The sequence below is a fragment of the Paraglaciecola mesophila KMM 241 genome, assembly GCF_000315015.1.
GTDB lineage: Bacteria > Pseudomonadota > Gammaproteobacteria > Enterobacterales > Alteromonadaceae > Paraglaciecola > Paraglaciecola mesophila.
The window spans coordinates 173,014-223,850 of the sequence record NZ_BAEP01000023.1; the positions used below are offsets into that span (position 1 = coordinate 173,014).

General features: G+C 42.0%; 49 protein-coding genes and 1 pseudogene (1 of these 50 running past the window's edge). 30 read left to right on the top strand and 20 right to left on the bottom strand.

Translation table 11 applies throughout. The features are described 5' to 3' along the window. The 3 genes from GMES_RS05760 to GMES_RS05770 all read left to right on the top strand — a co-directional run. A protein-coding gene (locus GMES_RS05760) for a restriction endonuclease subunit S (RefSeq protein ID WP_006991659.1) crosses the window boundary here: on the top strand, positions 1–1,262 show its 3' portion. Its footprint begins 499 nt before the window's first position; 1,262 of the gene's 1,761 nt are visible here — the last part of the coding sequence; its start codon lies beyond the left edge, outside the window; it ends in the stop codon at positions 1,260–1,262. A 63-nt stretch (positions 1,263–1,325) separates the two neighbouring features. Then, complete coding sequence (locus GMES_RS05765; protein ID WP_006991660.1) at positions 1,326–5,006, top strand: reverse transcriptase domain-containing protein; 3,681 nt, start codon at positions 1,326–1,328, stop codon at positions 5,004–5,006. A 5-nt stretch (positions 5,007–5,011) separates the two neighbouring features. Next, a complete protein-coding gene (locus GMES_RS05770) occupies positions 5,012–5,635 on the top strand; it encodes a DUF6988 family protein (RefSeq protein WP_006991661.1) in 624 nt (207 codons plus the stop codon). Between the two features lie 1,115 nt (positions 5,636–6,750). Here GMES_RS05770 and GMES_RS05780 read toward each other — a convergent pair. After that, entirely contained in the window at positions 6,751–6,954 is a 204-nt protein-coding gene (locus tag GMES_RS05780; RefSeq protein WP_039986700.1) for a helix-turn-helix transcriptional regulator, read from the bottom strand. Further along, complete coding sequence (locus GMES_RS05785) at positions 6,944–7,351, bottom strand: hypothetical protein (protein ID WP_006991665.1); 408 nt, start codon at positions 7,349–7,351, stop codon at positions 6,944–6,946. The genes GMES_RS05780 and GMES_RS05785 overlap by 11 nt, the downstream gene beginning before the upstream one ends. 987 nt (positions 7,352–8,338) lie before the next feature. Between GMES_RS05785 and GMES_RS05790 the strand changes: the two genes are divergently transcribed. The 3 genes from GMES_RS05790 to GMES_RS05800 all read left to right on the top strand — a co-directional run bounded on the left by GMES_RS05790 (position 8,339) and on the right by GMES_RS05800 (position 10,631). Further along, positions 8,339–8,743 carry a LexA family protein gene (locus tag GMES_RS05790; protein WP_006991666.1) on the top strand — a complete coding sequence of 135 codons (405 nt, stop codon included), beginning with the start codon at positions 8,339–8,341 and terminating at the stop codon, positions 8,741–8,743. Next, positions 8,743–10,008 (top strand): Y-family DNA polymerase, encoded by a 1,266-nt coding sequence (locus tag GMES_RS05795; protein WP_006991667.1) that lies wholly within the window; start codon positions 8,743–8,745, stop codon positions 10,006–10,008. Before GMES_RS05790 ends, GMES_RS05795 begins: the two co-directional genes overlap by 1 nt. 272 nt (positions 10,009–10,280) lie before the next feature. Next, complete coding sequence (locus GMES_RS05800) at positions 10,281–10,631, top strand: hypothetical protein (protein ID WP_006991668.1); 351 nt, start codon at positions 10,281–10,283, stop codon at positions 10,629–10,631. Positions 10,632–10,691: 60 nt separating this feature from the next. Here GMES_RS05800 and GMES_RS05805 read toward each other — a convergent pair whose 3' ends face one another. From GMES_RS05805 to GMES_RS05815, 3 genes are all read right to left on the bottom strand, one after another. After that, positions 10,692–11,498: a hypothetical protein gene (locus GMES_RS05805; RefSeq protein ID WP_153811054.1), complete on the bottom strand. Its 807-nt coding sequence runs from the start codon at positions 11,496–11,498 to the stop codon at positions 10,692–10,694. 180 nt (positions 11,499–11,678) lie between these two features. Next, positions 11,679–12,866: a tyrosine-type recombinase/integrase gene (locus tag GMES_RS05810; protein ID WP_006991670.1), complete on the bottom strand. Its 1,188-nt coding sequence runs from the start codon at positions 12,864–12,866 to the stop codon at positions 11,679–11,681. A gap of 52 nt (positions 12,867–12,918) precedes the next feature. After that, the gene (locus GMES_RS05815) at positions 12,919–14,019 is read right to left on the bottom strand and encodes a tyrosine-type recombinase/integrase (protein WP_006991671.1); all 1,101 of its coding nucleotides are present in this window, start codon (positions 14,017–14,019) and stop codon (positions 12,919–12,921) included. Positions 14,020–14,150: 131 nt separating this feature from the next. Between GMES_RS05815 and dusA the strand changes: the two genes are divergently transcribed. The 3 genes from dusA to GMES_RS22660 all read left to right on the top strand — a co-directional run bounded on the left by dusA (position 14,151) and on the right by GMES_RS22660 (position 15,844). Further along, complete coding sequence (gene dusA / locus GMES_RS05820; protein ID WP_039986704.1) at positions 14,151–15,182, top strand: tRNA dihydrouridine(20/20a) synthase DusA; 1,032 nt, start codon at positions 14,151–14,153, stop codon at positions 15,180–15,182. A 214-nt stretch (positions 15,183–15,396) separates the two neighbouring features. Continuing rightward, entirely contained in the window at positions 15,397–15,675 is a 279-nt protein-coding gene (locus tag GMES_RS05825; RefSeq protein ID WP_006991673.1) for a hypothetical protein, read from the top strand. Between the two features lie 10 nt (positions 15,676–15,685). Continuing rightward, the gene (locus tag GMES_RS22660; protein WP_162832577.1) at positions 15,686–15,844 is read left to right on the top strand and encodes a hypothetical protein; all 159 of its coding nucleotides are present in this window, start codon (positions 15,686–15,688) and stop codon (positions 15,842–15,844) included. A 20-nt stretch (positions 15,845–15,864) separates the two neighbouring features. Here GMES_RS22660 and GMES_RS05830 read toward each other — a convergent pair whose 3' ends face one another. From GMES_RS05830 to GMES_RS05850, 5 genes are read right to left on the bottom strand one after another with little or no spacing between them, the layout of a single operon-like run. Beyond that, a complete protein-coding gene (locus GMES_RS05830) occupies positions 15,865–16,923 on the bottom strand; it encodes an acyltransferase family protein (RefSeq protein ID WP_006991674.1) in 1,059 nt (352 codons plus the stop codon). Between the two features lie 6 nt (positions 16,924–16,929). Then, positions 16,930–17,586, bottom strand: a complete 657-nt coding sequence (locus GMES_RS05835) for an acyltransferase (protein ID WP_006991675.1) — start codon at positions 17,584–17,586, stop codon at positions 16,930–16,932. 48 nt (positions 17,587–17,634) lie between these two features. Then, positions 17,635–18,978 carry an ANL family adenylate-forming protein gene (locus tag GMES_RS05840; RefSeq protein WP_006991676.1) on the bottom strand — a complete coding sequence of 448 codons (1,344 nt, stop codon included), beginning with the start codon at positions 18,976–18,978 and terminating at the stop codon, positions 17,635–17,637. After that, entirely contained in the window at positions 18,975–19,670 is a 696-nt protein-coding gene (locus GMES_RS05845; RefSeq protein ID WP_006991677.1) for an SDR family NAD(P)-dependent oxidoreductase, read from the bottom strand. Before GMES_RS05845 ends, GMES_RS05840 begins: the two co-directional genes overlap by 4 nt. A gap of 4 nt (positions 19,671–19,674) precedes the next feature. Further along, entirely contained in the window at positions 19,675–19,968 is a 294-nt protein-coding gene (locus GMES_RS05850) for a hypothetical protein (RefSeq protein ID WP_006991678.1), read from the bottom strand. A gap of 348 nt (positions 19,969–20,316) precedes the next feature. Here GMES_RS05850 and pspA point away from each other — a divergent pair, with 348 nt between their 5' ends. The 9 genes and pseudogenes from pspA (at position 20,317) to GMES_RS05890 (ending at position 28,349) form a co-directional block, all read left to right on the top strand. Next, positions 20,317–20,976 carry a phage shock protein PspA gene (gene pspA, locus GMES_RS05855; protein ID WP_006991680.1) on the top strand — a complete coding sequence of 220 codons (660 nt, stop codon included), beginning with the start codon at positions 20,317–20,319 and terminating at the stop codon, positions 20,974–20,976. Positions 20,977–21,051: 75 nt separating this feature from the next. Next, a pseudogene (locus GMES_RS22155) lies at positions 21,052–21,186 on the top strand (PspC domain-containing protein); the annotation flags it as partial. Then, entirely contained in the window at positions 21,138–21,596 is a 459-nt protein-coding gene (locus GMES_RS05860) for a hypothetical protein (RefSeq protein WP_264367907.1), read from the top strand. The pseudogene GMES_RS22155 and the gene GMES_RS05860, both read left to right, overlap by 49 nt. A 115-nt stretch (positions 21,597–21,711) precedes the next feature. Beyond that, on the top strand, positions 21,712–22,155 hold the full coding sequence (locus tag GMES_RS05865) for a copper chaperone PCu(A)C (RefSeq protein ID WP_006991683.1): 444 nt from the start codon (positions 21,712–21,714) through the stop codon (positions 22,153–22,155). A gap of 9 nt (positions 22,156–22,164) precedes the next feature. Continuing rightward, the gene (locus GMES_RS05870) at positions 22,165–23,151 is read left to right on the top strand and encodes a DUF2333 family protein (RefSeq protein WP_006991684.1); all 987 of its coding nucleotides are present in this window, start codon (positions 22,165–22,167) and stop codon (positions 23,149–23,151) included. A 3-nt stretch (positions 23,152–23,154) separates the two neighbouring features. Continuing rightward, positions 23,155–23,913, top strand: coding sequence for a TIGR04219 family outer membrane beta-barrel protein (locus tag GMES_RS05875; RefSeq protein WP_006991685.1), 759 nt, complete (start codon positions 23,155–23,157; stop codon positions 23,911–23,913). 131 nt (positions 23,914–24,044) lie between these two features. After that, positions 24,045–25,877 (top strand): assimilatory sulfite reductase (NADPH) flavoprotein subunit, encoded by a 1,833-nt coding sequence (locus GMES_RS05880; protein WP_006991686.1) that lies wholly within the window; start codon positions 24,045–24,047, stop codon positions 25,875–25,877. Next, entirely contained in the window at positions 25,877–27,586 is a 1,710-nt protein-coding gene (gene cysI / locus GMES_RS05885; RefSeq protein WP_006991687.1) for an assimilatory sulfite reductase (NADPH) hemoprotein subunit, read from the top strand. Before GMES_RS05880 ends, cysI begins: the two co-directional genes overlap by 1 nt. Further along, a complete protein-coding gene (locus GMES_RS05890; RefSeq protein ID WP_006991688.1) occupies positions 27,579–28,349 on the top strand; it encodes a phosphoadenylyl-sulfate reductase in 771 nt (256 codons plus the stop codon). Before cysI ends, GMES_RS05890 begins: the two co-directional genes overlap by 8 nt. Here the strand turns inward: GMES_RS05890 and GMES_RS05895 are convergent. After that, on the bottom strand, positions 28,346–29,245 hold the full coding sequence (locus tag GMES_RS05895) for a TIGR03899 family protein (RefSeq protein WP_033184846.1): 900 nt from the start codon (positions 29,243–29,245) through the stop codon (positions 28,346–28,348). The genes GMES_RS05890 and GMES_RS05895 overlap by 4 nt on opposite strands. A gap of 177 nt (positions 29,246–29,422) precedes the next feature. Here GMES_RS05895 and GMES_RS05900 point away from each other — a divergent pair, with 177 nt between their 5' ends. Continuing rightward, complete coding sequence (locus GMES_RS05900) at positions 29,423–31,669, top strand: bifunctional diguanylate cyclase/phosphodiesterase (RefSeq protein ID WP_033184845.1); 2,247 nt, start codon at positions 29,423–29,425, stop codon at positions 31,667–31,669. Here GMES_RS05900 and GMES_RS05905 read toward each other — a convergent pair. Continuing rightward, the gene (locus tag GMES_RS05905) at positions 31,666–32,175 is read right to left on the bottom strand and encodes a uracil-DNA glycosylase family protein (protein WP_083879583.1); all 510 of its coding nucleotides are present in this window, start codon (positions 32,173–32,175) and stop codon (positions 31,666–31,668) included. The two genes, GMES_RS05900 and GMES_RS05905, sit on opposite strands and share 4 nt — an antisense overlap. 178 nt (positions 32,176–32,353) lie before the next feature. On the opposite strand from GMES_RS05905, the gene GMES_RS05910 reads away from it, so the two are divergent. After that, on the top strand, positions 32,354–32,680 hold the full coding sequence (locus tag GMES_RS05910) for a hypothetical protein (protein ID WP_006991692.1): 327 nt from the start codon (positions 32,354–32,356) through the stop codon (positions 32,678–32,680). A 189-nt stretch (positions 32,681–32,869) separates the two neighbouring features. On the opposite strand, the gene GMES_RS05915 is transcribed toward GMES_RS05910, so the two are convergent. After that, positions 32,870–33,997: an acyl-CoA desaturase gene (locus GMES_RS05915; RefSeq protein WP_033185038.1), complete on the bottom strand. Its 1,128-nt coding sequence runs from the start codon at positions 33,995–33,997 to the stop codon at positions 32,870–32,872. A gap of 159 nt (positions 33,998–34,156) precedes the next feature. On the opposite strand from GMES_RS05915, the gene fabR reads away from it, so the two are divergent. After that, complete coding sequence (fabR, locus tag GMES_RS05920; RefSeq protein ID WP_006991694.1) at positions 34,157–34,756, top strand: HTH-type transcriptional repressor FabR; 600 nt, start codon at positions 34,157–34,159, stop codon at positions 34,754–34,756. On the opposite strand, the gene trmA is transcribed toward fabR, so the two are convergent. Further along, the gene (trmA, locus tag GMES_RS05925; protein ID WP_006991695.1) at positions 34,753–35,850 is read right to left on the bottom strand and encodes a tRNA (uridine(54)-C5)-methyltransferase TrmA; all 1,098 of its coding nucleotides are present in this window, start codon (positions 35,848–35,850) and stop codon (positions 34,753–34,755) included. The two genes, fabR and trmA, sit on opposite strands and share 4 nt — an antisense overlap. 148 nt (positions 35,851–35,998) lie before the next feature. Between trmA and GMES_RS05930 the strand changes: the two genes are divergently transcribed. Beyond that, on the top strand, positions 35,999–37,432 hold the full coding sequence (locus GMES_RS05930; RefSeq protein WP_039986740.1) for a DUF5610 domain-containing protein: 1,434 nt from the start codon (positions 35,999–36,001) through the stop codon (positions 37,430–37,432). 64 nt (positions 37,433–37,496) lie between these two features. Here the strand turns inward: GMES_RS05930 and GMES_RS05935 are convergent, their stop codons facing one another. Further along, entirely contained in the window at positions 37,497–38,135 is a 639-nt protein-coding gene (locus GMES_RS05935) for a LuxR C-terminal-related transcriptional regulator (protein WP_006991697.1), read from the bottom strand. Between the two features lie 271 nt (positions 38,136–38,406). Here GMES_RS05935 and cmoA point away from each other — a divergent pair, with 271 nt between their 5' ends. Both cmoA and cmoB read left to right on the top strand, forming a co-directional pair. Further along, a complete protein-coding gene (gene cmoA, locus GMES_RS05940; RefSeq protein ID WP_006991698.1) occupies positions 38,407–39,138 on the top strand; it encodes a carboxy-S-adenosyl-L-methionine synthase CmoA in 732 nt (243 codons plus the stop codon). A 35-nt stretch (positions 39,139–39,173) separates the two neighbouring features. Beyond that, positions 39,174–40,145: a tRNA 5-methoxyuridine(34)/uridine 5-oxyacetic acid(34) synthase CmoB gene (cmoB, locus tag GMES_RS05945; RefSeq protein WP_006991699.1), complete on the top strand. Its 972-nt coding sequence runs from the start codon at positions 39,174–39,176 to the stop codon at positions 40,143–40,145. 14 nt (positions 40,146–40,159) lie between these two features. On the opposite strand, the gene alr is transcribed toward cmoB, so the two are convergent. Continuing rightward, the gene (gene alr, locus GMES_RS05950; protein WP_006991700.1) at positions 40,160–41,287 is read right to left on the bottom strand and encodes an alanine racemase; all 1,128 of its coding nucleotides are present in this window, start codon (positions 41,285–41,287) and stop codon (positions 40,160–40,162) included. A 9-nt stretch (positions 41,288–41,296) separates the two neighbouring features. Further along, positions 41,297–42,154 carry a D-amino acid aminotransferase gene (locus GMES_RS05955; protein WP_006991701.1) on the bottom strand — a complete coding sequence of 286 codons (858 nt, stop codon included), beginning with the start codon at positions 42,152–42,154 and terminating at the stop codon, positions 41,297–41,299. Between the two features lie 172 nt (positions 42,155–42,326). On the opposite strand from GMES_RS05955, the gene GMES_RS05960 reads away from it, so the two are divergent. Further along, positions 42,327–43,160, top strand: a complete 834-nt coding sequence (locus GMES_RS05960; protein WP_006991702.1) for a CvfB family protein — start codon at positions 42,327–42,329, stop codon at positions 43,158–43,160. A gap of 35 nt (positions 43,161–43,195) precedes the next feature. Next, positions 43,196–43,591 (top strand): OsmC family protein, encoded by a 396-nt coding sequence (locus GMES_RS05965; protein ID WP_006991703.1) that lies wholly within the window; start codon positions 43,196–43,198, stop codon positions 43,589–43,591. Between the two features lie 92 nt (positions 43,592–43,683). On the opposite strand, the gene GMES_RS05970 is transcribed toward GMES_RS05965, so the two are convergent. Together GMES_RS05970 and GMES_RS05975 are read right to left on the bottom strand one after the other, a co-directional pair. Continuing rightward, positions 43,684–44,925, bottom strand: coding sequence for a cystathionine gamma-synthase family protein (locus GMES_RS05970; RefSeq protein WP_006991704.1), 1,242 nt, complete (start codon positions 44,923–44,925; stop codon positions 43,684–43,686). Next, positions 44,922–45,554 (bottom strand): 1-acyl-sn-glycerol-3-phosphate acyltransferase, encoded by a 633-nt coding sequence (locus tag GMES_RS05975; RefSeq protein ID WP_006991705.1) that lies wholly within the window; start codon positions 45,552–45,554, stop codon positions 44,922–44,924. The genes GMES_RS05970 and GMES_RS05975 overlap by 4 nt, the downstream gene beginning before the upstream one ends. Before the next feature lie 125 nt (positions 45,555–45,679). Between GMES_RS05975 and GMES_RS05980 the strand changes: the two genes are divergently transcribed. From GMES_RS05980 to GMES_RS05995, 4 genes are all read left to right on the top strand, one after another. Continuing rightward, complete coding sequence (locus GMES_RS05980) at positions 45,680–46,936, top strand: S1 family peptidase (RefSeq protein WP_033184838.1); 1,257 nt, start codon at positions 45,680–45,682, stop codon at positions 46,934–46,936. Further along, entirely contained in the window at positions 46,927–47,913 is a 987-nt protein-coding gene (locus tag GMES_RS05985; RefSeq protein WP_006991707.1) for an FHA domain-containing protein, read from the top strand. The genes GMES_RS05980 and GMES_RS05985 overlap by 10 nt, the downstream gene beginning before the upstream one ends. 25 nt (positions 47,914–47,938) lie before the next feature. Further along, positions 47,939–48,706 (top strand): NRDE family protein, encoded by a 768-nt coding sequence (locus GMES_RS05990; RefSeq protein ID WP_006991708.1) that lies wholly within the window; start codon positions 47,939–47,941, stop codon positions 48,704–48,706. Positions 48,707–48,789: 83 nt separating this feature from the next. Further along, positions 48,790–49,980 carry an amino acid aminotransferase gene (locus tag GMES_RS05995; protein WP_006991709.1) on the top strand — a complete coding sequence of 397 codons (1,191 nt, stop codon included), beginning with the start codon at positions 48,790–48,792 and terminating at the stop codon, positions 49,978–49,980. 84 nt (positions 49,981–50,064) lie between these two features. On the opposite strand, the gene GMES_RS06000 is transcribed toward GMES_RS05995, so the two are convergent. Further along, positions 50,065–50,520 carry an RNA recognition motif domain-containing protein gene (locus tag GMES_RS06000; protein WP_006991710.1) on the bottom strand — a complete coding sequence of 152 codons (456 nt, stop codon included), beginning with the start codon at positions 50,518–50,520 and terminating at the stop codon, positions 50,065–50,067. Positions 50,521–50,837 lie beyond the last annotated feature (317 nt).

A 50,837-nucleotide genomic window follows, 5' to 3' on the forward strand; every position in this document is an offset into this window, starting at 1 on the left:
CTGAAGAAGGTGACCTTATGATTGTCTCAGTGGGCGGCACAATAGGCAGAAGTTCAGTTGTGCCAAAGGATTCTGCTTTTGCGTTAGTTAGAAGTGTAGCTCTAATTAAACCGTTGAAAATAAGTTCATTCTATTTTAAATACGCAATGGACTCTCAATTACTACAGGAGTCAATACATGCTAGGAAAAGAGGTGGAGCACAGCCGTGTTTATACTTATCAGAAATAGGTAAGTTTCCGTTTTCTTTACCACCACTAGCCGAACAACACCGCATAGTCGCCAAAGTCGATGAATTAATGTCCCTGTGTGACCAACTCGAAGCACAAACCGAAAACAGAATTCAGGCGCACCAACTATTAGTAGAAACCCTATTAGCCACCCTAACTAACGCCAAAGACGCCGACGAACTCAATGAAAACTGGCAAACCATTAGCCAACACTTCGACGTGTTGTTCACCACCCAAGCCAGCATCGACCAACTAAAACAAACCATCCTGCAACTCGCAGTCATGGGCAAACTCGTCAAACAAGACCCCAGCGACGAACCCGCATCCAAATTACTAGAACGCATCGCCACAGAAAAACAACAGCTCATCAAAGACGGAAAAATTAAAAAACAGAAGCCACTGCCGCCGATAACAGATGAAGAGAAACCGTTTGATTTGCCTGAGGGGTGGGGATTCGAACGATTTGGTAATTTAACCTCTAGATTAGGCTCTGGTAGCACCCCTAGGGGCGGACAAAGTGCATATGTTGATAAAGGAGTGATATTCCTGAGGTCCCAAAATGTTTGGAATGACGGTTTGAAGCTTGATGACACTGCTTATATAACCGATGAAACAAACGAAAAAATGTATAACACTCAAGTTTTTCCTGGAGATGTACTCTTAAATATAACTGGAGCATCGTTAGGGCGTTCAACAATATTTCCTGAACACCTGAATATAGCTAACGTAAGCCAGCATGTAACGATTATTCGACTCATAGAACAATCAATGGGCCTTTTTGTACATCTGGGGATTCTTTCTCCGTTGGTACAGCGATTGGTTTGGGGACGTCAGGTAGGAATGGCTATAGAGGGACTAAGTAAGAAAGTTCTAGAGTTATTTGAATTTCCAATACCACCATTAGCTGAACAACACCGAATAGTAGCCAAAGTCGACGAACTAATGACTTTGTGTGACTCACTTAAAGCACATTTAAATCAAGCCCAAACCACCCAACTCCACCTTACCGATGCAATAGTGGAGCGAGCACTGTGAAAACCATGATTGTGGTGATTATTGTAAGTACAGCTTTTTAGAAGTCCTTTACAGGGAAGTAAGATGAAACTAATTAACGAAAAGTATCGTTCACTAAAACCAACAATTGAATATTTGGCTGACGAAGTTGTTATCGCCCAAGCTTGGAAAAAGACTCACGGTTATATTCGGTCTTTCAACTGGTATGCAGATACGTTGGCTTTAGACGTTTCCGCTTTGACCATTGAAGACAATGCAAAGAAATGGGCAGGGCAAATAACACAAGGGAATCAGCTTAATCAACTTGAATTAGTGCCTGCCGCAAAAAGTGAAGCTTGGGTGTTTGACGACAAAGGGTGGCATCCAAAAGATATAAATAAAAGAAGTGATAAGTCCCCCTTAAGACCGCTTGCCCATTTAACTGTCCGTGACCAAACATGGGCAAGTGCAGCAATGCTTTGTTTAGCTGATGCGGTAGAGACTGCTCAGGGTAATTGTAGTAATAAAAATCAAAGCTTTGAAATGGCGAGAGATCGTAAAATATACAGCTATGGCAATCGGCTAGTTTGCGACTGGAAGAATAAAGACAAAGCTTGGTTTCGTTGGGGCAATAGCGAAATATATCGCAAATTTTTTACAGATTACCAGAATTTTTTGCAACGACCACTTGAATTAGGGCGTTTGGTTTCTAATCAGGCTCTGGGATCTGAAGATGTTTTTATCGTAAATCTCGATTTGTCTAAATTTTATAACACAATAGATGTCGATGTACTTATTGAACGTCTACAAGTTATTTCATCGGACTTTGGGCATGAAACATGTGATGATTTTTGGGCGGCATTCAAGCGCTTAACAGACTGGCAGTGGGAACAAAAAGACATAGATTTGGCCAAAGAGCTGAGTTTAGGGGATATTGAAACGGGTCTACCACAAGGCTTAGCTGCAGCGGGGTTTTATGCGAATGCCTATTTAAACAATTTTGACCAAAAGATGGGTGAGAAAATAGGCAGAACATTATCTGCACAAAGCACTGTGGTTTTGCATGATTACTGCCGTTACGTCGATGATTTGCGGCTTGTAGTAAGTGCTGATGGACAATCGCCGCAATATGTAGCTGATGAAGTTAATAAATTGATAAAAGCGTTATTAACAGAGTTTGGCGGAGAAAAGGTCAAGCTCAATACAGAAAAAACCAAAGTTACATTTTTATCGGATCTTGATAATGACGGTAGTATGGCTAATCGTATTGAAATGATCCAAAGCGATTTAAGTGGGCCTGCGGATAGGGATGTTTTGGACTCAACAACGGGTATTTTAGAAAATCTTCTTACGATTGAAAATGAAGTTATTCCGGAACTTGATGGCAACCATTCTGATTTGGCTTTACTACAGATATCGAGCTTCGACCACGATATTCGGCCAGATACATTAAAACGTTTCGCCGCCAACCGATTAGAAAGTATCGTAAGAAGTAAAAGGCGCATTGCCGCACATGATGGCAATGAAAGTGAACATGAAGGCACTAATGAGCTTCTTGCCAAGAAGCTTATACTTGCGTGGATGAAAGATCCGTCACTTGCTTTAGTCTTACGAAAAGCGATTGAAATATACCCAGATGCAGAGTTATTTGAACCTGTATTTGAAGCTATATTTGAACGAAGTAGTTTCGCTAAATCTAATCAAGAAAAAGATAAAACAACTAATACTATGATGGATTATTTACTTGCCGATTTATTTAGGTGTGCAAGTGATTTTAACGGTTACTTTCAAGTCATTACATATCATGCAGATATAAAACCATCGGCTCTAATTGAATTGTTAGCGCGATATGCTCAGAAAGTTATTGCTACCGAAGGTTTGTCTCCATTTACAGTTAGGCAGGCTTTGATGTTATTAGCCGTCATTAATAGGCCGGTATTATTAACCTCAGGTAATAACTCAATACAAAAAGATCTTCATTCAATTTTAGTTAATAAGCCTCCTGTATATCAACCTCAACGGAGTGCCCTATTTGAAGTGGCAGCACAAATAACTGACAATTTTGAAACCTACGCTTCCTTATTTTTAGAGCATATTGCAGATTTGAATGAAAAGCGATACGCGGCTCTAGAGTTATTTGCTAAACGCGGTGGCCCTTTTTGGTTGTCGCTTTGGAAGCAGCTAAATAAAAAGGCCAGCTTTAAAGCTATATCAACGCAGTTAAAATGGGCAGCCCCGCAGGTGTCATTGCAACCAAAACCCAGAAAACAGCTATTGTCTAAAATTATTTGCTCTGACGTTAACGGTTTTGAGTTTGAGCATGCACTAGTTAAGCTAGCTCTGGGGCTTATTGCAGAGGCAAAAAACAATCCGAGGATTATTGCTAAATCACCAAATGAAATAGCTGTTAAGTCAAATCCACAGTGTAATTGGGATAAAGTCTGGATGGCTGAGGTTGAAACAATTGAATGTAAATTTGTTTCTAATAAATCAGCTGCAGATCCTAGGTTTACAATACCAAAGTGGATAGATACCGAATTAATTGGTGAAAACAGTATTATTTATTGGGTAGGTACAATACTTAGGGCGTCGGTTTTAGGAGGCGCAGATTATACGGGGAGCCGCTGGAAGTCTGGTGTAAAAGTAACTTACAAAGGGGTGAGGACGAGTTGGTACAAACGTAGAATGGGGATGATGCATTCACCAGAATCGATTGTTGGTGAGTATGCTACCGTTAGCGGGTGGTTTTCTGACTTGTTAATGCGATGTCTTCAATGGCCTGGTTTTGAGTCATCTCATGTGCAACATAAAGATGTCAAAGGTATTACTGATATAGAATCTTTTGAGTCTTGCCTTGCAGAGCGTTTGGGTTACTTAAATAGTCTTATATGTAAATCATCGATGTTGCCAGTTTTACCCACAGAAGTTTATAGACCGAATAAAAAAGAATCATTTAGAATTGTAACAGTACAGCAATTATTACCACGAACAACTGACTTTAGCGCTGCAGATGTTCAACTAAACAATGACTCTTTTAGAGCTAGACATAGAGAACATCTATTGGCGGTATGTCAGTTGACTGTTAAAACACTTGAGGCAAAGTTAAAAGGTGATGGTGAGGAAACGAAACCCTCTGCCGATTTAATCGTTTTCCCAGAAGTTGCAGTTCATATTGATGACCAAGATGTAATAAAACGTTTAGCTGATAAAACCCAATCAATCATCTTTGCTGGATTAGTATTTACAGATCACAAAGGTAAGTTAGTTAATATTGCCCGATGGTTCATCCCAGACTACAGGGAGAGTGGAAGACAATGGGTTATTAGAGATCAGGGTAAGGAAAATCTGACCTTGCATGAGAAGACTATGGGAATTTCAAGTTATAGACCTTGTCAACATATCCTCAAAATCCATGGGCATCCTGAAGGGCCATTTAGCATAAGTGGGGCTATATGCTATGACGCAACAGATATAAGATTAGCTGCTGATTTGAGAGGCAAAACGGAATTATTTGTTATCGCCGCTCATAATAAAGACGTTAATACATTCGACAATATGGCATCTGCACTGCAATACCACATGTATCAGCATGTAGTGATTACTAATATTGGCGAATTTGGTGGTTCAACGATACAAGCACCATTTAGAGAGCCATATGATCGTCTAATTTCACACGTACATGGCGTAGGTCAAATAGCAATTAGCACGGCAGATATTGATTTAGCGGCATTTAAACGAACAACAAGAAAGTTTAAAGCTGTGAAGACCAAACCAGCTGGCCTTTAGTTAGTATGGAAGATCTATTAGAAAAATCTGAAGGATTAAACAGCGAATTTTGTCGAATTTTTGAGTATGGCCCTGTTGATAAGAGTAAACGCACTTCTTCGAGTTGGATAATGTGCATGGTCGCTGTGGAGCATGCCAGTAGTCTTCGACAATTGGTTATGTGTGGCAACTATACGTCTGCGATATGTATTATCCGCTCTCAGTTCGAAGCAATAACTAGGGCCGCTTGGTTATTTTATGCTGCAAGTGATCAAAAAGTTAAAAATACATTCTCTACGCTAAGTGAACTCTCACAAAATGCGGATCAAAAGCCAAACAATGCCGAGATGATTAAAGCATTGGATGGTAAAGCACCAGATGAAGCTGTTTTGATGTTTAAAGAGTTTCGGAACGTACAATGGAAAGCGTTAAACTCATATGTTCATGCAGGTATTCACGCTTTACAACGACATGGCAGTGGCTATCCAGTGCAACTAATTGAACAGATTATAAAATCTTCTAATGGATTGTTAAGCATGACTGCAATGATGGCCGCGATATTAACTGGTAATCCTTTGATTATTAAAGATATTATACGCATTCAATACCGCCATGAAGATTGTTTGCCTGATCTACTACCCAAAGAATAAACCTAATTTGGAAATAACTTATTCAGAATTAAATAGGACAGCCATAAAGAATATGCCGAACCGCAGAACTCGAAACGCTCAACTTCAGCACAACGTCACTCTCGTAGAGCTAGCATTATGAAAAGTATGGCTGAGCAGATGGAGAGCTTATTTGGTGAAGACAAAGAGGGTTATAAGACAGAAGGTTTGATAGTTTGGGGAAAGTGTGGGCGAAGAGCAAACTGTTGTCCGCGGCTTAAACCAGTTCCAAAAGCACGAGGGATTATTTTTGCTGGAATACAGCATCACTGACTTATTATTCTTAATCCAAACAGACAGCTAAACATTGAGATTTAGCCACTCATGTACCGCAAGGTCGCTTCGGGTGTCCAAATTAAAGTGCTGGTTCAACCAATCAAACCTGATAGGGTAAATGAGAAGCAGCCTAGGCGAATTCCCCAGAGATTGCGCAAAAATGAAATGCTTATTTCGCTCAATAGTCTGAAGATCATAACCTTTATTTTGAACACCGCTTGGGTAATTCGCATGATAAAAATCTAGGTGAAACTTACGTCCTCCCTTAGGAATGACGTTATTTACTTTAATAGGTGAATAAGATCTTAACTCGTCACCAAAAGCTTCATCATAGAACTCTGCCGCATACCAATATCTCGGCTTTAGTGACAACCTGCTCATTTGCTCTACCCAATTATGTTGTTATTAACCAAACGATTCTTCTAATAATGAAGTTTTCGTTATCCGGAAGCATAAGTCTTGCTATCGAACGCCTGCCTTGAAATTATTAATAACGACGACTCAGTCTCAATGTTCATTATCCTAAACTACTAAACTATCGAGGTCAGAACAAAGTTAAGTAACCGCTTTGATTTTTGTAGTTTATGGAAGCATGCGATCGCTTAGCTCGTAGCCGTTAGTCGCTTAAGTGCCATAAGGCGACGTTGGGATTGAATGTTTTCAACGATCACTTTGTACGTAGAGCGGACGAAATAAAATCAAGCCCCGCTCTGGAGACTATGGGTAGTTCACATAATTATGGTAGAATTGCTCTAAAAGATGCTTAGTTGCCGTAGCGTAGCAATAAGTATTAGACAAAGCACAAAGAAAACACATATTTTCTAGTTGTTTTGCTCTTTAGGACAAAATATTTCTTCAATGCTTTTTCCAAAAGTCTCTGCAAGAGCAAAAGCAAGAGTTAAAGAAGGATCATGTTTTCCTGTTTCTATGGCATTCACGGCTTGACGTGACACTCCTAACTTTTCAGCAAGAGCTGCTTGAGACCATCTATTTTCTGCACGAAGTACCCGCAACCTATTCTTCATGGGTATCGCTCGCTAGTTTAATAGACTGCGCTACACCAAAGATAACTGCGATTGCTGGCAACATAAATGCTGGACTAATAGTCGGCACTTCAACCATTTCTGAGAGCAAACCATAAGCCATTGCCGCACAACCAACAACCCCTACAGCCCAAAGCAAACTTTCACCCATTACCCTCTGGATGTATTCATCCAATGACCGATAATGATTTACTACAAGCTGTAATAAAAATATCACCGGAATCACAGGTGACATTGCAAGGAATCCCGTGCTGTATATAGACAAATCATTGGTCTCATTCAATACCACTGATAACGCTAAAACCGCTAAAAACATTGCAATATGCAACATAAATTTGACCAAAAACTTCTGTTCCTTTTTACCTAATTCATTACTCATATTTAGCTCTCCTGAAGTTACCTTATTCTCTCAACATATTGTAATTTTGTCACAATAGATTGATATAGTGTAAGGCTAGCATTACATGTGACGCACTAAGTAGTCAAGCAAACCTGACAATAAGATAGGTACTTATTACATTTTGTGAAATATTAAAAGATATTTTTAAGAGAACTTAATGACTATAAGTCAGCGTCAGCAGGACGATGAACGCGCTATATAAGCAATTAGGAAACGGCGATCTTTACTTGTGCACAGACCTGGAGCAGCGGTGAGCAAGTTTAAACGTCAGCTATTTGTCTGAAGCAGACCACCACTATTGCGGTGGTGACGGTCCGGTATTCGCTCGGAGCCGTCTGACTATTGATGTATTGTCATGCATAGGAGTAATTTTCAAGATTTACAATGATTACGTAAATGAGTTAAAACCTCTTTTTAGTTCCGGTAGCAATCGTTCTTAGGTGTTAAAAGCGCTGAATTCGCTATATTTGTTAAACGACTCTGACAGAAAGCTTCATGATGGCTAGTAAAGTTAATCATATACACTGAGAACCTAAAACAAGAGGCTTTATTCGAATGATAACGTTGTATGTGATTTGTGGTATTTCATTACTGTTTGTGGGCGTTGTTGTTGGCACAGCGCACGTATCCTATCGGAAACATACAGCCCAAAAAAATATCTAAATCCGTTACATGAGAAACGGCTTATTTCAACTTTAAATCAACCGCACTCTGAGTCAAGCGAGGCGAAGTTCAAGATGTCTGTTCATTGTAGACTATCAGATTGAATCAAACTCTCTGCTGATTTGCACTGTACTAGCAGCTCTTACAAGCCGATTCAGGGTAATAGGCTTGCTATTTAATGAGATATAAAGCCCTCTTACAAACTCATCATCCGTTACGTTTAATCTTCCACACATATTTCACCTGAAAAAAGTATAACGAAGCTCATTTCAAATAAAATAATACTGTATATAATTACAGTATATGTTGAAGTTTATCCCCATAAAAGCGTCTGCGGGTATCGTTGGTTTCGAGTCACCTGCGGCAGAATACACACAACTTAGCCTAGATTTAGACCAGCTACTAATTGACCACCCCTCAGCAACCTACATTGGTGTTGCCCAGGGCGAGTCGATGAAAGGTGATGGTATTTTCTCAGGTGACTTGTTGATTGTAGACCGCGCGCAAGAAATTAAAGACCAAGACGTGGTGGTGGCTAACCTCAACGGTGTATTCGTGTGTAAGAAAATCGATAAAGTGCAGCGCTGTTTACTGTCTTCCAGTAAGCGATTTCCACCATATTTTTTGCAAGAAGGTGACGACTTTCAGATAGAGGGAGTGGTGACACGCTCTATTCGCTTACATCGACCCTTTAAGAAGCAACTCTGATGTTCGCCTTGTGTGATGCCAACAGCATGTATGCCAGTTGCGAGAAGGTCTTTGACCCCAGAATTCGCAATAAACCTGTGGTGGTACTGACAAACAACGACGGCTGTATCTGTGCGGCTTGTGGCATTGCTAAGCGCTTAGGTGTGGGTAAGAAGTTCGTGCCGTACTTTAAGGTTAAGAAAGAGCTTGAGGCAGCAGGAGTCGTTATTCGCTCTAGCAACTACGAACTCTACGCAGATTTAAGTCAGCGGATGATGGATACCTGCGCACGCTTCGCGCCTGACATTAACGTATATTCCATCGATGAGTGTTTTTTGTATTACGGTAAAGAGGCTTCGCCGCCCCAAGAAGGCTGGACAGCCCTAGCGACTCAGATTCGAAAAACCGTATGGCGCGAGGTTAGGCTGCCCATTTGTGTGGGTATCGCCCCAACGCCCACATTAGCCAAGGTGGCGAACCATGCAGCTAAAAAAGTAGAAGGATTCAAAGGCGTTGCAGTATTAGATACTCAGGCAATCCGTAAAGACGTGCTATCACTAATGGGTGTGACGGAAGTGTGGGGTATTGGTAAACGATTAGGTTTGCGACTAAACGCATTAGGAATTGATACCGCATGGCAGCTAGCTAATCGAGACCCGTCGCAAATTCGCAAGGAGTTTTCAATAATTGTCGAAAATACGGTGCGAGAGTTAAATGGTGAGGTACGCCATACTTGGGATAGTGTGCGTGCTGCTAAAAAAGAGATATACAGCACGAGAAGCTTTGGTAATCGGATTACAGAATTCAACGAGCTACGCAGTGCGTTAGCTAGCCATGCTGAAACGGTGGCGATAAAGCTGCGCAAGCAAAAGAGTCTGACCGCAAGCATGACGCTATTTGCGACGAGTTCTCCCCATGATACAGAAGGATATTTTCGCCGCTCGTATTTTCATCGCTTTACTGTGCCGACTAATGACACCCGCAACATCGTAAGCGTGATTGAAAGCGCTATGGTGCAGCTTTATCAATCAGGTGTTCGTTATTACAAATGCGGTGTGGGGCTATTGGACTTGCACGATGAGGGGCTGTTTCAATACGACTTATTCAGCCCATCAAATGACAACGCTAAGCTCATGTCTTGTATGGATAATATTAACGCTAAATACGGGCGTTCCACAGTTCAAATGGCCGCCAAAGGCTTCGAGCAAAAGTTTGCTATGCGACGAGAGTTCCTGTCCCCTCAATACACGACAAAATGGAGTGATATCCCCAAAATCATCTGTTAGATGTGAGCCTCAAACCATTAGAGATAAAGGCTTAATCTTTTTGCTTATCACCAGTGGTTGTTTTTTTCGGATAGCGAATTACCAGCATCGTACCGACAACCAGTATTGCCAGTGGGACAAGTAAAAATAGCTCTTCGTACATACCGTTCTCCAGAATTTCTTTATCAAATTATAGATAGATTAATCTGCTTCGGAAGTTTGTCCAACATGAACGTTAAAATTTTTCATGCGATGTATCTATTTACCCGTGAAGTCAAAACACGGGAGATCAAATGACTATTTATAATGCTAACCTCAATTGCACTTGGAGCACTGATGAACAAACAGATGAGGTGTACACCTTGTTTGAGTCTGATGACAAGATTGAACGGATTTTAGTGTATCGAAATAACACAATGAACACAGAGTATGTGATGCTGTCATCAAGTTTGGTTGATGTGTGTGAGCGATATAACCCCCTAGGCTCTAACATTATTTTTCCCGATCAGTATCAGGCTATTAATATGTTTAAGAGTAAGGTCGAATGCTATCAAATAGATAAAGGACATTTAGAACAATTCATCGATTTTTTTGGCGTATCTATTGCGGAATTTTTCGCTAAATACGACATGAAAAATCGGTAAAAAACCTTAGCCAACGCTACGTTGGCTTTTTCTATGGGCGAATCATGAGTATTTAAATGCCTAACATCCTAGATTTTCCTTACGTAACCTCTGATCAATTGCGGTTTGCAGTTCAACCGAAACCGACATCGTATGCTTAATATAATAAAGTGATTCAATATACATATTCGGGAGCAAGGAAAGGAAGTGTTCTTCACTACGGTTATCAATTAACCAGACCGTGGCTTTACGTCGCCATGCCATATAATAGGAACAAAAAAATGGAACAGGAAACTCTATGACAGGTATAAGATCATGAACTAGATTGCTGGGTTGTGTCCGTTCTAATAACCACTTTGCTAAAAAAACGGATATTGGACATTGAGTTAAAACACTATCAACAGCAGCGTCTGTCACACTGTTCTCAGCCTCAGTATAGGTCTCCACGTTAAATTGTCCCAGTAGAGCCAGATAGTTTCCACACAGTTTCTTTAAAAAGACCTCCGCTTCTGCGACGGCTAAATCTAACTCGGGTTGTAAAAGAAGCTGTTGGAAAAGGCCGTCGACATCATATGCCGATGCTATTGGCAGATTTTCGAACAATAAAAAAAGGTTTGGAAGTGAAAGTTTCAACTCAGTGGTGATAACTTCCAACTCCTCATCCAGAGACTGATGGTAGATGTCGGAAATTATTTTTAACTGAGGACGAGTAAGAGCAATTGACTGATTATGATGGAGTAAATACCAAACTAAAGTTGGGCTGTTTGAATATTGAGTAAAAATAACTTCAGCATGTTGCGGATCCCCCAAAGCTAACTCTGTCAGACCATGAGGGTCAATAAAGGCAGCGTAGCTTTCTTCACCACAAGTGTCGTAAAACTCTTCCAAATTTACCCCTGTATGGCTAACACAACCGAGCAAGACTCCTTCGATACACATTCCACACATGAGTAATATTTCCTATTTTGACAGAGTGCTGACAATCAATTAATTTGTGATGTACTGTGTCATGTGAGAGACAAGATGACAATATATAGGTCGACTTGAATACGGCGTTCAGCAAGTAGCTCAAACAGCTTCTTCTTGCATATCCTGACTTATATATTTATTGATAATCTGAGAAAGCACTTGATGACTTGTGACTATCGATTTTCCATTGAGCTTATCGTCTAAATTGCTTACATCAGGGCTTGAGTAGTGCGCCTCGAACACTTGAACGCTTTTGTGTCTGCTGACTGACATAATCGACTTATACGCTATTTGCATATCAATAAGTTGGCTAATCGATTCACGTCGTAAATCATGATACCGCAAGTCTTGAATCTTCAACTCTTTTAAAACTGCTCGAAAAGCTTTTGTGACTCCGCCTGCAGTGAAGTTGAAAACTCTTCCTGATGAAATTTTTCTCTCCGATATGTACTGTTTCAATAATTCAAAAGAGCCGCGAATCAATGGCTGTAGAGCTTTATTGGATCCATCAATTGATGCACCTTTAAACTTAGTAAGCTTAATTATCTTTTTCTCGAAGTCGATTTCTTCGTAGGTGATAGTGACTATTTCTGATATCCGCATTGCTGTGGAAAGTGAAAGCAAGAACAATAGGGTATAAGGAATTTTAACCTTTTTAATTTTTTCCCTCTTTAAAAGGGCCTCATAAATATTGGTTATTTCATTTGGAGCTACACGGCGTTTACGTGCCTGTGATTTACTTATTAAATTTTCCCTTTCAAGGCCCTTAATCAGATCTCTGTCTCTGAGTAATTTTGCGTTTACGGCGACCCCAAAGCGACTTCTTACTTTCTCTAGTAGTAAAGATAGGGTTGTGAGGTTTGACCACGTTGTCTGTGGACTCACTTTTACTTCTTTTGCACTTGGGCCACGACGCTCATAGCAAAAATCGTAGATGTGTTTCTCGTTAAGATCAATAAGGGCAACGTTACGTAAAACAGATCTCTTGCTAGTAAGGACTCGGAGATTAGATCGTTCGGTTTTTCCTAGTACAAAGAACCCTTGGTCAGAAAATCGAATTAACAGTTCAGCAGCTTCTTTTATCGTAGAAAACTCTGTAATCGCATCGCCAAGCCGTCCGGCGTTATCAAGATGTGAGCGCATTCCACGCTCCCAGGCTTTTGCCTCATTTAAGCGTGTAAACGAGTTGTATTTTCTCGCAATAATTACCCCGTTTCTTTTCTTCGTAACTGTAACCTTATATGTTACACAGCCTGTATTAATTGACTTATAAGTGCTGATTGACATTTTTATTCAAACTCCAAATGGAAAATCAGCACTGAGTTTAAGGGAATAGGACCTATCTACTGACGTTTGGGTTAGATGAATTTTTAATTTTTTTAAGTAAATGCTCTGGCGTGATACACGTGTAAACTTGCCAGAGTACATTTAGATCTTTGTGACCTGTAATGGTTGCAACCTCTTCAATCGTGTAGCCGGCCTCAATCAATCTAGTGGCCGCTTCTCGCCTTAGGTCGTGATAACGAAGGTTTTCTATTCCGAGCTTTTTACATGCACTTCGAAATCCAGCTGTTACCGAGCGAGGGTCAAAGGGAAAAATTAGTTCAGATGATCTAGGTTGAGATAAGATTATAGAGAGTGCATTGCCTAGTAATGGTATTTCCATGTGGTTTCCTTCGGAACCATTTGGGTTTTTCCTATCCCTTACTAATATTTTGAACTCTTTACCTTTGAGGTCACTCCACCGTAGGGACGTAACTTCTGAAATCCTTAGGCACGTTGCGAGTGATATCTCGAAAATTGCGCTGTAAGGGATAATGGTTGCTTGATGTTTTTCTTTTCCTTTGAAAAGCTTTAAAAGACGTTGGTGTTCATCTCCTTCTAGTCGCCTTTTTCTAGGTTTGGAACGGGCTATGAGCTGGAGATCATAAAGTGCCTGATATGACTCTACTACTGGTTTTTGTGAACAGTTTATTCCAAGGAGTGATTTACCAATCCTTAAAACTTTTCGAATAAGGCTTACATCTATTGCTAAGGTTGCAGGACCCGGTTGTGACTCCGAATCTTTTCTAGCGAGACAATATTGCACTATATCGTGACTTTTTATCTTGGATGCAACAAGTTGTGATATGGGGTATTTTAAAATCGTTCGATAACTAAAGATCGCAGTTCTGCCTAGTGGCCTATTGGATTTAGCCTTGTATTTTTCATACTCGCGAATTAAATCTCCAAGTATTACCTCCCTGTATCCAACCAACATATTGGTCTCGTCAGTTTCAAGCTGAAATATAAGTGCCCTTGCCCAGCGTAAGGCGGCTGTTTTAGAGGTAAAAGTCTTAGATTTTGAAAAGACTATCTTGCCTTTGTTTTTTTGAGTTACAGATGTACTATACACGGCTCGATCCCCGCGAAGCCGCTTTTTAACTGTGTAAAACGCCATTGTTTTGTCTTCCTATTGTCTACCTGAAGGGTTAAAACCGACGGAATACAGAGGAAATATCACTATTTTTGAAATCGGTAAAAATGACGATGTTAGTCAATTTATGTATATAAATCATAGAGGTATAAACTGTGTCTACTCCTCCAATTAATCGCACCATTTCAGTCGCGCCAATGCTGGATTGGACCGATAAGCATTGTCGATATTTTTTGCGTCAAATTTCCAAACATTCGCTGCTATATACCGAGATGGTTACCACGGGGGCTATTATCTTCGGCAAAGGAGATTACCTTGCTTTTAACGACGCTGAGCACCCTGTTGCACTGCAGTTAGGTGGGTCTGATCCGGTGGATATGGCGCGTTGTGCCGTGCTGGCCCAAGAGCGGGGCTATGACGAAGTCAATATTAATGTTGGTTGCCCATCTGATAGAGTACAAAATGGGCGTTTCGGCGCATGCTTGATGGCTGAACCTAAAACCGTAGCGGCGTGTATTCAGGCGATGCAAAAAGAAGTCGATATCCCTGTTACGGTGAAATCCCGTATCGGAATTGATGATATGGACGAATACAAAGACTTAACCGATTTTATTCAGATTGTTGCTGATGCTGGGTGCGATATATTCACGGTGCATGCTCGTAAAGCTTGGTTGAAAGGTCTCAGCCCAAAAGAGAATCGTGATATCCCTCCTCTGATGTATGACCGCGTTTATTCGCTAAAAGAAGAGTTTCCGCAGTTAAACCTCAGTATCAATGGTGGAGTAAAAACGCTGGATGATGCAGCCGCGCACCTAGAGAAGCTCGACGGTGTAATGATAGGGCGTGAGGTCTACAGTAATCCTTATATTCTGGCTGACGTGGACAAACGTTTCTATCAGGACGACAGCCCAGTGCCAAGTCGAGAAGAGATAGTACACGCTATGCTGCCATATGTTGAAGCTCAGATGGCAAGTGGCGCGCGAGCATGGAATATAGCTCGTCATATGTTGGGTTTATTTCAAGGACAACCTGGGGGGCGTATTTGGCGACGTTATTTGAGCCAACATGGCACTGGGCAAAGTAAGAATGGCTTGCAGGTCGGCCCAGAATTACTGATTAACGCATTGGCAGCGGTTGAAGAGGCGCGCGCAACTGCAAAAGCGTACCAAGATAGTAGGGTTAGTTAATTTAACCACTCCTGTGGTGGATTTTACTAACCTGTTGCATTTTTAACCTACTCTGATTTTTCTGGCGTTATTAACTTTTTAATTAATGTCTATAAATCAGCGGCTTATAAAATATTTTGCACTTGGCACAACTCTCGCAATATTTCACTCGACTTAACTAAAGTGTTTAAAAAAAATCAAAACATTTAATCATTTAACGAAAAGAGGAAATATTATGTTTACTAAATCAACTATCGCAGCGATCGCCTTAACGTCTACCTTTGCATTTAGCTCACATGCATCAGCAGCCGAAGTGAACTTAGAGCAATTTGTTAGCGGCATGATGGTGAAAACCATAGAGACAACTAAAACTGAACTCCAGTATGGTATTCAAGAAGCAGTACTGACAGCTAGCAACATGTTTAGCATTAATAGTAATGAGCCTGTATATGCAAGCAAAGTCACTATCACTGATTTAAATGTAAAAGAAGAAGATAAAAACCAAGCAGAATAAGGAGATGATTATGTTCGACCATAACACTCTTATCACGCTCTTATTTGCACCAGTTGTCGCGTACATCGCGGGTGCTATTTTGTTTTCCGTCATCGTATCGTTGCAGGAAAACGTAGCTACATCTTCTAGCCTTAATAGCTCAAACTTAAACAGCGGTCACTCTTTGTAGTATTGATCGCTGTTGAAATGTTAAGGTTTAGCCAGCTTTGGCACAAACCGCGTTATTTTCTCCCATCCCCACTTTTTAATCGAATCCACTTTTATCCATTTGTGTAGTAATTCAGACAGCCAAGATAGTCCGATGTACATAATAAGAACAATACACAATCGTTTTGGCCAACCACTGGGAAATACGACCCGGACAATCGGTTCAAGAACGAAATAAAGCGGCATATGACCTATAAAAACAATAATGGTATTGCGCGAGAAGAATCGCACTATCCGACCGGCCTTAATACGACTGAATACAGCAATACTAAATAAGGTATTGGCTAGATATACTACTGAAACGATGCTTGAAGTGGTTAACGCGTTGATAAATTGAGAGCTAATTTCAATACTTTTAAAAGGGAAACGATTTGAAACGTCGAAATTATTAAGCGTAATAGCCCAAATTATGAGAAACCCCGCCCAACCTATAACCCTTACCATCAATCCACTTGAACTAGAATGATCCTTCTGTTGGCACATGTACATACCTAGCAAAAATAGAGTCAACCAGTTTGGTAATGACATGTAAGCAATAAAAATGGAATTATCGTTAATGAAGTAACTACGAAATACAATTTCGAAAATCAGGCTCAAAAAAAGCACTATTGGGGTAATCTTAATATGACGAAAAACAATGACCCAGAGAAGGATTATGTGTAAATAGGTGCCAATGAACCATGTTGTTGGATTCGCGGGAAAGAAATTAAATATGACGTTGATCCCCAAAAAAAGGGGAGCGTAATTACTTTCCGCTAAGTCCTGTATAGCAAAAAAGCTGATCATACTGATGAACAGCGCAATAATGCCCCCCCAAAAGAACATAGGGAATATTCTGTTATAACCCACTTGATAATGTGTACTATTAACTTTACCTAGCCCCCATCCCATAATAAAAACAAACATGGCCACACCTAATTGTTTAGGGTAGACAGGTTGGGTAAATTGATTAAACGGGTCGCCAAAAAAATGTCCAAATACAATTAAAAACATGCCTACTGCTTTCATCCAGTCTACAAAATCACTACGTACTTTATCCATCTGTAATCACACCTCAGGTTGAGACTTTAAAATTTCTTCGCTCACCTTTACTTTGGTGGTTGTATTATTAGAGCTCGGCTCGAAGCTTTTAACGAATCTTGCAGGATTGCCCGCAACAACAATGTTTGCTTTTACATTGGTATTAACGACAGCACCGGCGGCTACTAAAGAGCCTCTTCCTATATTGGCGAGTATGATGGCGCCCTCGCCGACCCAGACATTTTCTGCGATTTCGATTCGATTAATGTTGTCTTTCGAAAATGGCATCCACTCACCATTTTCCTCGTTACGCTGGTGTTGGGTGTTTCCGCTTAACAAACTGGAATGACTGCCTATTAAGCAGTTCTTTTTTAAATATGCAGAGCCTATTGAACAGTAAATTCCGGTGTAGACATTGTCTTCTATGACCGTGCCTCGGTGAGCGAAAATAGTGCCAAAACCAATATGACTATTAAGTGAACATTTCTCTAAGGTCAGTGAATAGAATGCTCTTCGCAAAAACACGCCTGGCAGCCCTGGTAATATTGAAACGATGTGCGTCCAAAATGCAAAAACGGCTTCAGAATGCGGGCTTAATTTGGTTTCTAACCAGCAAGTGATAGCCAGAGGTAAAACAACAAGTTGGCAAATACGATTTATAATTAATTTGATAGTGCTATACATGGTCAATATCCTTGTTAGGTCGTAATATCGTCATTGCGTATCAAATAATTACGATCGTTTACGCATCCTTTTAAAACGTGCATTGTGAGTATAGTTATCAATTAAAGTTATTTTTCTAGGGATTTTGTATTGCTGTAAGCTGGAAGAGCAATGTTTGCGCATTCTGACTTTGAATTCTGATAATGTTTCTTCCGTGTTCAGCTTCACCTCGATAGCGACGACCATTCCTGTTATCGCGTGAGGAATAGAATACACGGCGGCGTCCTCTACTCCCTCCATTTCCAAAACGACACTTTCGACTTCGGCGGGATAGACCTTCTCCCCACCTACGTTAATGATTTCACTCTGCCGGCCTAATATTTTTATCCACTCACCATCTTGCTCAACTTGGTCGCCAGTGTCTAAAAAGCCGTCTTCATCAAAGGGAGAGGGGGCATTAAGATAGCCTAGCATGGCTGATTCCGATTTTATCCAAAGACGTCCGTCTACGATTTTGGTCTCAAACTCAGCACCACCTACTTTTACCCACAGGGACTTCGAGTCTCGAGATTTTGAGCGTAAAATACCGACTTCAGACAAGCCATAGGTTTGCAGTAGTTTGGTCTCTGGAAACCTAGCAGTTATCGCTGCTAGAGTACTGTCAGGCATGGTTTCGGTGCCGTAAGTAATCAGTTTAAGTGAGCTAAGGTCAGCGTCATCAGCCGCGCCAGAGAGCAACAGCAAATTAATAAAGGTAGGCGAAGTAGGTAGTACTTCTACTTGATGTGTATCGATTGCTTCACACACAGATTCTGGGGTTCGTTTCGCAGGCACCACTGCCGTACCGCCATTTGCCAAAGTGTAAAGTAACGTATTCACGCCTCCAATATGATCAAACTGCAAAAAGGCTAGGGTGCGCATCATTTTTCGAGGGACGGTAAATTTATTGAGGAGCTGTGATAAATCATGAAATATTGCTTTGCTTTTCCCCGTTGAGCCAGAGGAAAATAATACCAAACCGGGTTGATTTCTTCCGCGAAGAACCTGGTATAGCTCGTGGTTTGGTTGATTATTGGTTCTAACTAACGTAACAGGGCCATCACCGAGAATAATATCGTACTGGTTTTGAGCGATATCACAGAAGCTATCAAAATGGGCCTTTGAGTCATTTGATAGCGGCACAATAATATTGCGATTATGCGTCAGTGCCAAAAACAGAGAGATGCTATCAGCGCTATAATCCGATTTGATACTAACGACTTCTCCCGGCTGTATTTGCTCTTCTTTTATCCACTTAAGCCAAGCATGATATTTGGTCAGTAATTCTGCATACGTAATAACATTGCTGCCAACTGCGACGGCTTGTTGGTTTTCGAGTTCTGCCATTTTGTCCAATAGAAATTGTACTGTCATGATATCCCTCCTAGATAAATGATCTGACCTGTAATCATTTTGCTCTGTGGCTTAATGAAAAAGTCGATTAAGTTAAGTACATCTTCCGGCTGCGCCATTTTCTGTATCGCTTGTTGCTTGACTAGGCGTGCTATTTTTTCTTCACCCACGCCGCGTATTAAGTCTGTGGCTATTGGCGAAGGTCCGATTGCGTTGCAGGTTATATTGAAGCTGCTTAGTTCTTTGGCGAGTACACGTGTTAATGATTCAACAGCACTTTTTGACGCGGCATAAGCCGCTTCTCCCTCTAGATTCATCGGCACAGCGACGGTACTCATATTGATGATCCGAGGGTTTGCTGATTTTCTGAGTAGACTGATTGCTTTTTGGCAGCACATAAAAGTACCCGCATAGTTCACGTCTATGGTCTCGCGCATATTTTTAAAAGGAGTCAGCGCGAACGCGTTCATACGTGCAACCCCCGCGTTATTAATTAACACGTCGATGTACTTGAACGACTTTCTTATTTGAATAAATAAATTGCTGACGTCTTCTTCGTTCGAAACATCTGCTTCAAAGTGATGATAATTCTTGTGTGAAAAAGCGCTCTGACCACGAGCGCATCCAAATACGATATTCCCTTGCGCTAATAAGTGTTCAACCATTGATAACCCGAGCCCACGACTCGCACCAGTAACAAGTATCTGTTGCATCGGGTTATTCCCCTGATAAAAGTTTATCGATATGCTCAACGAGAGAACTGACGTTTTTAAAAGGACTATTGGCGGCCGACATGGCGCGTTCGTCACTTAAAGAGACTTGAATATCTTGGTCGAGCAGCATGTCCTCAATATCGATGAGCAATGCGACTAGCCCCATAGAGTCTAGGTGACCTTGCTTACCAAAAAGAGCCGTCTCGGGTGATATGGGGACTTGGGCGTCGTCTTCGCGAGATTGATTTGTGAGTTCAAGTGCTGCAAAAACGAGTGATTGAATTTCGTCGTGGGTCATATGCTTATTCCTTAGCGTAAAGATAGCCATCGAACAGTTCTGGTTAATAAATAACCAGCTGCACTCATCATACGCGCAGAAAATATCAATCTGCAAACTCTAAATAGCCCTCTTTTAGAAAAAAACGTGTTTCCCAATCGTTAATTTCACTAACTGATTGGTCAAAATAACCACTTGTTCTTAAAGGTATGATTCTGCTCGATCGATACAAAAACAAATAAGCTATAAATTTCATGAGGTTAAGTATTATTCTTCATATGGCACAACACTTGTAACAGGCTAGTAAATAGATAACGGTTGGTTGCACAACATGTACAACCAATAAACCTAACCAAGTGGAGATTTATTATGGGTTTACTTTCAAGAATGTCAGATATCGTGCAATCAAACATTAATGCGTTATTAGATAAGGCTGAAGATCCAGAAAAAATGATCAAGCACCTCATTTTAGAGATGCAGGATACATTAGTTGAGGTACGTTCCGTTACCGCGACGGTGTTGGCTGATAAGAAGCAGATTGAGCGTCGTATCAGTAAACTTGAAATTGAAAGTGCGAATTGGCAGAGCAAAGCGCAGATCGCCTTACAAAAAGAGCGGGAAGATCTTGCTCGAGCAGCTCTAGGTGAAAAACAGCGAGTAGATCAAGCTTTAGATAGCCTGCATGAACAACTAAACGAAGTTCAAGAATCTGTCAATAAACTACAAAGCGATAGTAGCCAGTTAAATGACAAGCTACTTGAAGCGAAAGCGAAACAAAAAACCTTGCTGATAAGACAACGTACTCAAAGTTCACGCTTAAAGCTTAGACATTCAGATGCGTACAACAAAGTCGACACAGCTATCGTGAAGTTTGACCAATACGAGCGCCGTATCGATGACCTAGAAGCGCAAGTTGATGCATTTGACTTGGTCAGTGAAACAAAAGGCCTGAATGCTGAATTAGCCGAATTAGAAGCAAGCGAAGAAATAGAAAAACAGCTTGCTGAGCTGCGAAAAAAAGTCGCATAAGCACACAGAACCGATTGAGTAGTTAGAGGTGCCAGCAGAAACGGGAAGTGGCTCACCTCAAATTTGGAGAATGACATGAGAGATTACATAAATATAAACAGACTTCATAGAGATGCATTGCACGCCAAAATTTCAGGTGTATGCGCAGGATTAGCAAAACATTGGGATCAGCCGCGCTGGGCAATACGCGTTGCAGCAATTTTAAGCCTGCTTTTGTTACCGGTTCCCACCGCCGTTGCATATGGTATGGCAGTACTTTTATTGCCTACACGGCCATGAATGTTCTCAAGAACCTAGCGCTGGCAGTGTTAATTGCCATCTTAATAACTTACAGCCTTGGTTATGCCGCGTCAGATTTGCTCGATATTCGCCTGCAACTCGACAGTGATTTCGTAGAGCCGATAACGTCGTTAATTTTATTAGTTATTGTGGGTGTTGTATTAGTGATGATTGGATTCGCAGTTGCGCTTAGTGTTGTTGCAGCTATTGGGTTTACCATATTTGCTATATTGGGCGCACTGGTATTTGCAGGTTTGAGTAGTATCTGGCCAATATTGCTAGGTGCAATTATCATAATATGGCTGCTAAAAGACAAAAAAAGCAACGATAGTTACTCGTGATCATCGGTTGATTTTTCCCGTATAATCGTGGGGCATGGACGCCCATCTACTGGAATGGGTAGCATCTTGTTGAAATTTACTGAATAATTCTGTTTTCACTTAAACGGAAGAGTAGATGCCAGTGAATATAGTAAAATTAACGGCTATGGTTCTGATTTTTTTAACCAATGCTGCCTTTGCCGTAGTAGAAATTTCTGATGCTACAATAAGATTGTTACCGCCCAGTGTGCCTAATACATCTGCTTATTTTACCGTAACCAATACCAGTGATCAGGATGTTTCTTTAGTCGGAGGCTCAGCCGATATTGCTGAAAAAACAGAACTGCATAACCACATTATGCAAGGTGAAGTCATGCGCATGAAGAAACAAGATGCGGTTGTTATTCCCGCCGGAGAAACCGTTAAATTTGCGCCCGGAGGCCTACACATGATGATTTTCGGGTTGAAACAGCCTCTGAAAAAAGAGCAAATTATACCCTTAGCGTTAATCACAAAAGACGGTCAGCAAATCAATTTTAGCGCAGTTGTCGTATCCCCCAATCAACATCATCATCACTAGGAGGTGAGCATGCAAAAGTACCTAACCCCAAAATGGTTGCTGAGTATTGCAGCAATACTATTTTTAATTTTTTGGCTCATTGCTATTTATTGGAGCTTTGAACCCGCCCCGTTTAATCCTAAGCAGACAGCTCAAGAGTACGCCCAGCAACACAACGAAAAAATAGTCCCCGGATATACCTTGACGACGAGCTTGATTACCGTAACAGAAACCCTGCTGAATAAATCTGGTGGATACCTGTCTAATGATGTCATGCCGCCAGGGTTGTTTATGGATAATATGCCAAGTTGGGAGTTTGGTGCGCTAGAGATGACGCGAGACTTGGCTTTGTCTATGCGAAAAGATATTAGCCGCTCTCAGTCACAATCTAGCGAAAATCCATTTTTGACTGATGCGCAGCCAAAACTAAATATTGATCACCGCAGTTGGCTTTTACCTTCTGCTGAATCTCAGTATCAAGATGCTATCGATAAGCTGTATCAGTATCGCGCAAGTTTATCGACAAGCCGCCAAGGCACGGCGCAATTTTATGCTCGCGCCGATAACCTGCGTGATTGGGTAAAACAAGTTGAAAAAAGACTAGGCAATTTGTCGCAAAAATTAAGTGTCAGTGTAGGACAAGACAGGCTTGATACAAGCTTCGCGGGTGACAGTAGCGCAGGAAAAATCCCTGCTGAAGAACTACGTGAGCAAACCAGCTGGTTTCAGTTAGACAACAACTTTTATGAGGCTCGCGGCGCAAGTTGGGCATTAATTCATTTTTTAAAAGCGGTTGAAGTTGATTTCGCAGATGTATTAGACAAGAAGAATGCGCGAGTCAGCGTCCAGCAAATTATTCGTGAGCTTGAATCTACCCAAGAGTCTATTTTCAGCCCCATGATCTTAAATGGCAGTGGCTTTGGCATGTTAGCAAATCATTCGTTAGTGATGGCGAACTATATTTCCCGTGCGAATGCTGCTTTAATTGAACTTTCAGAACTATTAAATCAAGGATAACGAATGAACAAATCACTCTGTGCTGGTGCACTGGTATTGGCCTTTTCAAGTTTTTCAAGCCAAGCAGACACTCTTTTAGGCGTATATGCGGGAGCGCAAGCATGGGATATGGAAACATCCGGTGGGTTTTCTGATAGCAATAATAACGTTGATTTTAATTTTGAAGATGAAACCAAGGGTAGCTTCTATGTTGCGCTTGAGCACCCTGTGCCATTCGTACCAAATATTAAATTACAACGTACAGGGCTAGATACCAATGGGGAAACCGTGCTGTCATCTAGCATGACCTACGGTTCAGAGTTGTTTTCAGCGAACACCACGGTCAATACATCACTTGATTTAGTCAGCACTGATTATATTGCTTATTATGAATTGTTTGATAATGACCTAGTAAGTTTTGACTTAGGTATCAACGCTAAGCATGTTGACGGCGACATTTATGTAGAAGAACAAGGTGATGCTACACAGAATGCCTCACAAGACTTCTCTGGTTTTGTGCCAATGCTTTATTCTCGCGTCGCTGTAGGCGTACCTTTCACAGGGTTGGGCGCATATGTAGAAGGGAGTTTTTTAGCGTTCGACGATAACACCATTTCAGATTATCAAGCGGCGATCACATATGGTTTGCTCGATAATATCGCTATTGACGCTACAGTGCAGCTTGGCTACCGCCAGTTAAAGATGGAACTAGATGACTTAGATGGTATTTACACCGACTTTGAATTCAGTGGCGCGTTTGTTGGTGTTGAAGTACATTTTTAAGATATTTGGGCTGTAGCGCTTTGTTGACTTTTCGCTCAGTCCATTAAGTAATAAAAAATTAGTATTTATTCTTTCCGGTTATGAACATAGATCGCTAACCTAGTGCCATAGCATTCGAGGTTAGCGATATTATGTCATCAAATACACAGCAAAATTTAGGTTCTACTACCGCATTAAGTGATACCCAGTGGGCGCAGCTTAATCAATTGACGCCGTCACTCACACCATCGCAATTAGGTTGGTTAAGTGGTTATCTGGCTGGGCTAGCTCAGACTCAGGTTGGTGCAACGATCCCTCAAGCAAACCCAGTAGTTGGCGATGCAGCGGGTGTGGATAAATTCATTACCATTCTTTACGGCTCTCAAACGGGTAACGCTAAGGCATTGGCTCAAGGTTACAAAGCCAAGCTTGATTCAGCGGGCATTGCAGCCAAGTTGGTCAATATGGCTGACTACAAAGCGAAACAACTGAAGAATGAATCACACGTCGTGGTCATTGTCAGCACCCATGGTGAAGGGGATGCGCCAGATGATGCCATTGAGTTGCATGATTTTCTTTCAAGCAAAAAAGCCCCTAAATTACCTAATTTGAGCTTCTCAGTTTTAGGCCTAGGAGACAGCAGCTATGAATTTTTCTGCCAGACCGCCAAAGACTTTGACAAAAAGCTTAATGAATTAGGTGCAAAGCGTATTGCCGATCGCGTTGACTGTGATGTGGATTACGATGACGCCGCGGAAGCGTGGGGTGACCAAGTTTTAAATAAAGTTCAAGATGAGCTTAAAGCTAAAGGCAATTCACATGTGGTAGCCATGCCTCATATTGGCAAGCCCAGCTTGTCAGTAGCCACAGCTCAGTATTCTAAGAAAAACCCTTTTACAGCGAGTTTGTTAGAAAGCCAAAAAGTAACCGGCCGTGACTCAGTCAAGGACATCAGGCACATTGAAATTTCACTTGAAGACTCAGGCATTCAATATCGCCCGGGTGATGCATTAGGTGTTTGGTTCAAAAATGACCCTAGCATGGTAGACGAGTTACTTGACTTGCTTAGCGTTGAAGGTGAGGCTGACGTTACCATAAGCGGTGAAACTTTTGCTCTACGTGATGTACTGATTGAAAAGCGTGAGTTAACCCAGAGCTATCCGTCATTTACGACCGCGTATGCTGAGATTGCGAATAATCCTGAATTGAATGCCTTACTCGAAGACAAAGCAGGCTTACGGGCTTTTCTAGGCGAACGTCAAATCATTGATATTGTGCGCCAATATCCAGCAAAAGCAGATCCTCAAGCGTTGGTTGATATGCTGCGTGGTATGACTCCGCGTCTTTACTCGATTGCTTCGAGCCAAGCGGAAGTTGAAGACGAGGTGCATTTAACGGTGGCATTAGTTGAATACGATGCACATGGCCAGATTCATCAAGGTGGCGCGTCGAGTTACTTAGCTCAGCGCTTAGAAGAAGGCGGTGAAGTACAAGTTTTTGTTGAGAAGAATGACAACTTCCGTTTACCTGAAAGTTCAGATACCCCAGTCATCATGGTTGGGCCAGGCACCGGCATAGCCCCTTTTAGAGCATTCATGCAAGAACGTGAGGCGCAAGAGGCTGAGGGGAAAAACTGGTTGTTCTTTGGCAACCCAAATTACACTCAAGACTTTTTATATCAAACAGAGTGGCAGCGTTTCGTAAAAGACGGGGTGCTCAGCAAAGTTAGCTTGGCGTTTTCACGTGACCAAGAAGATAAAATATACGTTCAACATCGATTATTAGAGCAAGGTGCTGAAGTATTTGCATGGCTTGAACAGGGTGCGCATTTTTATGTGTGTGGTGATGCGAATCATATGGCTAAAGACGTGCATGCCGCACTTGTCGAAATCGTACAAAAGCACGGTGCTAAGAGCGCTGAAGCTGCCGAAGAATATTTAACTGCATTGCGCAGAGCAAAACGTTATCAGAAGGACGTTTATTAATGACGACAGACAATAAATTCGTTGTAGAGGGCAAGCTTGCCGACAACGAACGCCTTAAAGGTGAAAGCAATTTTTTACGTGGGACTATCGCTGAAGATTTAAAAGATGATTTAACCGGTGCCTTTGTGGGTGACAATTTCCAGTTAATTCGTTTTCACGGTATGTATCAACAAGACGACCGTGACTTGCGCGCCGAACGTGCTAAGCAAAAGCTTGAGCCATTACAAAATGTCATGTTACGTGCGCGTTTGCCAGGAGGCATTATTAAGCCTCAGCAATGGTTAGCAATTGATAAATTCGCCGAAGAAAAATCGCTGTACGGCAGTATTCGTTTGACGACGCGCCAAACATTTCAATTTCACGGTGTGCTTAAACCTAATATAAAATTGATGCATCAAACGCTTAATCAAGTCGGTATTGATTCAATTGCCACGGCCGGTGATGTTAATCGAAATGTGTTATGTACCTCAAATCCTATTGAGTCGGCTGTGCACCAAGAAGCCTATGAGTGGGCAACTAAAATCAGTGAACATTTACTGCCTAAAACGCGTGCTTATGCAGAAATATGGCTTGATGGCGAGAAAAAAGAAACTACAGATCACGAACCGATTTTAGGCTCGAACTACTTGCCGCGTAAATTTAAGACAACGGTGGCTATTCCTCCTTTAAACGATGTGGATGTGCACGCTAACGATCTTAACTTTATTGCCATTTCTAAAGATGGAAAGTTAGTCGGGTTCAATGTGTTAGTCGGTGGTGGTCTGGCTATGACCCACGGCGACCACGCTACATTCCCGCGTAAGGCAAGCGACTTTGGTTTTATTAAAGTGGAAGACACCTTAGCGATTGCTGAAGCAGTCGTTAGCACGCAGCGCGACTGGGGTAACCGAGTTAACCGTAAAAATGCAAAAACTAAATATACCCTTGAACGAGTAGGGGTAGAAAACTTTAAAGCCGAAGTCGAAAAGCGTTCAGGCGTAACGTTTGGTGAAAGTCAGGCATATGATTTTACTGAGCGTGGAGATCGTATTGGTTGGGTTGAAGGTATTGACGGTAAGCATCACTTAACCCTATTTATTGAAAATGGCCGAATTTTAGATTACCCAGGTAAGCCTTTGAAAACAGGCTGTGCTGAAATTGCCAAGATACACGACGGTGATTTCCGCTTAACGGCTAATCAAAACCTAATTGTGGCGGGCGTCAGCGAGCAGAACAAAGCGAAAGTTGAAGAAATAGCCAGAGCTCATGGTTTGATCGAAGACGAGCTGTCAGCCCAGCGCAAAGATTCTATGGCTTGTGTTGCTTTACCTACTTGTCCTTTGGCAATGGCTGAGGCTGAGCGCTATTTGCCTGAAGCCGTTACTCAGTTAGAGGGCATATTAGCGAAACACGACATTGCGCAAAAGAGCATTATTTATCGCGTTACCGGCTGCCCGAATGGTTGTGGTCGTTCTATGCTGGCTGAAATCGGTTTAGTGGGGAAAGGACCGGGCAAATACAATTTGCACTTAGGCGGAAACCGACAAGGCACGCGAATTCCGAAAATGTATAAAGAAAACATTGGCGAGCAGCAAATTATGGACGAGCTAGATGTATTGATCGGCCTGTGGGCAAAAGAAGCTCAAGGTGACGAATCATTTGGTGACTTTGTTATTCGCACAGGTGTTATCGCAGAAGTGGTGAATTCCGCTGAGGATTTTTATGCGTAATGTAACGTTGCAGTCGTCGCAAAATGCCGAGCCAAACGACGGTACACCTAAGATTTTAACGCAGGTTTCTTTAGAAGAGCTGAACCAGCAGTTGGAAGCGAAAAGTGCGGTTCAGCGCGTGACCTGGGCACTGGAAAACCTGGAGGCAACCTTTATGTTGTCTTCAAGTTTCGGTGCGCAAGCTGCAGTAATGTTACATATGTTGACTCAGCAATTCCCTGATATTCCAGTGGTATTGACGGATACAGGTTACTTATTCCCTGAAACCTATCAGTTTATTGATGAGCTAACTGAGCGCTTGAACCTCAACCTGCAAGTGTACCGAGCGCCCATGTCAGGCGCTTGGCAAGAAGCACGCTTCGGCAAATTGTGGGAAAACGGTGCCGACGGCATTGAGCAGTACAATAAGTTGAATAAAGTGCAGCCCATGCAGCAAGCGCTTGCTGAGTTAGACGTAAAAACTTGGTTCGCTGGGTTGCGCCGTAGTCAGTCAGAAATGCGTGAATCGCTATCAATATTGCAAAAATTGACGCGACAAATGAAGGTCTATCCTATCTTAGACTGGAGTAATAAAGACGTTCACTATTATTTAAAAGAGCATGACATGCCCTATCACCCATTATGGGAGCAAGGCTATGTATCGATCGGTGATTGGCACACTACGCGTTCCTTGCAAGAAGGTATGGACGAGAAAGACACTCGATTTTTTGGCTTAAAACGCGAATGTGGCTTGCATGAATTTGGTGATGGTGACGGTATTTAGTTGACGACAAATGCGTTGAGCAAAATATGTTTCAGCGCTTCTATATACTTTGCTTGCTTGTTTGCCCCCACCAAAGTAAAAAGCTCCGCCCCTGAGGTGGTAAACTTATAATATTTCAAAGTGGTACCAGGTTTTCTCGCAGTCAATTGGAAAACCTGGCCATTACTTCTCCATTCCACCACTGAATTAACTGGCCATGCACCTGATTCAATTTCAGTTTGGTGTATCAGCCCTAAATCCATCAACGAAAGCAAATCGGGATAGCTAAGGCCAAAGGTCGCAAGGTTGAGCTGCTGCTCTTTGCGCAACCTGAACATGGCAAGTATGGAAGGCTGCTGATAAAACCCTGTAAGTAATTTCGGCGTTGTGTCACCTTGTCGTCTACTCGACAAAGCGACTGCTCGGCGAAATGTTTGGGCATCTTTTTGTGTTAATTGCTTTAAAATGAGCAGTGTGCGAAGCGAGAAACTGCCGGGGCGGTTTGTTTCTACCGCGAAAATTTTTCCCCATAATTCCTGCATGGCCGGCGAATGTATCTCCTCTGCCATATTGGCAAAGTTATAAAACCAATCTGGGTCGAGACGCTCATTCTCCCCTTCATCAATACAGTATTTTAGTGCCTTTTCGAAAACACTTTCTATATTGTTTAGCTTACGTTGGGCTGCTATTTTCTGCCGCCTTTGTACTCTACTTTCTATGCTATTAGCACGCATACCTTGATAAGGCAGTGATACGCCAATTTGCGCAAACCATTGTGTCATCCGTGCCGCAGTGCCCTTGACATCTTGAGGCCCCTTGACTGGCGACTCCGCGCTGGAGCTAACCTCAGTCGAGGGCTTACTTTTGACCTTTTCAACAGGCACGGGGGTCGGTGTATTTTGATTGTCTATTTTCATAGGAAATTTATTCAAATATCTTATCTAGTAAATATTATTTACCATAGTATGCTTGTTCCTAGTAGCATGGCGTCTGGTAATATATTGAGCGAACTAATTTTGATTTAGTCAGGATTTAGCTAAACTTAAGAAATACTGCTGTAGTGGTCAGGTAAACTCAAGAGAAACGTAAACTAAATGTGTCCAATGGAATATGAGAATGACGAGCTAATTTTTCTCTCTGAGGAGAACACGGCTGACAACACTGAATTTGCAGGAAGCTGGAATATACTGGTGGTTGATGACGATGAGGAAATCCACTCGGTAACACGGCTGGCCCTTTCTGATTTAGTGCTTAATGACCGAAACTTGACCTTTTATCACGCCTATTCCAAGGCAGAAGCGCTTGAAGTTATTCAGTCCCTTGGCTCTACTTTAGCGATTATTCTGCTTGATGTCGTTATGGAAACTGACGATGCAGGTTTGCAAGTGGCCCAAACTATGCGAAATGAATTCAGGTTAACAGAGCCTAGAATCATTTTGCGTACAGGGCAACCTGGTTATGCACCTGAAGAAAGCGTAATCAAAGAATACGACATCAACGATTACAAGACGAAAACAGAGTTAACACGTAGCAAACTTGTCACAACCATTATCGCCTCATTACGCTCATACCAACAAATTCTAACGATCAATCAAAGTCGTATTGGTTTAGAAAAAATCATCCACTCGGCCGCAAATTTACTTGAAGAACACTCAATTAATCGATTTTGTGAAGGCGTGGTTACACAAATAAGCTCGCTTATCGGTCTGGACTCATCAGGAGTTGTATGCGCCAGAGCTGGATCAGTTATCGATAAAGATGAAAATGCCGTCTACGTTTTAGGTGCTGCAGGAGAGTTCGCAAGTTATATCAATAAAAAGATTGATAATCTGCACGATGAAAAAATAGTGCAATCGGTTAATGAATGCCTTCAACAACAGCGTCACATATACGGCGATAACTTCACCGTGCTTTATTTGAAAAGCTCTGAATATGACGCAGCCGTTTTCTTAAAAGTCGGTCAACAAATTTCCGAAGCCTATAAACAGCTGATCGAAGTGTTTTTAGCAAGCATTTCAGTAGGTTATGAAAACGTTAATTTATTCCACCAATTGCATACTGCTGCGTTTAAAGATTGGCTAACCAAGTTGCCAAATAGAATCGAATTTATTAACCGCCTAGACGATATCAGTAATGATTCAGAGCATGCTAATGATGTGGTTGCTTTGATTGATATTAATCATTTCGCCGACATCAATGACGGTCTAGGTCAGGATACTGGTAACGATACCTTATTGGCCTTAGCCCAACGTATTGAATCCACTTTTCCAAAAGCGGCAGCGCTGGGACGAATCGGCTCGGACGTATTCGCCGTTGTCGGCACAGAGCGAGAAGTCAATCCTGCTAGGCTTCAGGCTTTGTTTAATAACTCATTTGAGGCTGGCGACCATATGCTACCGCTTAGCGCGGCATTTGGCTTTTGTCGGTTTAATGGCAAAAAGAATACGGGTATCAATATACTTAAGCACGCCAACATAGCGTTAAATAGGGCGAAAAAAAGCCTAAAAACGAATTTTGAGTATTATGCCCCAGAAATGGAAGAGCAAACGACGTGGCGCTTAGAGATGATCCGTCAGTTGCGTACAGACTTCGCTGAGCGAAAATTACAATTGTGGTATCAGCCGCAAATTGACTTAGTTACTCAAGACATCATTGGAATGGAAGCGCTACTTCGTTGGCCGTCTTCTGATGGGGGATTCGTCTCCCCCGCGGTATTTGTGCCACTGGCTGAATACTCAGGCTTAATCATAGATATTGGCGCATGGGTTATGCAGGAGTCATGTGAAAAACTAAGGTTGCTAACAGAAGCAGGATTCGAAGGCTTGCGCATGGCAGTGAATATATCTATGCCTCAATTCCGTGACCCTGCGTTTATCAACTTAGTTAAGAAAGCAATAATAAACAATGATTTAGATCCTGAGTGTATTGAGTTGGAAATCACTGAAAGCATAGTAATGGATGAACCCCAACTCGTAGTTGAAGCGCTAAATGAACTGAAAGAGTTTGGCGTTAAGGTAGCGTTAGATGACTTCGGGACTGGTTTTTCTTCAATGAGCTATTTGCAACAACTCCCTCTTGATCGTTTGAAAGTCGATAGGGCGTTTGTCAATGAAATAAGCCCCAATAAGTCGGCTTTTATCGCTGAAACCATTGTTACTTTGGGGGCGAAGTTGGGACTTAGAACGATTGCTGAAGGTATTGAAAAGCCAGAACAAGCCAACTATTTACTCAAGCTTGGTTGCGATGAAGCGCAAGGCTTCATGTACGCTAAACCAATGCCATTTGATGAGTTGTTGACATTTATAGGGCAGCAGAAAGGGCCTAATCCCGGTAGATACTAGATAATTTTAGCGATGGCGTGCTGCATCGCTAGTACCACTTGCTGCTCAAACCAAGGGTTTTTCTTCAACCATATGTTATTCCGTGGAGACGGATGAGGCAAAACGAAAAACCTTGGTTGGTACGTTTGCCAATCTTTTACTCTTTCCGTCAAAGACCGCTTATCCTGCAAGTAATAGTTTTGAGCATACTGACCAATCAATAAAACATGTTTGATTTGCATGGAGCTAATGAGACGCTTGTGCCAAAGAGGTGCGCATTCTTTACGCGGTGGTTTGTCACCACTTGAAGCTTTTCCTGGATAACAAAATGCCATCGGCAGAATTGCAATATTGTCTGGATTGTAAAATTGCTGAACGTTTAGATTCAGCCATTTCCTCAGACGTTCGCCCGAAGCATCATTCCATGGTTTGTTCGTTTCGTGTGCTTTTATACCAGGAGCTTGACCTACGATAAGTATCTTTGAACGCTGATTTCCTTGAATGATTGGGCGAGGACTCAGGGGCAAATGGGCTTTGCATACATGGCATTTTCTAGCGTCGTCAAAGTCGGTGATTTAATATTCCTTCCAAAAAAGACAGTTTTGTCATATTATTGTCATAATCCTGTGGTTTAAGAATCGATTTGTTTCCACGTTGGATTGCGATGCTTAGCGCTTTGTTAAGCGAATTATCGAGGAAATCATTATGTTAAGAATCAAATCATTTATCATTGTAGGCATCTTAAGCGCATTCGGCGCGGCGTTAGCACAAGCTGAAACTCAGAACAACAGATTATTTGACTGCATGGAATCTACCACATTTGCTATTGACGGTTCATGTATCGCTAGCAAAATTCAACAAAATGTTAAGTTTCGTGAAATGCAATCTGATATCACTCAAAAAACGCAAGTGCAAGATGCTAATGCAATCGCGACAATACAATTTTTTGAGAAAGACATGCGTATCAACGTCATTGCCCACAAAGATGCACTAGCTGAATCAGAGCTATTGGTGCTTAACGTCGCTGAATAATAAGACTGTACTTGGTTAATTAAACACCTGAATCGTTCAATGTAGGCTCAAGTTCACATTGAACGGTTTTTTAGCTTTTAGACTTACTGTTTGGCTACGTAAGTTGTTTCAACACTTTAGTTATTTCACTTCTTTTTAAATCACTTTAACTCTCATACAAAAAAGCCCCCTTGTGGGAGCTTTGAAATACTAAGCCATTTGGTATTTTACTTGATACAGCTGCAGCCATTTTTGCTTTCGTAGCTCTAAATTGTATTTAAGTTCGCGGTATTTAAAATCTAGTTCTAGTTTCTCGTAATTACGCTTCAACTTATGTTTGCGAATTTCCATTAAGCGTTTTTTTGTGGCGTACATTTCGCCCATTTTGTGCAGGATTGCATCATATTCCTGCTGTAAACTATGCAGTATCTCTTCGGCATTAGGGAGCACAGATAACTTCTGTTGGGCGCGCTGCAATTGCATCGCCATCTTCGCTTTCTCAATGCGTTCTTCTGGACAGCGGCGTAAGTTTTTGGTCCAACCGATAAACGATAACCCTCGTATTAGCCATTTAGTTGGGTCAAACTGCCACCATTTAATGCCATTGCGGTAGTCATATTCAAATATGTGGTGGTAATTATGGTAACCCTCACCAAAGGTGAAAAAAGCTAAAATGTCATTATCGCGGGCTGTGTTTTTATCTGTATAAGGTTGACGTCCCCAAATATGGGCAAGAGAATTAATAAAAAACGTCACATGATGAACCACCACTAGGCGGAAAAAGCCAGCAAGCAACACCATGCCAAGCACGTCCCCATTCAACCAACCTAGTGCCATTGGGATGCCAAAGTTAGAGATTAGCATGATTGGAAGGTAGTACTTATGCTGCCATACAACGACCTTGTCTTTTTGAAGGTCTTTACAATTACTATAATCAGAATAGCGATGTATCTGATATTCGCGAAGCATCCAACCCATGTGTGAATACCAGAAGCCACGTTTGGCCGAATACGGGTCTTTATCGTTGTCGTCCACATGTCTGTGGTGGATCCTGTGATCAGAAACCCAATGTAATATGCTGTTTTGAAGGGCCATTGCTCCGCCAATAGCCAGCACGACTCTGACAAAGGTATTGGCTTCATAGGCTTTATGCGCCCACAGCCTGTGGTACCCAGCGGTGATAGACATTCCTGAGAAATAAATAAGAATAATACACGCAGCGATCTCTGCGCCGTCGAACCCTTGGGTTAGAGCAACGTAAGGCACAAGAAAGAGTGCGACTAGTCCAGTAATCACGAAGACTAAAACATTAGTGAGAATTAAACGGGGTTTTTCCATTACAAAAAGCAGTACTTTATTCAGCTTACACTTGTACGCTAATCTATCTAGCAAACGCGCATTTAGCAAGCTATTTCTTGTGCTGAACCTTATTACTTCGTGCTGATTCGCGTTAAATATGGATAATATAAAGGAATTAAAATTTAACAGGGGCGTAACGTGAGTCGTCAAGAACAAAAGCTTAAGACGAGACGAACCATTATAGATGCAGCTTTTAGTTTACTAGACGAGCAAAGAAGTTTGTCTAGCATCAGCTTGCGTGAAGTAGCTCGCGCAGCTGGCATCGCACCGACCTCATTTTATCGACATTTTAAAGACATTGACGAGCTTGGTTTGACATTGGTCGATGAGGCTGGCTTAAACCTAAGGCAATTGATGCGTCAAGCTCGATTGCGAATAGCCTCCGGAGGGGGAGTAATAAACACGTCAGTGGATACATTTATGGAGTTCATTTGCGCCCATAGCAATGTTTTCCGGTTGCTGCTTCGTGAACATACCGGGACGTCTCTGGCATTTCGTGCCGCTGTATTACGGGAAATTCAGCACTTTATTGTTGAGCTAACAGATTACACTATGAGCACAACAGGGTTGCCCTATCAGTATGCGAACTTACAAGCAGAAGCAATGGTTAAACTTGTCTTTAGTGCTGGCGCAGAAGCATTAGACTCAGGCGCCGAACAACAAGCAGTGTTGGCTCAGCGCGTTAAATTGCAGCTACGATTTATCGCTAATGGGGCCAAAGAGGCCGCAGGCGTTTAGCGCTTTTGCAAGTAAACTCCTGACTCCACATGATGTGTATATGGAAATTGATCAAACAGAGCAAATCGAACTACATTATGTGTTTCGCTCAATACTGCCAAGTTATTTTTGAGTGTCTCAGGGTTACACGAAATATACACAATGTTTTGATACCCTTTGATCATGTCTAGTGTGTCGTTATCAAGGCCAGATCGCGGAGGATCCACTAGGACTGTTTGGCAATCGTAATCCTGTAAATTGACACCCTCTAAACGCCTAAAGCTGCGTTCATTGTTTAGTGCTTGCACAAACTCTTCGCTCGACATCCTCAAGATAGTCACGTTTTCTATGTTATTTAAACGGATATTATCTTGCGCCGCAGCAACCGAAGATTTAGATATTTCGGTTGCTAATACTTGTCGAAAGTTTTGTGCCAGAGGAAGACTGAAATTCCCAGCACCACAATACAATTCAAGCAAATCGCCCTGGCAATCTTGGGTAACATCTAACGCCCACTCAAGCATCTTGCTGTTTACCCCAGCATTTGGTTGCGTGAAGCTATTTTCAATTTGTTTAAACGTGTACAGCCGACCATTCACTGGAAGCGCTTCTAGTACATAATCTTTGTCTAACAGCACTTTTTGCTTTTTCGCGCGGCCAATTATGTCGATTTTATATTCATCTCTTAACAATGCACGCAATGATTTTGCTTCTTTTAGCCATTCATCTTCTAAAGGTTTGTGATACACCAAGGTGACTAATATTTCATTGGTAAGCGTACTCAAGTAATCGATTTGGAACAGCTTTCTACGTAATACTTCATTCTTTTTGACTAATGCTAATAACTTCACCATCACTTCATTGATGACGATACTGGCAGGGGGAAACTGATTTACTGCATACTTTTGCTTTGTTGATTGGTCGAACATGACATGATCTAAGTTATCTCCGTCGTGCCACATCCTGAATTCGGCGCGCATCCTATAATTCAGAGGTGCTGATGAAAACGCCTCTAATGCTGGCATCGAAAATGTTTTGAAGGCCTGTTGCACGCTATTAACTTTTTGAGCGAGTTGTTGTTCATAGTCCGCAGGGTTAATTTCGGTTGGGCGCACGGCAATTCTCCAGATGATGTTATTAACGAGCGCGGGATTGTAAGTGTTTTCAGCGCTTGTGCAATATTAGTTTTGGATTGCGATGAATTGTACTAAATTTAGCCAGCATGCGGCCGATAACTTAGTTGAGGAAAGTGAGGTGGCACAAATGAACATTAATGAAATTAAGGCTTTCATGCGTGAAAAGCCGGCGCACTTGGGAGAGGCAAATAGCTTTCAGAACCAATTGCGTGATTCAGGTCTTGAGCAAGCAAGCACTCTGGCGGGTGATAAGGCGTCCCTGAGCGGGGCATTATCTTCTCAGAGTTTTTTTGCGGGCCAAGTATTAACTAATTCTATGAACCACAGTGTATCGGTTGGGGCAAGCAAACTTCAGCTTAGAGTACCCCAGCAAGCTGATGAAGAAGGGACGAATAAAAGCTTATTCGACTTTGAAGAAGTCGCTCGCAATGTGTTGAATTTTGTCGGTGGCGCAATCAAAAATGCTCAGGGAAAAGGCGCTGACGACGATGCTCTGAATGCGCTTTTTGAACAAGCTCGTTCGGGGGTATTAAAAGGCATTGGTATGGCTGAAAAAGATCTCGCTGGTGTGATGAATGATGACATCAAAAACGGGATCAGCCGAAGCCAAGAATTGATAGATACGGGATTACAAAAGCTAAGAGAGTCGATTTTCCCAGAAACTCAAGAAGCAAGCGATGTCGGTACGTCTAAAGTTTCGCTGGAGAATCAAGTGAACTATCAACGCCGTGACACTGGTGAATTACGTATCCGTACGTTGGATGGTGACGAAGTTAACATTCGCTTCGAAGACTTGGAAAGTTTTGAGTTAAACCAAAAATTGCTGGTAAAAGTTGAAGAAGAACAAATATTTCAGCAACCAGTAGAGCCATCGAAGCCTCAATCGGTAAGCAATGAACAAAATATAGCCCAACGCGACTTGGCTGATGAACCGAGCCTTGATAGCGCTGAGCAAACAGGCGATACGCAATCTTCAGCACAAGCAAGTGATGATGCGAATAACAACGTGACAGCTAAAGTCACCTCAACGCAACGTTATGAGCACATTAACAGTAATGCACTGTCTTTCACTGTGCAGGGGGAATTAGACGAAGACGAATTAAAGGCGATAGGTACGTTGGTTGCTGACGCCAGTGATTTGGCTGATGAATTCTTCAACGGCGATATTGAGTCAGCATTCAATCAAGCATTAAAGCTAGGATACGATGAAAAAGAGCTAACCGGTTTTGCTTTACAATTAACTAGACAAGAGCAGACTCAGTCTATTCAGGCGTATGAATCGGTTTCTCATTTCAGTGAAGACGACCCTAGAGGTGACCCTAATAAGACGGTTAAACCGGTAGCGCATTATCTAGATAAGATGTTGGATGTTTTTGAGCAATCGAGACAGAAACTAGAGAGCGGGGAACAGTATGATGATTTGATTAATGGATTGATTAATCAAATGGGCGATGTTCACACTCCAGATTTAATTTCTGCGATTCAACGTTTTCACAGTTTTAATCAAAAGCTATTGAACGGTTTACCGTTAAACTTCTCAGGAACGAGCCAGAGCGAATAGCTCGCTAGAGCGAAAAACATAACGTTAGTCACTAAAGATGACTAACGTTATTTAGATGTGAGGACTAATCTTCTAAATTTAACTTTTTAAGCAGCAGTACTGCTTGAGTTCGAGTGTTGACTTCTAGTTTTCTAAATACTGCACTGATATGCGCTTTAACGGTCGCTTCAGTGACATTTAATTCGTGAGCAATTTGTTTATTCAACAAACCATCATGGATTAGCTTCAATACCTGAAATTGCTTAGGTGTTAACTCTGCAATTCGTTGTGCTAAATTAAGTTCTTCACCATCAATTTGGGCAATCTGTGCTTTTAACTCTTCAGTTAACCAAATTTCACCACTCATGATTGTCTTCAAGGCATCAGCAATCATCAAAGTAGGGCTAGACTTAGGTACAAACCCTTTTGCGCCGAAGCTCATCACGTATGAAACAACTTCAATAGAGTCACTAGCCGAGACGACCGCAACCGGAATTTCTGGATAATCCTGAGTGACTCGAATCAGACCATAGAAGTTTTCACATCCAGGCATGTGCAAATCGAGTAATATTAAATCGATATCTGGGTTTTCATGGAGCGTCATTAATGTAGAGTCGAGCGAGTCGGATTGCAAAATCTCAATATCTTCAAACAGTGGACTTAGTGCACCAACTAAAGCTTCGCGAAATAGCGGATGATCATCTGCAATTAAAAACTTTGCCATTTATTTGCCTTCAATAAATAATTCAATATTAAGTAACAAGACTAATACTTTAGTCTTGATTAATGAAGGGATTAATTAACTTCCCTGCAATTTATGTGACACATTCTATCAGAAGGCGTAAGTATGATGTAACAAATACCTCACGCAGTTTGTTTATATCAAATGATTTTTTACGATCCTCTCGATCCATTGTGCAAATAGACAAGAAAATTGCGTGGTTTACTGGCTGCGGGTAGAATTACGCTAATTTTTCACAATCATTATCAATTACATGCAATCAAGCAAAGATGCCATCTATTCACAACCCCAACAGGTAAGTGATTTCCGTTTCGATGATACAGTAGCAGAGGTTTTTCCGGATATGATCCAGCGCTCTGTGCCGGGTTATAACACCATTGTCGATGCAATTGGTCAATTGGCAGGACGCTATGCTACAAACAATTCAAATATATATGATCTCGGTTGTTCTCTTGGTGCAGTGAGTTTAGCTGCGGCTAAATACGTGGTGGCTGATAACTGCAGTATTATTGCGATAGATAACTCTGAAGCCATGGCTCAGCGTTGTGCTCGGCACGTTAAAGCGTATAAAGCGAATACTCCTATTAAAGTGATTTGCGATGATTTGCAAAATATCGACATCGAAAATGCATCAATCGTAGTAATGAACTTCACATTGCAATTTATTGAACCCGCGCTGCGCGATCAGATTATTCAAACCATATACGACGGCTTGGCTCCAGGGGGAATTTTCATACTTTCTGAGAAACTTCGCCACGTATCAGAGCAAGGGAATGAGCTATTAATTGACCTGCATCATGAGTTTAAAAGGCGTAATGGTTATAGCGAACTAGAGATAAGTCAAAAGCGTGAATCAATTGAAAACATTCTGCGGGCTGAAACGTTTGAGGCGCATCAAACCAGATTACGAAATGCTGGTTTCGATGATGTCGTATTGTGGTTTCAGTGTTTTAACTTTGCCTCCATTGTCGCGATCAAAAACTAACATTTTTTCATTAATTTACTTTACAGGCGCCGTTCATGTCAGTTCCTTGGTTTAATCAGTTTTACAAAGAAATTGCCGACTCCCCGCTCAGTGCTTGGTTAGAGCTTCTACCTGGGCAGATTTCCACTTGGCAAAAAGAACAGCTACACGGTGATTTCAACAAGTGGGTAAAGCTGCTTAATAAGTTGCCTCAAACTCATCCTAGTGTAATTGAACTCAAGGAGAAGGTTGAATTTGGGCTGCAAAGCGAGATAAACGAGTATACGCAAAAGCAAATCATTGGCTTACTTAAGCAGTTTATGCCGTGGCGTAAAGGGCCATTTCATATTCATGGTATTCATATAGATACAGAGTGGCGCTCTGACTGGAAGTGGGAGAGAGTACAACCGCATATACAGTCGTTAGAGAATCGTTATGTACTTGATGTTGGTTGCGGCAGTGGCTACCACATGTGGCGCATGCTAGGAGAAAACGCCAAAATGGTGGTAGGGGCCGACCCTTCTCAGTTATTTTTAATGCAGTTTCAAGCTATTAAGCATTTTAACCCCGACCCACGTATTCATTTATTGCCCGTAGGTGTTGAGCAGCTACCTGAAAAAAATGCCTTTGATACGGTTTTTTCGATGGGGGTACTGTATCACCGAAAGAGCCCACTCGATTTTTTACAACAGCTAAAAAATCAGTTGCGCCCCGGCGGCGAGCTAATTCTTGAGACACTTGTTGTTGAGGGAGATGAAAATACTGTCTTGATGGCCGGGGACAGGTACGCTCAAATGCGCAACGTATGGTTTTTGCCTAGTACAGATGCCTTATGTTTATGGATGAAAAGACTGGGCTTTAAAAATGTGCGCGTGGTAGATTTAGCAAAAACTACGATAGAAGAGCAACGCGCAACGCAGTGGATGGACAGTCAATCTTTGGTTGATTTTCTTGATCCGCAAGATCACTCAAAAACCATTGAAGGCTACCCTGCACCCCAGCGCGCCGTTGTTGTGGCTGAGCGATAGCATACGTGTTTAATTTACTCGTTAATAAATACCCGTTTGGCGCGCGTTGGCATTCGGGTGACTAATTCATATCCTAATGTATCCGCCCAAGTGGCCACGTCATTAACCGGTATATTTTTGCCCCAAAGCTCGACTGGGCTACCTTCACTAATATCGATTAATTGAGTGACGTCAACGCACAACATGTCCATCGAAACACGACCTGCTAACGGCGCTATCTGGCCATTGATCATAACTGGGGTGCCAGACTTAGCCGTTCGAGGATAACCATCACCATATCCTGCTGCCACAGTGGCGATAACGCTTGGTCGCTTCGCTGTCCATGCTGCGCCGTATCCTACTGACTCGCCGGTCGCGACGCGTCTTAATGCAATCACTTTTGAGCAAAAGGTCATCGCCGGAATGAGTGGTAAAGCGCTAATATCACTTTGGTTGAAGGGACTAATACCATACAGCATGATCCCTGGGCGGTTCCAAGTGCTAATACTTTTCGGTGTAGCAAGTAGGGCAGCTGAATTGGCTAAGCTACAACCTGCGTATGACGGCTGCGCCGATACTTTCTCAGCAAGCTTTTGTATTGATTCTATTTGACTCAGCAGCAAAGGGTGTTCGGGTTGGTCAGATGTAGCAAAGTGCGTCATAAGCATAACCGAACGCACATTCTTACTGGATACCAGTTGAGTGTAGGCCCTTAAGGCTTCTGAGACGGGTATGCCTAGGCGATGCATGCCAGTGTCTATCTTCAACCATATATTGATTGGCTTTGCTAATACTTGGGCCAGCACATCTTCAATTTGCTTTTGGTTGTGAATAACAATTTGTAGATTTAATTCATTTACAACACTTAATTCACTAGGGCAAAAGCAGCCTTCAAGCAATAAAATGGAAGTCTTAATATGGTGTTGACGCAAACTTACGGCTTCTTCGATACTCGAAACCGCAAGTAGGGCGGCTTTGCCATCAAGAGCGCGTGCTGTTGCTACTGCGCCGTGGCCGTAGGCATCAGCTTTGATGACCGCAAGAGTATTGCTCTGATGGCCGTTGGCAGAACTTTCTGAGGCATTAACACCCAGAGCATTTGCATATGCGAAGTTTTGACGGATAGCATCAAGATCTACCGTGATCGAAATAGGGCGTGGCATTAACGGCCTTTAATACTGATATTTATATTGGCTAAACAAGGCTTGTGCTTGCAGCCATACATCACCGACAGAACCGTTACCAACCGGAGTACCATCAAGCGTTATAATAGGAGCTACTTCTTTGGATGAGCTGGTCAGCCATAATTCATCCGCGTCGCGCACTTCTTCCATCGTGATAACACGCTCTTCAACCTTAAATGAGCTGTGCTCACGTAAAATGGCTAACAGCAACTTTCTAGTAACACCAGGTAACAGCTGGTTATCTAAAGCGGGAGTAGCGATCACGTTATTTTTGACAACAAATACGTTGCATGAGCTTGCTTCGGTGAGTTCCTGCTGTTGATTAAAAAGTATGGTTTCCTGCATACCAAGATCTTGGCTTTGTTGGTAATGCATAACATTGCCAAGTAACGAGGTCGATTTAATATTGCATCGCTTCCAGCGCAAGTCTTCACTGCTGGTGACATTGAAGGTTTTTACACCTTCTTTGTCTGGCGCGGGCGCAGGCGGAATTTCGAATGAAAAGGCAAATACCGTCGGTTCGATGCCTGTCGGATATGCATGAGCACGTTTGGTATCAGTACCGCGACTAACATGGAGATAAATTCCGCGGTTCCCGGACTCGTTCTTCGCGATCAATGTTTGAATGATCTTTTGCCAGTCTTCTACTGTGTAATCAAGTTGAATACCAATAGACGCCAAACCCGATTGCATGCGTTCAATATGAGGAATAAAGCCAACAGCTTCACCTTGATAAGTAGGCACCACTTCATAAATACCGTCGCCGAATAAGAACCCGCGGTCCATCGGTGAAATTTTAGCTTGTTCTTGGGGGAGATATTCCCCATTTAAAAATACGATGCTCATAGTTAAGACTCAAAAAAATAGCATTGGAATAAGGGCCGTTGAATGCAGATTATGCCACGAATTTTTATAATGAATTAAGCTACTTTGTTAGCAAATTTGAATTTTTACCGTGAATATCCTTCATATCAGGTACAATAAGGTTCGCTTCTATTGCTCAACACAGACAGGTTTTATGCTGCAAATTGGTAAGTTCAACTCATTAAACGTAATTAAACAGGTACCCTTCGGATTTTACCTTGATGGTGGAGACGATGGTGAGGTTCTGCTCCCCACTAAGTTTGCTGCCGAAGATTGTAAAATTGGTGATACCTGCCACGTCTTTATTTATCACGATAGCGACAGTCGCTTGATCGCCACCACGCAAACACCTTTGGCTGAGGTAGATGAATGCGCCTTCCTAAAGGTGGTGAGTGTAAATAGTGTAGGTGCGTTTTTAGATTGGGGTATCGATAAAGACATTCTGGTGCCCTATAGTGAGCAAGACTTCCCGATGGCAGAGGGCGTGTCTTACGTGGTATTCGTGTATTTTGATGATGAAACAGGCAAAGTCGCTGCATCCACGCGTCTACGTGACTTCTTATTTGAAGAAGGCCAGAACTTTGCGCCTAAGCAAGAAGTCGATTTATTGATTTGCGGTCGCACCGATATGGGATACAAAGCGGTGATAAATGGCAGTCACTTAGGTTTGATATTCAAAGATGAAGTGTTTAAACCTTTGCGTATGGGTGAGCGCACGACAGGCTTTATTAAACGTATCCGTGAAGACAATAAAATTGATCTGTGTTTTCAGTTTCACGATGATGGCGCACGCAAAGATTTAGCAGAACAAATTATTGACGACCTCGAGGCCCATGGCGGTATTTCAACCTTGACGGATAAAAGCTCAGCGCAAGAAATATCAAAACGCTTCAATGTCAGTAAAAATGTATACAAGAAGGCGCTAGGCGCTTTATACAAGCAAAAACGCATATTGCTTGATAAGAGCAAAATCACCCTAATAAAATAGATTATAAGCAGTATTTATTTGCAGTGGAGTAAAAAATGAAAGCGACCGTTAGTTGGCAGTCAGATATGAAATTCGTTGGTGAAACTGACACAGGAAAAACCATCGAAATGGACGGTGATGGCAGCCAGACTAGCCCTATGGAAGCGGTATTATTGGCCGTTGGCGCGTGCTCATCCATTGATGTAGTGGAAATTCTTAAAAAATCACGTCAAGGGATTACCGGCTGCGAATGCCAACTCGATGCTCAGCGTGCAGATGAAGCCCCAAGAGTGTTTACTGAGATTCATGCCCATTATGTTGTCAGTGGCGAAAACCTAAGTGAGAAGCACATTCAACGAGCCGTTCAGCTATCAGCTGAAAAATACTGCTCAGTCATGTTGATGTTAGAAGGAAAAGTTAAGATCACGACCAGTTTTAGTATACAGCCCTAGTTAAAAATCCGAGTACCGTAAACGAGTTGAACAAGGTCGCTATGTTCAACTCGTCATTTATTCATCTCACCAATAAAGTCAGCTAAGACGATTTACACCAGTGCGGCAAAGGCTTGTTCGAAGTCCGCAACGATATCGTCTACGTCTTCAATACCAATCGAAAAACGCAGCATATTATCATTAATACCCATATCGGCTCTTTGCTCGGCAGTGTTTTCAAAGTAAATAGTCTGGGCGACGGGTAAACCTAATGTACGGGTGTCCCCTAAATGTGTCGCGCACAACACTAACTTAAGCTCATTTAAAAATGCGAGCGGGTCGATATGTTCAACTAGATCGATACTGACTATTCCCCCATAACCTGTGAATAGTTCTCGCGCTATATAATGTTGTGGGTGGTCTGCTATACCTGGATAGTAAACGTGTTGAACATGTTCATGACCATGTAAGTAGGTCGCCAGACGCAGCGCATTCTGGCAAATTCTCTCCACCCTCAAAGCCAGCGTTTCAAGACCTATGGATATGCTGTGGGCCGCATCAGGAGACAAGGTTGCCCCCATGTCTCTAAGTCCGCGTTTCTTAATTTGCGTGAGTCCCCATTGCTGGGTATCCGCGGTGCGGTAAATAGGCAATATGTTGTTGAATCCGCTCCAGTCAAATAAACCAGTGTCAACAACGACACCGCCAAGCACATTACCGTGACCTGATACATACTTAGTTAATGAAGCGATAGTCAGTGAAGCCTTGACGCTTTTGGGATCGAAAATATTGGCAGGCGTCATAGTGTTATCAACGATAAACAGCAATTTTTGTTCGTTACATAACTGGCCTATGGCACTTAAATCAGATACTTGGGTGGCAGGGTTAGCTATGGTTTCGGCATACACTAATTTGGTATTTGGAGTTATAGCTGCAATCACGTTTTGCACATCCGTTGCGTCAACGAAGCTTATCTCTATACCGAATCCTTGCAATGTGCTGGCAAGGCTGCTGGTATTGCCAAACAAAAATTGGCTCATAATGATGTGGTCGCCAGCGCGAAGCAAACTCAAAAACGTTGCACTGATGGCTGCCATTCCCGTTGAGAAGGTAATGGCACCCACGCCACCTTCTAGTTCATTAAGAATATTTTGTAATGACACACTTGATGCAGAAGAGGAGCGTGAGTATACGTGACCTGCTGCTTTGCCTTGAAATACATCGACTAGGTCTTGTGCGTTATCAAATGCAAACAAAACGGAATTATTTGTTGCTTGATGCACCGCTCCGTTTTGCGGTTTATTAATCACTCTATCTGCGTGTACTAAACGGGTGGTAAAACCTTTGTCTTTCAATCTTTGTCTCCGCTTGGGGGCGTTAAGTTGGTCGCTACTTTATCAGGAAATTTAGCATGCACAGTGTGATAATGCTGATAAATGCGCTGTAGTTCTAATGGTATATTTTCACTTATTGTTAGCACAGGACCTAATTCAATTCGCTTTTTCTTATAATCAAATGCGACTAAGAACACGGGCATGTCAGCGTTATAAGCGATATGTAAAAAGCCTGTTTTCCAATTTTCGCGTTTACCGCGTGTACCTTCAGGGGCGAGGCACAGAATCATTTTATCCGCTTGGCGAGCTTTCTCCGACATTTGCTCTACCATGCCATGCGCTTTTTGGCGTTTTATAGGTAGCCCACCCCAACGACTGAGTAACACCGAAAATGGTGGAATAAATAAGCTGCTTTTCGCAAAGAAGGTAATTTTAAGCTTTAGCGTAAACGCGACGGCTATACCAATGACGAAATCCCAGTTCGAAGTATGTGGAGCCACGGCGATTATCATCTTTTTATGTTTGGGAAATTTACCACTAAATTGCCAACCCATGAGTTTAAGCGTTGCTCTACCTAACCAACAACTAAAGGCGTTACCAACGCGCGGTAAATCCTCACTCAAGTCAGGAGTATTTAATTTGCTAGCCATTTCTTTCTTAGCTGTACCACTTTACACTAGATGAATGATCCGTCATGTCATCGGCATTGTCGAGTGCCAATCCAACTTATGCACTCCAGCGGCTCCAATATATAATAAAAAAGGAATATAGAATTTTGAGATATATGTTTTTCGCGCTGGCCCTATACAGCGCAATGGGCTTTGCTCAGCAGACGGCGCAAAATCTTTTTAGCCATTACCAAAGTGCACTATATCAAATTCGAATTATTGAATTGGGTTCAGGTAACAAGTCTTCAATTGGCTCTGGGTTTCAAATAAATGACTCAGGTGTACTGGTAACGAATTATCACGTTGTCTCTGAATTCGTTTATTTTCCTGAAAAATATCGTATTGAGTATCTCGCTGCTGATGGCTCGGTTGGTGATTTGTCGCTGGTCAACATTGATGTAGTTAATGATCTTGCGTTAGTGCAGGTCAAAAGTGGCAGTAATAGCGCTGATTTCTTCTCACTATCTTCTTCACTACCTGAGCAGGGTAGCAGCATATATTCACTTGGGAATCCACATGACTTAGGCATGATTGTGGTACCAGGTACCTTTAACGGTGTTAAAAAGAACAGTTTCTATCAGCGTATTCATTTCACTGGCTCAATTAACCCGGGCATGAGCGGCGGCCCAGTTGTTAACCCTGAAGGTCTAGTTGTTGGTGTTAATGTCGCAACCGCGGGTAATCAGATCGGCTTTCTAGTGCCCTTAACTAAAATCCATGCATTAATTGGCACAAAAAATTTCACCCCATTAGCGCCAGAAGATTACAAGAAGGTTATTGCCTCCCAGCTAATGGTAAATCAACAACGTTTGTTTGAACGTCTTGAGCAAGGGGTATGGAAATCGAATGAATTAGGCGGCGCGAAAATACCCACCCTAGAAGGAGCATTGCTTTCTTGTTGGGGAGATTCAAATAGTGCTGATCAAGAAGCGTTATATTTGTCAGTAGAAAATAGATGTAGTTTAGATGAAGAAATATTCCTTCATGGCGGTCTACGTACTGGCGGTATAGAAATAGAGTTTGAATGGCTTGAGAGTGGTGAATTTGGCGCGCACCGTTTTTATGACTTCTTTAGTGGCAGTATTTCAGGTGCTGGTGCAGGTAATCAGGCCGGCAAGAATGACGTGAGCAACTATCAATGCAAACAAGATATTGTAGCCAATACCCACGATGTCAAAACCAAAAGTATTTTATGTTTGAGAGCATATAAAGAGTTCGCACATTTATACGATGTTTTATATATAGGAGCCACATTGAACCACGAGTCTCAAGGGTTGATAAGCCACTTTACCTTAGCAGGGGTGAGTCAGGAATCAGCTATGCGATTTACCAAACAATTCGTGGGAGCAATAGCATGGCAATAGTGCTTGAGTTGCTTTCACGTAAAGACCAAACATTAAAATACTTTAAATTTAACAAGCCTGAGATTTTGGTTGGCCGTGATCATCATTGTGATTTGCGTTTGGAAGACCCCTATATCAGTGCTGAGCATGTTCGCATAACCCAAGACAGCCAAGACCATTCTATTTTTTTTGAAGATTGCCAAACAATAAACGGCACGTTGGTAAATAAGCAATCAATGGCGAGCGGCAAACTGCACGGTAACGATATTTTAAAGCTTGGTCGAACACGTCTAAAAGTCGTCAATACAAACCAGCCAGTGTCAGCCGCTTTACCATTAAGCCAGTTAGAAGAGAGTTTGAATTGGCTGTCTAGCAGTGCAGTGGCGATTTTACTTACGTTAGCCTATTTAGTGTTGTCCATGGTGTTTGGGTTCACCAATAGCGTTGAAGCCTACAATGTATTTGACATGTTACCTAAAGAAATGGGGCAAATGGCGTTGTTAAGTGCTTGGCCTATCGTCTTCGCTGTAATGGGCAAAGTTTTTAACAAAGAAAGCAGGGTAGTAAGCCAGTTTTCTATACTCTGGCTTACATTGTTTATATTTTACGGCTTATATTTGTTAGGGAAATTACTTTCTTTCAACTTTAATGCACCTGAAGCATTGGTATGGGTTGAACTTATCGTGTATTCACTGGTGTTGTTTGGTTTTATTTGGTTATCCATGTTTTTTGCTTTTCACCAAACCAATAAACGGCGCAATATTGTGGGTTCAATGATGACCTTAGTGATAGTAGTACCAGTCGTTAGTATAGGCATGTTGGGTAGCAGTGACTTTAGCGCTAAGCCTGATTACAACAGTATCTTGTTACCACCTATCTATCAGCTGCGCCCAGCATCAGACGTAACTACATTCGTTGAAAATTCACGGACCTTATTTATGGAACTTGATGAGCGTATTGAACGCGAAGGCCTCGCTGAACAAAGCGCCGATGATTAGCGCATTAAACAAGTAGTATATTTTTATGTGTATTTTATTTATTGCTGTAAATCAGCACCCTGATTATCCTCTTATTGTTGCTGCGAATCGGGATGAGTTCTTTGAGCGACCTACAAGCGAGTCGTGTTTTTGGGAAGAGCAGCCGAACATTCTCGCTGGAAAAGATCTGCGTGCTGGTGGCACTTGGATGGGAATTAATACCCAAGGTAAACTTGCAGCACTAACCAATATTCGCGATCCCAAACGTAATCTAGCTAATGCAGTAAGTAGGGGGGAATTGGTTAGTCAGTATCTGCAACATTCCCCTAAAAGCAGCGCGTACCTTTCCAAGATGTTAGCGGATGCCGAGAACTATAATGGCTTTAATTTATTATATGGTGATTGGAATAACTTAAATGTATTTAACAATCATACGCTTCAATCTGAGAAGTTAACAACAGGGGTTTATGGCTTATCCAACGCAAAGTTAAACACTCCTTGGCCGAAAACATTACAAGGCATGGCTCAGTTAACCGAGTATTGCCAAAACTCTCGTACGTTAGAAGTTGAAAGCTTATTTGTTTTACTCAAAAATCAGACTAAAGCTCAGGATGATATATTGCCTCAAACCGGTGTGCCTATCGAGTGGGAGCGTAAGTTATCATCGATTTTTATACAAAGCCCAGAGTATGGCACTCGCTCATCCACGCTGCTTTTAGTGGATAATCAGCAGCATGTATCATGGCAAGAGCGAACCTTTAATAGTGAGGCGCAATGTATTGCTGAAAATAGCTATCATTTCGATATAAATTAGCAGTATTTTAAGTTCGAAAAATCATCAGTCGGTGGCATAATGTCTGCCGTTTAGCCTATTCACCATAAATTCAGAGGAACATCATGTTTGAAGTATTGCCCCACTTACCCGCCGATCCTATTTTGGGATTATCAACTGCATATAAAGCGGACCCTAATCCACTGAAAATTGACTTGGGCGTAGGCGTTTATAAAGACGAGCAAGGGCATACACCTATTTTATCTTCTGTAGCCAAGGCTCAGCAGATATTACTGGCCAAAGAAGACTCTAAAACCTATATCACACCTCAAGGTGTACCAGGGTATATCGACGGTATGCTGCAATTGTTACTAGGCAAAGGTAGCAAGGTGATGCTTGAAGATCGCGTAGCAGCGGTTCAAGCGCCTGGTGGTTGTGGCGCACTGCGTATTCTGGCTGAGCTCATCAAACGCTGTGACAGTGAACTCACTGTTTGGGTAAGCGATCCAACTTGGGCAAACCATATTCCGCTCATTGGTAATGCTGGCCTTAAAATTGAAACTTACCCCTACTTCAATAAAGCCGATGCGAGCATCAATTTTGACGGCATGGTCGAAACATTAGCGCAAGTGAAATCAGGTGATGTAGTGTTGCTACATGGATGCTGTCACAACCCAACGGGTGCCGACTTAACACCAGAGCAATGGAAAACAGTATTAGAGCTCGCACAAAAAACCGGTTTTATTCCATTTGTAGATGTTGCCTATCAGGGATTCGGCGATGGTCTTGAGCAAGACGCTTACGGACTTCGTTTACTGGTTGAAAATTTACCAGAAGTGATAATCGCCGCTTCATGTTCTAAAAACTTCGGCTTATATAGAGAGCGTGTAGGTTTAGCCGCAATGATTACCGCCAATACGCAAACGCGTAAAGCGATTCAAACTCAGATTCAGTCAATTGCTCGTGGTATATACTCTATGCCACCTTCATATGGTGGTGCATTAGTTGATATCATATTGAGCGACGAATCATTGCGCACAGAATGGCAAGCGGAAGTAGAAGCAATGCGCACGCGAATGAAAACATTACGCGGCCTATTGGTAGACAAGCTCACAGATAAAGGTGCCCAGAGAGACTTTAGTTTTGTGAAGCAACAAAAAGGTATGTTCTCTTATTTATGTATTACTCCTGAGCAAGTTCAAGAGATGCGTAATAAACATAGTGTTTACTTCGTTGATTCAAGTCGAGTGAATATTGCAGGCATTAGTAAAGGTAACGTTGACGCATTAGCGACTGCATTAGTATCAGTACTGTAATTATTGATAGTCAGTAACGTTCAAACACAAAAAAGCCGATGCATTGCATCGGCTTTTTTATTATTTACATACTATAGCAGTGGCTTACTCTTCAACTTTGTCTTTAGCCATGCGTACTTTCAACGTTCTTTCTTGAAACTCAGAGTCATTCAAGTTTTGAATCGCTTTCTCAGCGCCGGCGGCGGTCATCTCAACAAAGCCATACCCCTTGCGTTTACCTGTGCGGCGATCTTTCATCAAACGAACGGAGTGAACCTGTCCTTGCAATTCAAAATGTTGTTGGACAGCTTGTTCATTTGCACGATAAGGCAAGTTGCCAACATATAGTGTTTTACTATTTTCTTCATCGGCCTGTTGTGCAACAGAAGAAGTACCAGAAAATTGACTACCAATGATGGGGACGAGAATACCGCCAAGCAATAAACCAATAGCTAGCGCGAGGCTAGGATCAAGGTTAGCCGCTATAACAGGTACTAGTAAATAGCCTGCAACAGCAAGAACGACGGAAAGAATTATATTTATTATAGTGGGTGAGTTCATGTATCTACCTAAAAGATTATGTGTTTGTAAGAATATAAGGCTTAGCTATGTTAACCATTTATTACAAATTCGCCAACTAATAAGCCTTTACATTTATCTATATAGAGGTAAATACCAGCATTTAGCCCTAAAGTTAGTCAGTTCGTTTGTTAAATCAGCAGTTGAACTCTTTTTTTAAATAAAGGGTTGCGCTCTAAGATTGGATCTCTATAATGCGCCTCTCGCTTCGGGACAGCCGCTAAAACAGCTGCACTGACACTGGTTTTAACCAGGTGATTTAAGACTTTTTTAAAGCCTTTAATCAGCGTGATGCAAGA

Coding starts and splice junctions, on each gene's coding strand:
- GMES_RS05825 (WP_006991673.1), top strand. CDS start 15,397: ATGTTTACTAAATCAACTATCGCAGCGATCGCCTTAACGTCTACCTTT.
- GMES_RS05960 (WP_006991702.1), top strand. CDS start 42,327: ATGCTGCAAATTGGTAAGTTCAACTCATTAAACGTAATTAAACAGGTA.
- GMES_RS05835 (WP_006991675.1), bottom strand. CDS start 17,586: ATGTATAGCACTATCAAATTAATTATAAATCGTATTTGCCAACTTGTT.
- GMES_RS05990 (WP_006991708.1), top strand. CDS start 47,939: ATGTGTATTTTATTTATTGCTGTAAATCAGCACCCTGATTATCCTCTT.
- GMES_RS05850 (WP_006991678.1), bottom strand. CDS start 19,968: ATGACCCACGACGAAATTCAATCACTCGTTTTTGCAGCACTTGAACTC.
- GMES_RS05795 (WP_006991667.1), top strand. CDS start 8,743: ATGTTCGCCTTGTGTGATGCCAACAGCATGTATGCCAGTTGCGAGAAG.
- GMES_RS05840 (WP_006991676.1), bottom strand. CDS start 18,978: ATGACAGTACAATTTCTATTGGACAAAATGGCAGAACTCGAAAACCAA.
- GMES_RS05765 (WP_006991660.1), top strand. CDS start 1,326: ATGAAACTAATTAACGAAAAGTATCGTTCACTAAAACCAACAATTGAA.
- GMES_RS05975 (WP_006991705.1), bottom strand. CDS start 45,554: ATGGCTAGCAAATTAAATACTCCTGACTTGAGTGAGGATTTACCGCGC.
- GMES_RS05785 (WP_006991665.1), bottom strand. CDS start 7,351: ATGAGTAATGAATTAGGTAAAAAGGAACAGAAGTTTTTGGTCAAATTT.
- GMES_RS05865 (WP_006991683.1), top strand. CDS start 21,712: ATGCCAGTGAATATAGTAAAATTAACGGCTATGGTTCTGATTTTTTTA.
- GMES_RS05845 (WP_006991677.1), bottom strand. CDS start 19,670: ATGCAACAGATACTTGTTACTGGTGCGAGTCGTGGGCTCGGGTTATCA.
- GMES_RS05880 (WP_006991686.1), top strand. CDS start 24,045: ATGTCATCAAATACACAGCAAAATTTAGGTTCTACTACCGCATTAAGT.
- GMES_RS05965 (WP_006991703.1), top strand. CDS start 43,196: ATGAAAGCGACCGTTAGTTGGCAGTCAGATATGAAATTCGTTGGTGAA.
- pspA (WP_006991680.1), top strand. CDS start 20,317: ATGGGTTTACTTTCAAGAATGTCAGATATCGTGCAATCAAACATTAAT.
- GMES_RS05985 (WP_006991707.1), top strand. CDS start 46,927: ATGGCAATAGTGCTTGAGTTGCTTTCACGTAAAGACCAAACATTAAAA.
- GMES_RS05935 (WP_006991697.1), bottom strand. CDS start 38,135: ATGGCAAAGTTTTTAATTGCAGATGATCATCCGCTATTTCGCGAAGCT.
- GMES_RS05915 (WP_033185038.1), bottom strand. CDS start 33,997: ATGGAAAAACCCCGTTTAATTCTCACTAATGTTTTAGTCTTCGTGATT.
- GMES_RS05815 (WP_006991671.1), bottom strand. CDS start 14,019: ATGGCGTTTTACACAGTTAAAAAGCGGCTTCGCGGGGATCGAGCCGTG.
- GMES_RS05875 (WP_006991685.1), top strand. CDS start 23,155: ATGAACAAATCACTCTGTGCTGGTGCACTGGTATTGGCCTTTTCAAGT.
- GMES_RS05910 (WP_006991692.1), top strand. CDS start 32,354: ATGTTAAGAATCAAATCATTTATCATTGTAGGCATCTTAAGCGCATTC.
- GMES_RS05995 (WP_006991709.1), top strand. CDS start 48,790: ATGTTTGAAGTATTGCCCCACTTACCCGCCGATCCTATTTTGGGATTA.
- GMES_RS05930 (WP_039986740.1), top strand. CDS start 35,999: ATGAACATTAATGAAATTAAGGCTTTCATGCGTGAAAAGCCGGCGCAC.
- GMES_RS05800 (WP_006991668.1), top strand. CDS start 10,281: ATGACTATTTATAATGCTAACCTCAATTGCACTTGGAGCACTGATGAA.
- GMES_RS05955 (WP_006991701.1), bottom strand. CDS start 42,154: ATGAGCATCGTATTTTTAAATGGGGAATATCTCCCCCAAGAACAAGCT.
- GMES_RS06000 (WP_006991710.1), bottom strand. CDS start 50,520: ATGAACTCACCCACTATAATAAATATAATTCTTTCCGTCGTTCTTGCT.
- GMES_RS05790 (WP_006991666.1), top strand. CDS start 8,339: ATGTTGAAGTTTATCCCCATAAAAGCGTCTGCGGGTATCGTTGGTTTC.
- GMES_RS05770 (WP_006991661.1), top strand. CDS start 5,012: ATGGAAGATCTATTAGAAAAATCTGAAGGATTAAACAGCGAATTTTGT.
- GMES_RS05780 (WP_039986700.1), bottom strand. CDS start 6,954: ATGAAGAATAGGTTGCGGGTACTTCGTGCAGAAAATAGATGGTCTCAA.
- cysI (WP_006991687.1), top strand. CDS start 25,877: ATGACGACAGACAATAAATTCGTTGTAGAGGGCAAGCTTGCCGACAAC.
- GMES_RS05810 (WP_006991670.1), bottom strand. CDS start 12,866: ATGTCAATCAGCACTTATAAGTCAATTAATACAGGCTGTGTAACATAT.
- GMES_RS22660 (WP_162832577.1), top strand. CDS start 15,686: ATGTTCGACCATAACACTCTTATCACGCTCTTATTTGCACCAGTTGTC.
- GMES_RS05870 (WP_006991684.1), top strand. CDS start 22,165: ATGCAAAAGTACCTAACCCCAAAATGGTTGCTGAGTATTGCAGCAATA.
- GMES_RS05900 (WP_033184845.1), top strand. CDS start 29,423: ATGTGTCCAATGGAATATGAGAATGACGAGCTAATTTTTCTCTCTGAG.
- alr (WP_006991700.1), bottom strand. CDS start 41,287: ATGCCACGCCCTATTTCGATCACGGTAGATCTTGATGCTATCCGTCAA.
- GMES_RS05895 (WP_033184846.1), bottom strand. CDS start 29,245: ATGAAAATAGACAATCAAAATACACCGACCCCCGTGCCTGTTGAAAAG.
- cmoA (WP_006991698.1), top strand. CDS start 38,407: ATGCAATCAAGCAAAGATGCCATCTATTCACAACCCCAACAGGTAAGT.
- GMES_RS05830 (WP_006991674.1), bottom strand. CDS start 16,923: ATGGATAAAGTACGTAGTGATTTTGTAGACTGGATGAAAGCAGTAGGC.
- GMES_RS05890 (WP_006991688.1), top strand. CDS start 27,579: ATGCGTAATGTAACGTTGCAGTCGTCGCAAAATGCCGAGCCAAACGAC.
- cmoB (WP_006991699.1), top strand. CDS start 39,174: ATGTCAGTTCCTTGGTTTAATCAGTTTTACAAAGAAATTGCCGACTCC.